Source organism: Priestia sp. FSL R5-0597 (assembly GCF_038006305.1).
Taxonomy (GTDB): Bacteria; Bacillota; Bacilli; order Bacillales; family Bacillaceae_H; genus Priestia; species Priestia zanthoxyli.
In genome coordinates this window covers 3,687,798-3,745,332 of sequence record NZ_JBBOUZ010000001.1, presented here as the reverse complement: position 1 = coordinate 3,745,332, position 57,535 = coordinate 3,687,798, and the positions used below count along the sequence as shown (strand labels likewise).

60 protein-coding genes, 1 pseudogene, 1 riboswitch and 1 other annotated feature (1 of these 63 running past the window's edge) are annotated in these 57,535 nt (G+C 38.7%); of the genes and pseudogenes, 44 read left to right on the top strand and 17 right to left on the bottom strand.

Features of this window, described 5'->3' with window-relative positions:
• Positions 1–168 precede the first annotated feature (168 nt).
• On the top strand, positions 169–1,128 hold the full coding sequence (gene pfkA, locus MKX72_RS19705) for a 6-phosphofructokinase (RefSeq protein ID WP_028415086.1): 960 nt from the start codon (positions 169–171) through the stop codon (positions 1,126–1,128).
• Between the two features lie 26 nt (positions 1,129–1,154).
• Here pfkA and MKX72_RS19700 read toward each other — a convergent pair whose 3' ends face one another.
• The gene (locus tag MKX72_RS19700) at positions 1,155–1,298 is read right to left on the bottom strand and encodes a hypothetical protein (RefSeq protein ID WP_013058677.1); all 144 of its coding nucleotides are present in this window, start codon (positions 1,296–1,298) and stop codon (positions 1,155–1,157) included.
• 158 nt (positions 1,299–1,456) lie between these two features.
• Between MKX72_RS19700 and MKX72_RS19695 the strand changes: the two genes are divergently transcribed.
• The 5 genes from MKX72_RS19695 (at position 1,457) to safA (ending at position 5,671) form a co-directional block, all read left to right on the top strand.
• The gene (locus tag MKX72_RS19695) at positions 1,457–1,855 is read left to right on the top strand and encodes a universal stress protein (RefSeq protein WP_013058676.1); all 399 of its coding nucleotides are present in this window, start codon (positions 1,457–1,459) and stop codon (positions 1,853–1,855) included.
• A gap of 12 nt (positions 1,856–1,867) precedes the next feature.
• On the top strand, positions 1,868–2,587 hold the full coding sequence (locus tag MKX72_RS19690) for an NAD-dependent protein deacylase (protein ID WP_154991787.1): 720 nt from the start codon (positions 1,868–1,870) through the stop codon (positions 2,585–2,587).
• Positions 2,588–2,701: 114 nt separating this feature from the next.
• Entirely contained in the window at positions 2,702–2,932 is a 231-nt protein-coding gene (locus MKX72_RS19685) for a hypothetical protein (protein WP_016765278.1), read from the top strand.
• A gap of 613 nt (positions 2,933–3,545) precedes the next feature.
• On the top strand, positions 3,546–4,910 hold the full coding sequence (locus MKX72_RS19680) for a hemolysin family protein (protein ID WP_028415084.1): 1,365 nt from the start codon (positions 3,546–3,548) through the stop codon (positions 4,908–4,910).
• A gap of 137 nt (positions 4,911–5,047) precedes the next feature.
• Positions 5,048–5,671, top strand: a complete 624-nt coding sequence (gene safA / locus MKX72_RS19675; RefSeq protein ID WP_074677042.1) for a SafA/ExsA family spore coat assembly protein — start codon at positions 5,048–5,050, stop codon at positions 5,669–5,671.
• A gap of 40 nt (positions 5,672–5,711) precedes the next feature.
• On the opposite strand, the gene MKX72_RS19670 is transcribed toward safA, so the two are convergent.
• Entirely contained in the window at positions 5,712–6,818 is a 1,107-nt protein-coding gene (locus MKX72_RS19670) for a mechanosensitive ion channel family protein (protein WP_025750169.1), read from the bottom strand.
• 292 nt (positions 6,819–7,110) lie between these two features.
• Here MKX72_RS19670 and MKX72_RS19665 point away from each other — a divergent pair, with 292 nt between their 5' ends.
• A complete protein-coding gene (locus tag MKX72_RS19665) occupies positions 7,111–8,076 on the top strand; it encodes a bile acid:sodium symporter family protein (RefSeq protein ID WP_048019912.1) in 966 nt (321 codons plus the stop codon).
• A 157-nt stretch (positions 8,077–8,233) separates the two neighbouring features.
• Positions 8,234–8,686: a CBO0543 family protein gene (locus MKX72_RS19660; RefSeq protein WP_028415082.1), complete on the top strand. Its 453-nt coding sequence runs from the start codon at positions 8,234–8,236 to the stop codon at positions 8,684–8,686.
• A 61-nt stretch (positions 8,687–8,747) separates the two neighbouring features.
• Here the strand turns inward: MKX72_RS19660 and MKX72_RS19655 are convergent, their stop codons facing one another.
• The gene (locus MKX72_RS19655; RefSeq protein WP_028415081.1) at positions 8,748–10,181 is read right to left on the bottom strand and encodes an alanine/glycine:cation symporter family protein; all 1,434 of its coding nucleotides are present in this window, start codon (positions 10,179–10,181) and stop codon (positions 8,748–8,750) included.
• Between the two features lie 277 nt (positions 10,182–10,458).
• The gene (locus tag MKX72_RS19650) at positions 10,459–11,079 is read right to left on the bottom strand and encodes a LysE family translocator (RefSeq protein WP_049166051.1); all 621 of its coding nucleotides are present in this window, start codon (positions 11,077–11,079) and stop codon (positions 10,459–10,461) included.
• 220 nt (positions 11,080–11,299) lie between these two features.
• On the opposite strand from MKX72_RS19650, the gene MKX72_RS19645 reads away from it, so the two are divergent.
• The 4 genes from MKX72_RS19645 to MKX72_RS19630 all read left to right on the top strand — a co-directional run bounded on the left by MKX72_RS19645 (position 11,300) and on the right by MKX72_RS19630 (position 14,727).
• Positions 11,300–11,782: a GNAT family N-acetyltransferase gene (locus MKX72_RS19645; protein ID WP_033579878.1), complete on the top strand. Its 483-nt coding sequence runs from the start codon at positions 11,300–11,302 to the stop codon at positions 11,780–11,782.
• Positions 11,779–12,705 (top strand): DMT family transporter, encoded by a 927-nt coding sequence (locus tag MKX72_RS19640; RefSeq protein ID WP_155007699.1) that lies wholly within the window; start codon positions 11,779–11,781, stop codon positions 12,703–12,705. Before MKX72_RS19645 ends, MKX72_RS19640 begins: the two co-directional genes overlap by 4 nt.
• Positions 12,706–12,729: 24 nt before the next feature.
• Positions 12,730–13,668, top strand: a complete 939-nt coding sequence (locus MKX72_RS19635) for an MBL fold metallo-hydrolase (RefSeq protein ID WP_028415077.1) — start codon at positions 12,730–12,732, stop codon at positions 13,666–13,668.
• Between the two features lie 207 nt (positions 13,669–13,875).
• A complete protein-coding gene (locus MKX72_RS19630; RefSeq protein ID WP_034270678.1) occupies positions 13,876–14,727 on the top strand; it encodes a VOC family protein in 852 nt (283 codons plus the stop codon).
• 474 nt (positions 14,728–15,201) lie between these two features.
• Here MKX72_RS19630 and MKX72_RS19625 read toward each other — a convergent pair whose 3' ends face one another.
• Entirely contained in the window at positions 15,202–16,587 is a 1,386-nt protein-coding gene (locus tag MKX72_RS19625) for a protoporphyrinogen oxidase (protein ID WP_033579881.1), read from the bottom strand.
• A gap of 221 nt (positions 16,588–16,808) precedes the next feature.
• Between MKX72_RS19625 and MKX72_RS19620 the strand changes: the two genes are divergently transcribed.
• The 6 genes from MKX72_RS19620 (at position 16,809) to MKX72_RS19595 (ending at position 22,513) form a co-directional block, all read left to right on the top strand.
• Positions 16,809–18,134 (top strand): metallophosphoesterase, encoded by a 1,326-nt coding sequence (locus MKX72_RS19620; protein WP_033579882.1) that lies wholly within the window; start codon positions 16,809–16,811, stop codon positions 18,132–18,134.
• 158 nt (positions 18,135–18,292) lie between these two features.
• Positions 18,293–18,712 carry a GtrA family protein gene (locus MKX72_RS19615; RefSeq protein WP_028415074.1) on the top strand — a complete coding sequence of 140 codons (420 nt, stop codon included), beginning with the start codon at positions 18,293–18,295 and terminating at the stop codon, positions 18,710–18,712.
• A 37-nt stretch (positions 18,713–18,749) separates the two neighbouring features.
• On the top strand, positions 18,750–20,435 hold the full coding sequence (locus MKX72_RS19610) for a DUF6044 family protein (protein ID WP_154989809.1): 1,686 nt from the start codon (positions 18,750–18,752) through the stop codon (positions 20,433–20,435).
• Positions 20,436–20,447: 12 nt separating this feature from the next.
• Positions 20,448–21,437, top strand: coding sequence for a glycosyltransferase family 2 protein (locus tag MKX72_RS19605; protein ID WP_155007700.1), 990 nt, complete (start codon positions 20,448–20,450; stop codon positions 21,435–21,437).
• A gap of 107 nt (positions 21,438–21,544) precedes the next feature.
• Complete coding sequence (locus MKX72_RS19600; protein ID WP_028415071.1) at positions 21,545–21,985, top strand: hypothetical protein; 441 nt, start codon at positions 21,545–21,547, stop codon at positions 21,983–21,985.
• An 81-nt stretch (positions 21,986–22,066) separates the two neighbouring features.
• Positions 22,067–22,513: a GNAT family N-acetyltransferase gene (locus tag MKX72_RS19595; RefSeq protein ID WP_028415070.1), complete on the top strand. Its 447-nt coding sequence runs from the start codon at positions 22,067–22,069 to the stop codon at positions 22,511–22,513.
• A gap of 12 nt (positions 22,514–22,525) precedes the next feature.
• Here the strand turns inward: MKX72_RS19595 and MKX72_RS19590 are convergent, their stop codons facing one another.
• Entirely contained in the window at positions 22,526–22,822 is a 297-nt protein-coding gene (locus tag MKX72_RS19590; protein ID WP_155007701.1) for a hypothetical protein, read from the bottom strand.
• A 121-nt stretch (positions 22,823–22,943) separates the two neighbouring features.
• Positions 22,944–23,045, top strand: a riboswitch (SAM riboswitch).
• 69 nt (positions 23,046–23,114) lie between these two features.
• On the opposite strand from MKX72_RS19590, the gene MKX72_RS19585 reads away from it, so the two are divergent.
• The 4 genes from MKX72_RS19585 to MKX72_RS19570 all read left to right on the top strand — a co-directional run bounded on the left by MKX72_RS19585 (position 23,115) and on the right by MKX72_RS19570 (position 26,511).
• Positions 23,115–23,453 carry a hypothetical protein gene (locus MKX72_RS19585; RefSeq protein ID WP_028415069.1) on the top strand — a complete coding sequence of 113 codons (339 nt, stop codon included), beginning with the start codon at positions 23,115–23,117 and terminating at the stop codon, positions 23,451–23,453.
• Between the two features lie 100 nt (positions 23,454–23,553).
• Positions 23,554–23,712 carry a DUF1540 domain-containing protein gene (locus MKX72_RS19580; protein WP_016765258.1) on the top strand — a complete coding sequence of 53 codons (159 nt, stop codon included), beginning with the start codon at positions 23,554–23,556 and terminating at the stop codon, positions 23,710–23,712.
• Positions 23,713–24,027: 315 nt separating this feature from the next.
• Positions 24,028–25,431, top strand: a complete 1,404-nt coding sequence (gene alaP / locus MKX72_RS19575; protein WP_028415068.1) for an alanine permease AlaP — start codon at positions 24,028–24,030, stop codon at positions 25,429–25,431.
• A 240-nt stretch (positions 25,432–25,671) separates the two neighbouring features.
• Positions 25,672–26,511, top strand: coding sequence for a GNAT family N-acetyltransferase (locus tag MKX72_RS19570; protein ID WP_034270652.1), 840 nt, complete (start codon positions 25,672–25,674; stop codon positions 26,509–26,511).
• A 29-nt stretch (positions 26,512–26,540) separates the two neighbouring features.
• On the opposite strand, the gene MKX72_RS19565 is transcribed toward MKX72_RS19570, so the two are convergent.
• On the bottom strand, positions 26,541–26,939 hold the full coding sequence (locus tag MKX72_RS19565; RefSeq protein WP_155007702.1) for a GNAT family N-acetyltransferase: 399 nt from the start codon (positions 26,937–26,939) through the stop codon (positions 26,541–26,543).
• Positions 26,940–27,051: 112 nt separating this feature from the next.
• On the opposite strand from MKX72_RS19565, the gene pdxR reads away from it, so the two are divergent.
• Together pdxR and MKX72_RS19555 are read left to right on the top strand one after the other, a co-directional pair.
• Entirely contained in the window at positions 27,052–28,461 is a 1,410-nt protein-coding gene (gene pdxR / locus MKX72_RS19560) for a MocR-like pyridoxine biosynthesis transcription factor PdxR (RefSeq protein ID WP_155007703.1), read from the top strand.
• Positions 28,462–28,483: 22 nt separating this feature from the next.
• A complete protein-coding gene (locus tag MKX72_RS19555) occupies positions 28,484–28,993 on the top strand; it encodes a hypothetical protein (protein WP_034270643.1) in 510 nt (169 codons plus the stop codon).
• A gap of 61 nt (positions 28,994–29,054) precedes the next feature.
• On the opposite strand, the gene MKX72_RS19550 is transcribed toward MKX72_RS19555, so the two are convergent.
• On the bottom strand, positions 29,055–29,774 hold the full coding sequence (locus MKX72_RS19550) for a poly-gamma-glutamate hydrolase family protein (protein WP_034270640.1): 720 nt from the start codon (positions 29,772–29,774) through the stop codon (positions 29,055–29,057).
• A gap of 55 nt (positions 29,775–29,829) precedes the next feature.
• Positions 29,830–29,928: pseudogene (locus MKX72_RS19545) on the bottom strand (class I SAM-dependent methyltransferase); the annotation flags it as partial.
• A gap of 104 nt (positions 29,929–30,032) precedes the next feature.
• Here MKX72_RS19545 and MKX72_RS19540 point away from each other — a divergent pair.
• The 4 genes from MKX72_RS19540 (at position 30,033) to MKX72_RS19525 (ending at position 32,179) form a co-directional block, all read left to right on the top strand.
• Positions 30,033–30,695 (top strand): MgtC/SapB family protein, encoded by a 663-nt coding sequence (locus tag MKX72_RS19540; protein WP_028415061.1) that lies wholly within the window; start codon positions 30,033–30,035, stop codon positions 30,693–30,695.
• Between the two features lie 39 nt (positions 30,696–30,734).
• Entirely contained in the window at positions 30,735–30,920 is a 186-nt protein-coding gene (locus MKX72_RS19535) for a hypothetical protein (RefSeq protein WP_154989817.1), read from the top strand.
• 50 nt (positions 30,921–30,970) lie between these two features.
• On the top strand, positions 30,971–31,612 hold the full coding sequence (locus MKX72_RS19530; protein ID WP_154989819.1) for an NAD(P)-dependent oxidoreductase: 642 nt from the start codon (positions 30,971–30,973) through the stop codon (positions 31,610–31,612).
• A 72-nt stretch (positions 31,613–31,684) separates the two neighbouring features.
• Positions 31,685–32,179 (top strand): GNAT family N-acetyltransferase, encoded by a 495-nt coding sequence (locus MKX72_RS19525; RefSeq protein WP_049166398.1) that lies wholly within the window; start codon positions 31,685–31,687, stop codon positions 32,177–32,179.
• A 21-nt stretch (positions 32,180–32,200) separates the two neighbouring features.
• On the opposite strand, the gene MKX72_RS19520 is transcribed toward MKX72_RS19525, so the two are convergent.
• On the bottom strand, positions 32,201–32,950 hold the full coding sequence (locus tag MKX72_RS19520) for a sulfite exporter TauE/SafE family protein (protein ID WP_028415058.1): 750 nt from the start codon (positions 32,948–32,950) through the stop codon (positions 32,201–32,203).
• 156 nt (positions 32,951–33,106) lie between these two features.
• Between MKX72_RS19520 and MKX72_RS19515 the strand changes: the two genes are divergently transcribed.
• The 4 genes from MKX72_RS19515 to MKX72_RS19500 all read left to right on the top strand — a co-directional run bounded on the left by MKX72_RS19515 (position 33,107) and on the right by MKX72_RS19500 (position 36,686).
• Entirely contained in the window at positions 33,107–34,006 is a 900-nt protein-coding gene (locus MKX72_RS19515; protein ID WP_033579892.1) for a LysR family transcriptional regulator, read from the top strand.
• Positions 34,003–34,641 (top strand): hypothetical protein, encoded by a 639-nt coding sequence (locus MKX72_RS19510; protein WP_155007704.1) that lies wholly within the window; start codon positions 34,003–34,005, stop codon positions 34,639–34,641. Before MKX72_RS19515 ends, MKX72_RS19510 begins: the two co-directional genes overlap by 4 nt.
• A 121-nt stretch (positions 34,642–34,762) precedes the next feature.
• On the top strand, positions 34,763–35,329 hold the full coding sequence (locus MKX72_RS19505; protein ID WP_033579894.1) for a TetR/AcrR family transcriptional regulator: 567 nt from the start codon (positions 34,763–34,765) through the stop codon (positions 35,327–35,329).
• Between the two features lie 130 nt (positions 35,330–35,459).
• Positions 35,460–36,686, top strand: a complete 1,227-nt coding sequence (locus MKX72_RS19500; RefSeq protein WP_033579895.1) for a DUF819 family protein — start codon at positions 35,460–35,462, stop codon at positions 36,684–36,686.
• A gap of 42 nt (positions 36,687–36,728) precedes the next feature.
• On the opposite strand, the gene MKX72_RS19495 is transcribed toward MKX72_RS19500, so the two are convergent.
• Positions 36,729–38,099 (bottom strand): amino acid permease, encoded by a 1,371-nt coding sequence (locus MKX72_RS19495; RefSeq protein ID WP_028415053.1) that lies wholly within the window; start codon positions 38,097–38,099, stop codon positions 36,729–36,731.
• 67 nt (positions 38,100–38,166) lie between these two features.
• Positions 38,167–38,398 (bottom strand) — a binding site (T-box leader).
• Positions 38,399–38,635: 237 nt separating this feature from the next.
• On the opposite strand from MKX72_RS19495, the gene MKX72_RS19490 reads away from it, so the two are divergent.
• From MKX72_RS19490 to MKX72_RS19460, 7 genes are all read left to right on the top strand, one after another.
• Positions 38,636–39,520 (top strand): DUF4405 domain-containing protein, encoded by an 885-nt coding sequence (locus tag MKX72_RS19490; RefSeq protein WP_155007705.1) that lies wholly within the window; start codon positions 38,636–38,638, stop codon positions 39,518–39,520.
• A gap of 109 nt (positions 39,521–39,629) precedes the next feature.
• The gene (locus tag MKX72_RS19485; protein ID WP_033580328.1) at positions 39,630–39,815 is read left to right on the top strand and encodes a Fur-regulated basic protein FbpA; all 186 of its coding nucleotides are present in this window, start codon (positions 39,630–39,632) and stop codon (positions 39,813–39,815) included.
• A 194-nt stretch (positions 39,816–40,009) separates the two neighbouring features.
• Positions 40,010–41,137, top strand: coding sequence for an NADH-dependent flavin oxidoreductase (locus MKX72_RS19480; RefSeq protein WP_033579898.1), 1,128 nt, complete (start codon positions 40,010–40,012; stop codon positions 41,135–41,137).
• Positions 41,138–41,288: 151 nt separating this feature from the next.
• Positions 41,289–42,188, top strand: coding sequence for a DMT family transporter (locus tag MKX72_RS19475; protein WP_047749974.1), 900 nt, complete (start codon positions 41,289–41,291; stop codon positions 42,186–42,188).
• Between the two features lie 52 nt (positions 42,189–42,240).
• On the top strand, positions 42,241–42,600 hold the full coding sequence (locus tag MKX72_RS19470) for a cupin domain-containing protein (protein WP_049166039.1): 360 nt from the start codon (positions 42,241–42,243) through the stop codon (positions 42,598–42,600).
• A 396-nt stretch (positions 42,601–42,996) separates the two neighbouring features.
• Positions 42,997–44,919, top strand: coding sequence for an LTA synthase family protein (locus MKX72_RS19465; protein ID WP_028415048.1), 1,923 nt, complete (start codon positions 42,997–42,999; stop codon positions 44,917–44,919).
• Positions 44,920–45,006: 87 nt separating this feature from the next.
• Positions 45,007–45,975 (top strand): LCP family protein, encoded by a 969-nt coding sequence (locus MKX72_RS19460; protein WP_155007706.1) that lies wholly within the window; start codon positions 45,007–45,009, stop codon positions 45,973–45,975.
• A 37-nt stretch (positions 45,976–46,012) separates the two neighbouring features.
• Here the strand turns inward: MKX72_RS19460 and MKX72_RS19455 are convergent, their stop codons facing one another.
• Positions 46,013–46,594, bottom strand: a complete 582-nt coding sequence (locus MKX72_RS19455; protein ID WP_033579900.1) for a YitT family protein — start codon at positions 46,592–46,594, stop codon at positions 46,013–46,015.
• Positions 46,595–46,794: 200 nt separating this feature from the next.
• On the opposite strand from MKX72_RS19455, the gene MKX72_RS19450 reads away from it, so the two are divergent.
• Entirely contained in the window at positions 46,795–47,292 is a 498-nt protein-coding gene (locus tag MKX72_RS19450; RefSeq protein WP_028415046.1) for a GNAT family N-acetyltransferase, read from the top strand.
• A gap of 26 nt (positions 47,293–47,318) precedes the next feature.
• On the opposite strand, the gene MKX72_RS19445 is transcribed toward MKX72_RS19450, so the two are convergent.
• Positions 47,319–48,032, bottom strand: coding sequence for a YoaK family protein (locus MKX72_RS19445; protein WP_155007707.1), 714 nt, complete (start codon positions 48,030–48,032; stop codon positions 47,319–47,321).
• A 123-nt stretch (positions 48,033–48,155) separates the two neighbouring features.
• Positions 48,156–50,198, bottom strand: coding sequence for a catalase (locus MKX72_RS19440; RefSeq protein WP_155007708.1), 2,043 nt, complete (start codon positions 50,196–50,198; stop codon positions 48,156–48,158).
• 172 nt (positions 50,199–50,370) lie between these two features.
• Here MKX72_RS19440 and MKX72_RS19435 point away from each other — a divergent pair, with 172 nt between their 5' ends.
• Positions 50,371–51,342 (top strand): NAD(P)H-dependent flavin oxidoreductase, encoded by a 972-nt coding sequence (locus MKX72_RS19435; protein WP_155007709.1) that lies wholly within the window; start codon positions 50,371–50,373, stop codon positions 51,340–51,342.
• Positions 51,343–51,412: 70 nt separating this feature from the next.
• Positions 51,413–51,808, top strand: coding sequence for a hypothetical protein (locus MKX72_RS19430; RefSeq protein WP_033579904.1), 396 nt, complete (start codon positions 51,413–51,415; stop codon positions 51,806–51,808).
• A 27-nt stretch (positions 51,809–51,835) separates the two neighbouring features.
• On the opposite strand, the gene MKX72_RS19425 is transcribed toward MKX72_RS19430, so the two are convergent.
• Positions 51,836–53,188 carry a cation:dicarboxylate symporter family transporter gene (locus MKX72_RS19425; protein ID WP_028415041.1) on the bottom strand — a complete coding sequence of 451 codons (1,353 nt, stop codon included), beginning with the start codon at positions 53,186–53,188 and terminating at the stop codon, positions 51,836–51,838.
• 233 nt (positions 53,189–53,421) lie between these two features.
• On the bottom strand, positions 53,422–54,186 hold the full coding sequence (locus MKX72_RS19420; RefSeq protein WP_028415040.1) for a sulfite exporter TauE/SafE family protein: 765 nt from the start codon (positions 54,184–54,186) through the stop codon (positions 53,422–53,424).
• A gap of 271 nt (positions 54,187–54,457) precedes the next feature.
• Between MKX72_RS19420 and MKX72_RS19415 the strand changes: the two genes are divergently transcribed.
• A complete protein-coding gene (locus MKX72_RS19415; RefSeq protein WP_033579905.1) occupies positions 54,458–55,732 on the top strand; it encodes an ATP-binding protein in 1,275 nt (424 codons plus the stop codon).
• Positions 55,733–55,816: 84 nt separating this feature from the next.
• On the opposite strand, the gene MKX72_RS19410 is transcribed toward MKX72_RS19415, so the two are convergent.
• Complete coding sequence (locus tag MKX72_RS19410) at positions 55,817–56,719, bottom strand: TetR/AcrR family transcriptional regulator (RefSeq protein WP_154992299.1); 903 nt, start codon at positions 56,717–56,719, stop codon at positions 55,817–55,819.
• A 265-nt stretch (positions 56,720–56,984) separates the two neighbouring features.
• Between MKX72_RS19410 and MKX72_RS19405 the strand changes: the two genes are divergently transcribed.
• A protein-coding gene (locus MKX72_RS19405) for a DHA2 family efflux MFS transporter permease subunit (protein ID WP_028415033.1) crosses the window boundary here: on the top strand, positions 56,985–57,535 show its start. Its footprint extends 973 nt past the window's final position; the window shows 551 of its 1,524 coding nt (coding positions 1–551); its start codon is at positions 56,985–56,987; its stop codon lies beyond the right edge, outside the window.

The window sequence follows — 57,535 nt, the reverse complement described above, 5'->3', positions numbered from 1 at the left end:
AAACTTTGAATATTTGACGGTAAATAACTAAAAGATATGAAAAAGTATGTACATTTAAAATTTAACAAAGAAATATGTTGTGAATTACTACACAAAAAGTTCGAACTCGGGTAAAATGTAGAACTATAATATAGTAGTCATATATGTGACTTTGATGAGGTGAAAGTAATGAAAAGAATAGGTGTATTAACAAGCGGCGGAGATTCTCCAGGTATGAATCCTGCGGTTCGTGCTGTTGTGCGTAAAGCAATTCATGAAGGTATGGAAGTTTATGGTATCTTCCAAGGATATCAAGGATTAATAGAAGGAAATATTAAAAAGCTAGAAGTTGGAGATGTTGGTGACATCATTCAACGCGGCGGAACGATGCTTTATTCTGCAAGATGTCCAGAATTCAAAACAGAAGAAGGGCGTTTAAAAGGTATTGAAAACCTTAAGAAGCACGGTATTGAAGGCTTAGTAGTTATCGGTGGAGACGGATCATATATGGGAGCTGTAAAACTAACAGAGCTTGGTTTCCCTTGTATCGGTATTCCAGGAACAATTGATAACGACATTCCAGGAACAGATTTTACACTAGGATTTGATACGGCTCTTCATACGGTTATCGATGCAATTGATAAAATCCGTGATACGGCGACTTCTCATGAGCGTACGTTTATTATTGAAGTTATGGGTCGTAATGCAGGAGACATTGCTCTTTGGTCAGGTCTTGCTGGCGGTGCGGAAACAATCCTTATCCCAGAAGCAAAAGATGAGTTCCAAGAAATGGTTGATCGTTTGAGAAAAGGACAAGAGCGCGGTAAAAAGCACAGCATTATCGTAGTAGCTGAAGGTGTAGCTAATGGTAATGAAGTAGCGAAGCAGCTTCATGAAGCTGCAGGTATTGAAACGCGTGTAACAGTATTAGGACACATTCAGCGCGGTGGTTCTCCAACTGCTCAAGATCGTGTGCTAGGAAGCCGTTTCGGCGGTCGCGCAGTCGAACTTCTACTAGAAGGTAAGGGCGGCCGTGCAATCGGTATCCGTAAAAATGAAATTGTAGATTATGATATTATGGAAATTTTAGGTGAACCTCACCATATCAATGCTGATATGTACCGTTTATCTAAAGAACTTTCAATTTAATCCCAGTGTTTCTGAGGCGAAGCTTCTTATATAGAAGGAGTTTCGTCTTTTTTTGATTGCATGCCTGTCCCTTCACAGTGTTTGCATGTTTTCATGTAACCGATACCAGGAATAACAGCTAGCTTTCCGAGCCCTTTGCAAAAAGTGCAAATTAATTCAAAACCAAACATTGGTTCATCCCCTCTGTACACGTTTTCTTTCAGTTTATCATAAAAGTAGACAAATAATTTTAAAAATTATAGAAATAATCAAAAAAATGATTACATTTGAACAGCGAGTGATATAGTAAAGAGAGAAGACCATTTTATAAAAGAGGAGAGGAAGCGTGATGTTTAAACGAATTTTACTTGCCTCAGATGGCTCAGAGCATGCAGCTAAAGCAACAGAAAAAGCCGTTCAGCTGGCTCAGCTTACGGAAAACAGTTTTATTCAAGTTATTTATGCAGTAGAAGGTGATTCAAGATTAAAATCACTTAGCCGCGACGAGGAACGGGAAAGTCGGATACATACAACGGATGAAATTTTAAAGCAAGGAAACGTGGAGTATGAGATTACCTTTATGCACGGAGACGCGGCTAAAACAGTGATTCAATTTGCTAATCAAAATTCATTTGACCTTGTAGTAATAGGAAGCAGAGGGTTAAATCCTGTAAAAGGCATGCTGCTTGGAAGCGTTAGTTCTAAGATAGCACAGCAAGTAACAATTCCTGTGCTAATTGTTAAATAGGAGAGAAATGCAATGTCAAACCAGTACAAAGAATTAAAACAGCTCATTGATAATGCTAAACACATTTGTTTTTTTACGGGAGCAGGAATGAGCACAGAGTCGGGCATACCTGACTTTCGCTCTCAAAATGGCTTATATCGCCAAAACAAAAGCTTTGTGGACATAGTAGCTGCTGACTTCTATGAACAGTATCCTCATGAATTTTGGCCGCTGTTTAAAGAAATTTTTCATATTAAAATGCTGCATCATTATAAAGCAAATACGGGCCATCGCTTTATTGCTGAACTAGAAGACGCCAAAACCGTGCATGTGATTACGCAAAATATCGATGGGCTGCACCAAGATGCAGGAAGCACGAACGTTTTTGAAATTCATGGTTCCATTAAGAGAGCTCATTGTCCGAGGTGTAAAAAAGAGTATGACTTAGCGTATTTAAATCAGTCAGCTCTTCCACAATGTACAGCGTGTGAGCGCCTTTTAAAGCCAAATGTTGTTCTCTTTGGAGATGCCATTCATCAGTTCGATGAAGCAGTTACAGCAGCGCTGTCATCTGATTTATTCATCGTGCTTGGTTCATCGCTTGAAGTAGCACCGATTAATCAGATTCCGCTGCTTGTGAGCCGGTACAATCGTACAAATATGGTGATCATTAATAAAGAACCTACGCATTACGATTATTTGTTTGATTTGGTTATCTATGATTCCATTGGACAAGTGGTTGCAAATTTATAAGCGTCTATGCATGGACATAGCGCTTTTTTAGCATTTAGTGATAAAGTGTAGGGATGTATCATATGGTGTAGTACATCATCCATTCGCTAATGGATAGAAGGGATGTTTTTGCATATGAGTGGAGGCCTGAGAGTTTGTCTTTTCATTGTTGGTATTGCACTCAAAGTGACAGCTGTTTTGACTTTGATTTTTGAAATGAATCTTGTCCCTATTCACGGAAGGAGTCTCACTTATTATGCTGAAGCGATAGGTATGAAACTCCCCATTATCTGTTTTGTCCTTGGTTTTTTTTGTGTAGCAGCAAGCTTTTATTTGCCTGCTAAAAATCGCCGCACCAGTAAATAGCAAGGGCAGGAGACTAACTAAAACGTTTGACTGCAAAGTTTTTAACATTTAAAATAAAGTCAATAAGTTTAAAAAGAAATAGGATAATTATTCCTGAATCTTTTTAGATATACGGAAATAGAGGTGATTGGATGGGGCAGTGTACCACGTTGGCGAAGTAGCATTATATGCACCAGTGTCAAAGCGTACAATACAGTATTATACAAACCTACATTTGCTTCACGCATATCGCTCTTTATCACATAATCGCTCTTTTAAGGCGTTAACAGACTTTAACTTTATAAAGATTGGAAACTACTAAATTTTTTATAAATGAATTGGAAGAGAGAATCAGCGCTGAAGCAACATCATGAAATGAAGCGATGTGAGCCATTGCTTCACATCTAGAACAGCAGAATAAAGAATGACCTGCTACATTAACGAGTGAAACGTGAGATAAGGAAGAAAGGCTGGCAGTTTTGCTCCATATAAAAATGTTTATACATTTATCATGTGATTCCTCCTTATATGCACTTTTCCAAGTGATCAGTACAGGGATAGAGTTCTTTATCCAAATTTTTTATTTTTTAGGAGGTGAGTCCTTACTCGTTTTTAAACGAGCTAAGGAACTTGATTGGACATATTTAACTTGATTTTACTAGCGGTACTGATTGCATTAACTGCTTTTTTCGTTGCTACCGAGTTTGCGATTATTCGCGTGAGGAGTTCCAAAGTGGATCAGCTTATAGCAGAAGGGAGCAGCAATGCAAAAGCTGCGAAGCAAGTTATTTCAAATTTAGATGAATACTTATCTGCGTGCCAGCTTGGTATTACGATTACTGCGCTGGGAATTGGTTGGTTAGGAGAGCCTACGCTTTCGCATCTCCTGTCACCATTACTTGATCAACTAGGGATAAGCGGAGCGTTAACAAAAGTACTATCTGTTGCGATTTCTTTTGCGGTTGTTACATTTATAAATGTTGTGGTCGGAGAGCTTGCTCCGAAAACATTTGCAATTCAAAAAGCAGAGAAAGTCACTTTATTATTTGTTCGTCCGCTTATACTCTTTTATAAAGTAACCTATCCTTTCATTTGGCTATTAAACAGTTCTTCTCGTTTAATAACAGGGTTATTTGGTCTAAAGCCTGCTTCAGAAAATGAGCTTGCACACAGTGAAGAAGAGCTTCGCATCTTGTTATCAGAAAGCTATAAAAGCGGTGAAATCAATCAATCGGAGTTTAAATATGTAAGTAAAATTTTTGACTTTGATGATCGCGTTGCCAAGGAGATTATGGTGCCGCGTACGGAAGTCGTTTCAATTGACCAGGAAGATACGGTCGAATACATCCTTGAGATGGTCCAAGAAGAACGGTTTACCCGCTATCCGGTCATCGATGGAGATAAAGACCATATTATTGGAATGGTCAATATGAAAGAAATTTTAACCGAGATTGTCATGAACAACAGCAAGGAAAAAATAGATTTAAAACAGTATATCCGTCCTGTTATTGAAGTAATTGAATCGATTCCTATTCATGATTTATTGCTTAAGATGCAGCGTGAACGCATCCATATGGCTATTTTAATTGATGAATACGGTGGAACAGCAGGGATTGTAACAGTAGAGGATATTTTAGAAGAAATTGTCGGTGAAATTCGTGATGAATTTGATGCGGATGAACTTCCATTAATTCAGAAAGTCAAACCCGATCATTATATTGTAGATGGAAAATTATTAGTAAGTGAGCTTAACGAGCTGCTTGGCACGACAATTGATGATACGGATGTTGATACAATTGGAGGCTGGGTCTTAACGGAAAAATATGACGTCAAACAAGGAGAAAGCCTTAGCTTTGATCAGTATGATTTTACCGTTACGAAAATGGAAGGCCATCACATTCAATATATTGATGTGATTAAAAAACGTCAGGTACATCAAAGTACGGATGAAGCGGTTAATGTGTCGGACATGAACCAGTCACAGGCTTTATCTTCATAATAAGAAGGCGCATTGCGAAAGAGCAGTGCGTCTTTTTTATAAAGAAAGTGTGGAGGGAAGATGACAAAGTCATATGATGGAACTATGGGATAATATTACCGCTATGAATCTTGAAATCAATTTGCTTTAATAAAAGTATGAAAACTCTATCAAAACTTTTATTAGTAACATTGTTGTCTGTCACTCTAGCTTTTGGTCTTAATAACACTGCGCAAGCAGCAACCGTACATACCGTTCAATCGGGAGATACGATGTGGAAAATAGCAGTAAAATATCAGGTGGGTGTTTCCGAGCTGATTGAAGCGAATTCTGCTATTAAAAACCCTAATTCGATCTATCCGGGACAAAAAATTACCATACCAACAGATAAAGCGGGAAGTTCATACGAAGAGCAAGTGGTTCAGCTAGTGAATCAAGAACGTGCTAAAGTAGGGCTTAAGCCTTTAAAGTCTAATTGGGAAGTAGCTCGCGTGGCTCGCTATAAATCGCAGGATATGATTGATAAAAATTATTTCAGTCATACATCGCCTACGTATGGAAGTCCGTTCGACATGATGAAAAAATTTGGCATTACATACAGTACAGCAGGTGAAAATATCGCTGCTGGACAAGCAACTCCAAAAGAAGTGGTTAACGCATGGATGAATAGCGAAGGTCACCGTAAAAACATACTATCAAGTCAATTTACCGAAATCGGAGTAGGTTACGCTAAAGGCGGAAGCTACGGTCATTACTGGACTCAAATGTTCATTTCAAACTAAAGAAGAAAGGAAAAAAAGCTGACTACTAAGTCAGCTTTTTTTAGCTTCGAGCACTTTCTAGAAATTCTTTTGGATTGCCAGAAAGCTTTCCGTCCTGCTCAACGATGAGTGTGCGCGTAGGGAAAGCAAATTCTACGCCTTCTTCTTCAAGAATGTCCATAATTTCGAAGTTTATATTTTCTTTTACATCTAAGTAATCAGCAAAAACGGTTGTATTTGTAAAGAAATACAGATAGATATTTAAACTAGATTCATAGAAACCGTCAAAATTTACAAGAATCGTTTCATTGTGAATTTCTTCGTGCTCAGTCAGCATCTTTTTAATTCTTGCCACTACGGTTTCTAACTTTTCTTTTGGTGTATTATAATTCAAGTTTAAATGAAAGGCAATTTGACGTTTCCCCATTTTAGCCCAGTTAATAATAGGTTCATTAGAAAGAGTAGCATTTGGAACCGTTACGACTGCTTGAGCGAACGTTCGAACTTTGGTGCTTCGAAATGTAATATCTTCTACAACGCCTTCAACACTTGGTGTTTTAATCCAATCTCCAATGGTAAAAGGCTTTTCAGTAATAATTACGATTCCGCCGAATAAATTACTAACGGTGTCTTTTGCGGCTAGGGCAAAAGCAAGACCACCTAAGCCAAGACCCGCTACAAAGCCGTTTACGTTAAAACCCCATTCTTCTGCGATGATGGAGATAGAAAGCATAACAACAACGATGCGGATAAACTTTTCAATAAAAGGAATAATGATTCGATCCACTTGGATATCAAAATTTTTGGCAAACGTTGCAAAAAATAAATTGGTAGAAGCAGCTAAATTATACAAGCCCCATCCTGCAAGGCCAACAGAAGCTGAACGAACTAAATGTCTTTCCGTGTCGGCTGTTAAAACATCAAAGGGAAGATAGGGAAGAGCAAGCTTGAAACCAATAATCACAAAAATCCAGCGCAGCGGCTTTTCAAAAGCTTCTAAAACGCTCGTAATTAAATTGATTTTTTTATTTTTGACAAAACCAATAATAAACTTAAACAAATAAGTCGTGAAAAGCTTGCGAAGAATTAAAAAGATCAAAAAGATCCCAATCGCAATCACGATTTTTTTCCAATCATCTAATGATGATAGAGACTTCAAAAAATCCATACAATCCTCCTAGTTACCAAAACTGTGCTACAGTCCATTTATATCCGTCAATTGAAAGCATTCCTATGTAGAGTGTTCTTTACCCTAAATTCATGCTTTTTAAAAGCTTCTTCCCTATTAAAATAGCACAAAAATACCTGTAAATCTATTTAAGTGATAATTATGAATATATCTCTTTTTAGTAAAAGAGACAGACAATAGTCTGAAAATAAGTTGTATAATAAATAGGTGATATTATAAACATTAATTTATCTTATTATTTATTTAAAACGTTCGTTGGAGGGAGAAAGCTTTGTTAAGTCAATTAAATAGAATGCTAGAAAAATTGATGCCGTTTATTACGCCGGTCAGCTTGCTCATAGGAGTTCTTATCGGTTCATCATTAAGTCAGTATACCTTCTTAATTCCATGGCTTTTTGCATTAATGACGTTTGCCGGAAGTTTGAATTCAAACTTTCACCAGTTAAATGCCACGATACACCGTCCATTTCCAATCATTATGGCTCTGTTTGTTTTACATATTTTTATGCCAGCATGGGCTTGGAGCGTTGGCCAAGTGATTTTTCCACATGATGTATTTACAAGCACGGGTCTTTTGCTAGCAGCAATTATTCCAACGGGAGTGACTAGTTTTATATGGGTCTCGATTTACAAAGGAAGCATTCCTCTTGCACTATCCATTATTTTAATTGATACTCTTTTAGCACCGCTTATCGTTCCTTATACGCTTTTATTGGTGGTTGGAGACACTGTGCATTTGGAAGCGCTAAAGTTAGTCAAAGATTTATGTTTTATGATTGTCCTTCCATCTCTGTTAGGCATGTGCTTAAATCAATATACAAAAGGAACAATTAAGCAGACCTTAGGACCAAAGCTGGCACCTGTTTCGAAAATAGGGTTAAGTGTGATGGTTATGGTAAACGGGGGAGTGATTGCACCTTATTTAAAACATATTGATAAAAAACTGCTGTTTATTATCGTGATCGTCTTTTTAATGAGTTCAGCTGGTTATTTCTTCAGCTGGATGATTGGCAAATGGCTAAGATGGGACCGAGCAAAAGTTGTGACGCTTACGTTTTGCGGAGGCATGAGAAATATTAGCGCCGGAGCCGTATTAGCCGTATCTTATTTTCCAGCTCCCGTTGCTGTACCGGTCGTATTAGGGATGTTATTTCAGCAGGTATTAGCTGCTTTATCAGGGCGTTTAGTTCAAAACTATTACCAGAAAAAAGACGCTGAATTTGCTTCATTAAAATAAATGAAAAAAGCAAGGGACGAACCACAGTAATCATAAAGTAAGCACTCTGTTTTAACGATCAGAGATAAGATACTTTTACACTTGCTGCGTTCAAGATAATGAGATGATTAGAAAAAGGTGCGGTGTGGCATACTAGAAAGAAAAAGGTCGGATATTTTTGCTTATCAATATAGCGCTGGCGTTTGTTTTACCTTGGATTTTTGGCACCCTCTATTTACATCCTAGAAATCGTCGTTTACTGCCTTTAGTAGGAACTGCTTTTTGCATTTTAGCAATCGTTATCAATGAATTAGGGAGCTATTATGGCTTTTGGAAACTCCGGACTTCTTTAGAAAATGAAGCATTAGAAGCGCTGCCTTTTAATTTAGGTGTTTATCCTGTATTGGCCAGCTATATGATTTTTTTAATCCAGCGAATCGGAAAGCCTCATTTTTTTATTTTTCTTATAGCGCTGTTTACAACATTTTTAGAAGGAACGTATATGTATATGGAAAGAGTTATATACGGAAACGGATGGAATCTCGGCTGGACATTTTTTTCCTACTGGATTCCGTACAGCGTAATTTATTTATACTATAGGTATTTGGTTAGTCTTAGACTGCTTCACTAGAAGAAAAAAAGAAGTAAATTTGCACAATAAAAAAAGCCGTGAATATTCACGGCTTTTTTTATTAGATCGCTTCTTTCGAGCTAGATTTATCTTTTGAATGATCCCATGCATCAATATTATCAAGTCCAGAAATGCTGTCTTGATAGAAGACAGGGTCTTTTCCAGCTTTCTTTTGGGCAAGATAATCTTTGAGTGCGGCAAAGGCTACTTTCGAGAGCAGGAGAATTGCGATTAAGTTGACTACTACCATAAAGCCCATAAACAGGTCTGCTAAGTCCCATACAAGCTGAATTTGAGAAATAGAACCGAACACGATCATTGCAAGCACAGCAACACGATAAGTCATCAGCCAAGCTTTATTTGTGTTCAAGAACTCAATATTTGTTTCTCCGTAGTAGTAGTTACCAATTAATGTACTAAACGCAAATAGGAAAATCATAATTGCAAGAGCACCTGTTGCCCAAGAACCAATATGAGTGCTTAAAGCAGCTTGTGTTAATTCAATACCGCTTAAATTTTTATTTGTATAAGCACCTGAAAGTAAAATGATAAAGGCAGTACTACTACAAATAATAAGCGTATCCGTTAATACACCAAAGGCTTGAATTAATCCTTGTTTTACCGGGTGGCTTGTTGTTGCAGCTGCGGCTGCGTTTGGCGCACTACCCATACCCGCTTCGTTTGAGAATAATCCGCGTTTAATTCCTTGCATAAGAGCTGCTCCAAGAGAACCGCCAGCAATTTGCTCGAAACCAAATGCATTTTTAACGATTAACGCAATAAGAGAGGGCATTTCTTGAATGTTCATAATAATAATGAAGAGTGCTACTGCAATGTAGGCAACAGCTAGTACCACAACAATGTATTCTGACATTTTTGCAATACGCTTAACTCCGCCAAAAATAATGGCAGCGAAAGCCACTGTCATAATAATTCCTAACACTAGACGATTCGTTCCGAACGCATTTTCAAACGCAAGGGTAATCGTGTTTGATTGTACAGCATTAAAAATTAAGCCGAAGGATAAAGTGATTAAGACAGCAAACAGTCCGCCCATCCAGCGCTTTTTTAACCCTTTTTCCATATAGTAAGCCGGTCCGCCTCGGAAGCCGCCGTCTTTGTCTTTTACTTTGTATATTTGTGCTAACGTACTTTCGACAAATGCTGAAGCTGAACCAATAACGGCAAGTACCCACATCCAAAATACAGCACCAGGTCCCCCTAAAGCGATCGCAATCGCAATACCTGTAATATTCCCCGTACCAACGCGGGCTGCCATACTGATACAAAACGCTTGGAATGGCGAAATTCCGTCTTTAGAAGAGCTGTCCGCACCTTCTTTTAATACACGAATCATTTCTCTTAATAACCGAATTTGTAAAAACTTTGACCTGAATGTAAAAAACAAACCAAATGCAATCAGCATCGCAATCAGTAAGTAGGACCAAAGAAATTCGTTGATTGAACTAACAAAACCTTGAACTACTTCTTGCATAGTTTCACCTCTTCATGAATTATAGTAGAATAATAATAAAAAACGTGAATTTATAGAATTTTCCCTCTATTTAGATAGATCTCCCTATTTCCCCGCTGTTTTTCTTCATTATCCTTGTCGAATCTTGTTGCTAAATCTGAACCTTATATATATATAAAATAATAATTTTGGTCTTTTGTCAACTAACCTCACATGGAAAAATAGGGTGATATGACAAATGAAGCGGGTATGAAAAGGTGATAACAGCAGGGATGAAAGAAATTTCATTTTGTTTTACTTAATTGTTGCTAGAAAATAAAAGTTTTAGGCCAAGTACCCCAAAAACGGTTCCTTTTACATATTTTAATGTGTGCTGAAAGATACGGCTTCTTTTGACTTTTTTCCCAAGGCCAGAAGCAAATAGCGCAATAAGTGAAAAGATGATGAGCGTTTCGGCGATAAAGATGATCCCAAACAAAATCATCTGCAAACTTACATGTCCAAGAGACGAATTAACAAACTGCGGTAAGAACGTAATGAAGAAAATAGCTACTTTTGGATTGGTTAAGTTGCTAACAAATCCTTTTCTAAAGTGATGGTGGTGCTGAACGTTTTCTGTTAATTCCAACGGACCGCTTTTTTCGCGAAACGATTGGTAGGCTAAAAACAGAAGGTACAGAACACCTACAACCTTTAGAATCGTAAAGGCAATAATTGATTTTTGAAAGATAATAGATAGCCCCACTGCGGCTAAAAGAGTATGTACAAATGTTCCCGTAATGGATCCCAGTACGGTTTTGATGCCTGCTTTGACGCCTGAAGCAATACTTTGTGTCATTACAAAAATCATGTCTTGTCCTGGTATTAAGACAATGATAAGTGACACGGCTATGTAAGGTATAAGCCAAGAAAATGTCATGATAATTCCCTCCCAACAGAATTTTAACCATTTTGACAAAAAGTTCTCAAGAGTGTGTGCTAATGAATTAATGGTTTAATGGAGTAAAGCTAAGAAGGTATAAGAGCGTAAAAAGAGGTTATTCTCCTTAATAAAAATCAATAAAAGGTGTAGGAAAAAAATAGGTGGTGTTGTATAATAATTCGATATACTTAATTTTTATAGAAAGAAGGTAAAATTTATGAACTACTGTTTAGCACAGCCGGAGGACGCTGCTACAGTTCACGATCTTATGCTGCAAGCCTTCTCCGTCTATCGCGATTCTGTCCCACCTTCCAGTGCTCTTGATGAAACAACGGAATCTATTATGCAATCGTTAAAGCATGGAAAAGAAGCTGTCATTTTATACGTCGAAAATAAGCCCGTAGCGATGGCGCGCTTTACGCTAGAAGAAACGAGCTTATATTTTTACCGTCTGTCTGTTATTCCTGCTTTTCAAGGAAAAGGACTGGCTAAACGGCTTATTCAATGGTTAGAAACATACGCCAAAGAGTGTGGTAAGGAAAGTTTATCATGCAAGGTGAGAATGAGTGTTTCTCGTAATATAGCTTTATATGAATCAATCGGCTTTTACATAGAGGAAAAAGAAATCGTACATAGAGGGGGAGTGAATATTCCCGTAGTAAATATGAAAAAAGAGATTCTAAAAGGAGTAATGGCATGAATAAATTAACTCTTCCTTTACCGCCTCCTGTCTTTCTTTTAATCGGTGTATTAGCCGTTTCCTTTTCTTCTATTTTAATTAAATGGTCGGATGCGCCTGCTTCTATTTTAGGAATGTATAGACTGCTGTTTACCGTCCTTTTATTTTTACCGTTTTTACCATGGAGAAAAATGAAAATTCTTTTTAAAAACAGCACGGTAAAAGAATGGCTAATGCTAGCTGTATCAGGCGTGTTTTTAGGGCTTCACTTTCTGTTTTGGATGGAATCTTTTTCACATACAACAGTTGCTAGCGCTATGATTTTGACTGCGCTCGAGCCGGTCTTCGTAGTGATTGGAGCTTATTTTTTATTTAAAGAAAAAACAAGCAAAGTAGGAGTCATCAGTATTTTAATGGCTGTTAGCGGCTCGGTGATTATCGCATCGGGCGATATCGGAGTATCTAAAACGGCTCTTTACGGAGACTTACTTTCTGTTTTAGGTACAGTGGCCGTTTCTGTTCATATGCTGGCGGGGCAAGATCTATGCAGGAAAATGCCTCCAATCTTCTATAGCTTCGCCGTTTTTTTAATCGGTGGACTGGTTCTATTTGTCTACAATATTTGTACAAACGTATCGCTGACTCAGTATGACACAAAGGATTGGTGGATCTTTTTGCTTTTAGCGCTTATTCCTAATATTTTTGGTCACGCCTTATTTAACTGGCTGTTAAAGTATGTAGGTGCTACAACGATTTCGATGGCTATTTTAGGCGAGCCAATTGGTGCCATCATTCTCGCCTATTTCTTGCTTGGAGAAATGACAACCATTTCTCAGCTAGCGGGAGGAATGATTTTGATGATTAGTGTGATGATCTTCTTAAAGTACAAAGCAGCAGAGCCCGAAAAAGTTATAGCTTTTCAAGAAAAGTCGAATATCAGCTAATGGGATAGGCAAGCAGCACCGAGTATGATACAGTTTATTTATCATTATTTACCATTTAGTAAAGAGGTTTTTATTAAACTACATAAAGCAGGTGTAAATATGCTGAAAAAACTAACGGACCACGTTTATTACTTTCCTCATTCTGAAGAAACGGATCGGCCGGTGCTCGGGCTTATATGCGGGGAGAAGTATAGTTTCCTCGTAGATGCTGGGAATTCTCCTGCGCATGCATCATCATTTTTAGAAGAAGTGGAAAAAATGGGAGCCCCTCCAATCAAAGGAGTAGCTATTACGCATTGGCACTGGGATCATACATTTGGCATTCATGCAATGAACAAATATACAATCAGCCATCATTTGACGAAGAAAAAGCTGGCCTATTTAAAGACACTGCGCTGGGACGATGATTCCTTGGATAAACGCGTCCAGGAAGGGGAGGAAATCGAATTTTGCCGGGATATGATAAAGAAAGAAATGCCGTGTCGAGAGACGTTAATTTTACGGGAGCCGGACGTAACGTTTCATCATCATATGGAAGTTGACCTAGGTGGAATCACTTGTTGCATTCAGCATATTGGAGGGGTACACGCGCAGGACTCGTCCGTTGTCTACGTCCCAAAAGAAAAAGTACTGTTTTTAGGTGATTGTCTATGTCCAGATTTTTATAGCGGTGACTGGAGTTATGATAAAGAAGACCTTGAGCGGATTCAGAGAGAACTTAAAAAATATGATGCGCAGTATTATCTTTCATCTCATTTTGACCCTGAAACTTCTGAGGAACTTTGGAGAGATTTAAACCAATTGAGTGCTATTGGAGAAATTGTAGGAAATGAAGTCGATTTAGAAAAAGCATGTTTTCAGTTTGAATGTGAAACGTATAAGAAGCCAACAAATGAGCAAAAAGAGAGAATACAGTATTTTGTTAATGGAAATGTCAAACGTAAAAGCAGAGAACTGTTTTGATAGTTTATGCATAGCCTAATGGTAAGTAAGCCCGCCTGTTCATACTATATTATGAGCAGGCGGGCTTATTTAATTGGTTATGCTGTGATATGAGTTTTAAGTTATGATAGTAAAATAAATAACTTGACGAAACAAAGTTATAAAAATATAATAAGTTACATAAAGTAAGTTAATTAAAAAATGATCTATTTAAAAGGAGAAATAATCATGAACTTTCACCGTGCACCCCATGTATTTGTTGGGAAAGTAAATTTAAAAGTAGAAAATTTAGAGCGTTCACTTGCTTTTTATCAGCAAATAATCGGGTTTAAACTTTTAGGGAGAAAAGAGAACAAAGCCTTGTTAACAGCTGATGGACGCACGGCGCTTTTATCGATTGAACAGCCGGAAAACGTTACAGCAAAACAGCCTCGTACAACAGGCTTATATCATTTTGCTCTATTGTTGCCGACTCGTTCTGATTTAGGAAGTATTCTGCAGCATCTGTTAAATAGCGGTTATCCGCTTCAAGGGGCGTCTGATCATCTAGTGAGTGAAGCGCTGTACTTGGCAGATCCAGATGGAAACGGCATAGAGATTTATCGAGATCGTCCGTCAAGTACATGGGAATGGAACGACAGTGAAGTAGTAATGGCTACAAAACCTTTAGACGCAGAAGCGATATTATCTGAAGGAAACGGTAAACCATGGACAGGATTACCTTCAGCTACCTTAATGGGACATATTCACCTTCACGTTTCTGAATTAGAGCAAACGGAAAACTTTTATCGAAATGGATTAGGTTTTGAGGTTGTCAGCAATTACCATAATCAAGCCTTGTTTATTTCAACTGGGCGCTATCATCATCATATCGGACTAAACGTTTGGAATGGAATTGGAGCGCCTAGTCCTCTTGAAAACAGCGTTGGTTTGGACTCATTTACACTTGTTTTTCCAGATGAAGAAGCAAGGGAGCAGGCAATAAATCAGCTTCGTGAAATTGGAGCAGCTGTGTCTAAAGAAAACCAAGATTTCATCACAAAAGATCCATCAGGAAATATAATTAGATTAGTCCTTTAACATAAAAGCTGCCGCAGTTGGCAGCTTTTATTTATCGCAATGTTCGTCAAAATAGGCAAGAAATGTACACTTTTTTCTCAAATAGTAAGATGATAATGGCGAAAATAGTGTTATTTTCAGGGAAATAAACGAAGAGTCTTATGCTTAAAAAAGTTTGTAAACAAGCGTGCGTGGGAATAAAATACATATCAAGCATCATTTCTTATCATTATTAAATCTTTATATAAAGTCTTTCCATATAAAACCTTGAAGGAAGGGAGCGGAAACCTGTGAGATATAAAGTGAAACATTGGCTTAGATTAACTTCAGACGAGCGCTATCTTGTATTGTTTGCTACTGCTGCTTTGCAAAAAGAAAAGCGATAAAAGAATTGTTAATAGTAAGGAAAGTAGCTTTATATGCTAACGAAAAGGTAATAAAAGGCCTGAAAATAATATATTTATTTTCAGGCCTTTTATTGTTTTCAAACCTTGTTTAAGTCAACTGTTGAGAGATAGCTTCGGCCGTTTGTTTGCCGTTTGTTATACACGCTGCAATCCCCACTCCATAGTAAGAACAGCCGGCTAATGTAATAGCGGGGTGCTTGTCATACAATTTTTGAGTCAAGCTGCGTACGAGTTCACCGTGTTTAAGGTGATAGGTAGGCATCAATTTATCCCAATTTGTTACGTCGCTTTCAATGGGCTGCTCTTTGATCCCTAAGCTGTTTTTAATGTCCTTTTGTGCCACTGCTAGCAGCTCTTCTTTTGACATCGTCCGCAGGCTGTCAAAGTGGTGACTCGTGCTTTTATAAAACAGGCGAACTAACAAATTCCCTCGCTTAGAGGTGTGAGCCCATTTTTTGCTCGTCCACGTGCAGGCATTGGCGATTAAGTTGCTTGATTGAGAAGCAATAAACCCGGTGCCTTCAGCGGGAAGGTATTCGTCTGGAACGTCATAGCCGATGTACACGCTAATGAGAGAAGAATCTTTTAACTGTTCAAAGTCTTCGTTTAATTCGGGATCGTTCAACAGGTGCTGAGCAGCCGTGTGCGGTGTAGCTAACACCACGTAATCCGCTGAATGGGCTTGCCCCGGCGTACTGATTTGGTAGCGTTCACCGTTCCGTTTTATACTGGTGGTTGGCGTATCTTTTAAAATCGTTACATCAGAAAGCTCTTCTTCTAAGCGGTGAATAATCGTTGATAAACCTTGTTTAAACGAAATGAATTTTTTATTTCCTGCCGTTTTAAATTTTTTTTCATTGGCGCCCATTCCTTTGATGATGCTGCCGTACGTGTTTTTGTAGTCGAGCAGATACGGGAGAGTCGAAGAAATCGTGAGCTTGTCTAAATCGCCAGAGTAGACGCCCGATAAAATAGGTGCAATTTGCTTTTCTACTAGCTCTTCTCCTAAAAAATGTTTTAAAAAGAGTCCAATCGAGCTGTCTTTCGTAAACGTTGTATTTTTAGTAATTAAGTCTTTTAAAGCTGTAATTTTAGCTTTTGAAGAAATCAGCTCGCTTTTAAAAAGAGATTCCACGCTTGTTGGAATACCGAACATGGTATCTTCAGGAATTGGAAGCAGCTCATTAGCAGAGTAAATAAATGATTTGCCCGTTTCGTTATAGACTAAATCGTTTGTTAAGTACAGCTCTTCTAGCAGAGGCATAACGTTTTCTTTTCGAGCCACAATAGAATCCGCCCCTGTTTCCATAATAAATTCCCCAGCTTCACGCGTATTGATTTTCCCTCCTAGATGGGGATGTTTCTCTAGTAATAATAATTTAAGCGGAAGATTACGTTCTCGTTTTAGTTTCTGCAAATAGTACAGAGTGGTTAAGCCCGTAATTCCTCCTCCAATAACAGCGACCGTTTTCAAAATATTCACTCCTACATTTTCAACAATTAGTCTGTAATATACGAAAATCATACCACTATGACTAGGAAAAGTGTAATGAATTGATTGTGAACATAGTGTATGCAAACACGAAAAGAAATATTGAAACTATACGATTAGATATTTTGAAATTACATAAAATAAAAGCTCATACACGTAGAGAAAATGACTGAGACGCAGCAGTGAAGGAAGGAGGAAGCATCATGCTCGGCGGTTTTATGGAAACGCTGAAAAAAGACTGGCTCGCTTTAGTATTAATAAGTGTTCTTATATGCGGGATTACCTTAAATGTACGAGCTGAAGAGAAGAGCGGACGAAGCGGATACATCGAACCAAAGCTAGTTTTTCCTGTGATCAGTGATGTTCATATTAAGGAAACAGGAACGCTTGATTTGCGTACTTTTCAACATGCATTAACGCAATTAAATGAACAGGCACCGAAACAAGATGCATTTGTAGTCGTAGGAGATTTGGCCGACACAGGCGCGTTAAAAGAATACGATCGCTTTTTTTCTATTTATAATCAAAATAAACAGTCGCAGGCCGTGTCTCTTTTTACAATTGGCAACCATGAATACCGGGACAGTGTAACCAATCAGCAAGCGCAGCAGCGTTTTTTATCTAAAACCAAAATGAAGTCTCTTTACTTTCATCAAGTGATAAAAGGATATCATTTTATCATGCTTGGAACAGAAAGCCGTCTGACCGCCGGTGATTATTCAATCAAACAAATTAACTGGCTTGCTGAACAGTTGAAGATAGCAAAGCGAGACGATCCTAAAAAACCGATTTTTGTCTTTATTCATCAGCCTATTAACAATACATTGTACGGGAAAAACAGATGGGGGATAGAAGTGAATGAACAGCTTCTTTACAATACGTTAAAACCTTATCCGCAGGTCATTACGTTTTCTGGTCATACCCACCATCCGTTGGACGACCCTCGTACTATTTTTCAAAGAGATTTCACCTCTCTTGCAACGTCTTCTGTTCGGTATATATGGCCTGGTGCTGGATATTTACAAGGTGAACTTCCTCCTGGCTACCGAGATGTGAGTCAAGGTCTTCTTGTAGAGGTTTATAATCGAAAAGTAGTCGTTAAAAGGCGGGATTTTCACGCAAATAAGTGGACGGGAGAAGCGTGGGAAATTGACATACCTGCAGATACAAAAAAATTTCACTACACGAATGAGCGAGATTTAGTAAAACCGATTTTTCTTCCAAGCTCTACTATTTCTGTTATACAAGAAAAAGCTTCAGCAAATCAGCTTTATATCCAGTTTACGCAAGCGGTGGATAATCTGATGGTTCATTCTTATCGCATTACCGTCAAAAATAAAGAAACTGGAAAAGTGGTCAAAACATATAATGCATTTTCTCAATATTACAGCGATCCTGTTCCGGATGTTTTAAGTCTTCCGTTATCCGGTTTGCAGCCTCATACTGCGTATCAAATAGAAGTAGCGGCAGTGGATGCGTTTGATAATCAAAGCGATCAAAAATTAATGATTGAAGGCTCTACTAAATAGCTGAAAGAATCCTGATTTTTATTGATTCTTTTAGCTTTTTTTCATCTGTTTTTAATGTTATTTTCATTAGATTTTTAAGTGGAGTTGCTACACTGAAACTGTATTTAAAGTCATAATATGTAATTTTTATGAAAGTATCAAAATCAAAAGGAGTTTATATGAAAGGATCTTTTGTACGTTTTTTAGTAGTGGGACTGGTCAATACAGCAGTAGGTCTCTCCATTATGTATGTGCTGCTTCATATCTTTCATCATTACTGGATAGCGACGTTCGTCGGCAATGCAGCGGGGGCAGTCGTCAGCTACGTGTTAAATCGAATATTTACGTTTAAAAGCGGAGTTCATTTATCAAAAAGCATACTGCGTTTTATTTTAGTTATTGGCATTTGCTACGGCTTGTCTTACTATATTGGACTGCAGTTCTCCAGCTGGTTATTGCATCAACTTCCTGTTGCGGTGCGTCCGTTCAAAAAAGACGTCGGTATATTAATTGGAACAGGTCTGTATACGCTTTTAAATTATACGGGTCAAAAATACTTTGTATTTAATACAAAAAAAGAAGCAGTCGTCCACGATTAGCTTTTAGTCATTATGAAATGGAAATAGGTGTTAACAGATGAAGAAAGAAACAGCTATGAATAAAGAAAAAACATTGCTTATTATCGCTTTCCTTTTGCTGCTTGCGTATGTATCTCCTATGTTTTTGCTTGGGGAAAATTCACATATACGCGTGCATGATAATTTAGACTCAAATATTACGTGGTATAAAGTTCTGCATCGAAGCGGAGAGCTGTTTGGCTCCAGTCATGCCGTATTACCTCAAATTATTAACGGATTGCCGAGGAATACGTTTGGAACAGAATTTAGCGGTATCCAGTGGCTGTATGGTGTATTCCCGACCATGCTTGCATACAGCCTGAGTCAAACGATCACGCGCGTATTTGCTTTAATTGGAATGTATTTATTATTAAAAAAGCATTTTATTAAAAGCAAGGATGCGTATGCGATTCGAGTGCTTGTATCGCTTGCTTTTGCACTTACGCCATTTTGGCCTTCGGGCATGCTGAGTACATTAGGACAGCCGCTAGCGCTGTGGGCGTTTTTAACCATTCGAAACCGCGAAGGAACGTGGAAGGAATGGCTTACACTTTTACTGCTCCCGTTTTACGCGAGCTTTGTGCTCGGGTTTTTCTTCTTTTTAGCAGCGATGGGGCTGCTATGGCTAAGAGACGTAGTAAAAAAACGAGCGTGGAATATTCCTTTTTTAAGCAGTATTGCAGCGATGACTGCTGTCTTTCTGCTCATTGAATACCGACTTGTTGATTCGCTTTTATTTCCGGAGGCCCCGACGAGTCGAAATGAATTTTTAAGCTCTACTCTAAGCTTTGGACATTCCGTTCGCCTTGCTTTGAAGAACTATACGCTCGGGCATACGCATGTAATGACGCTTCATACTTTTGTCATTTTACCGCTTTCTTTTGTCGTATTGTGGTTTGTTGCTCGAAATCGCAAGGAAAAGCTTGACAAAACGTTTTTGCAGTTATTTATTCTTAATCTACTACTGTCGATTTGGTATGCGTTTTGGTTTTATAAAGGTTGGGAGCCGCTAAAAGAAAAATATCAGCTTTTTAATACGTTCAACTTTGCTAGATTTCACTTTTTACGCCCGCTCATTATTTATTTGATGTTTGCCGTTGGCAGCTATGTTTTATGGAAAAGGAGCAAGGCGTGGAAAAAGTTTGTGTGGGTATGTTTGATTTTACAGCTGCTTGTGTTATTTATAGCAAATCCTGAACTTTACTATCGCTACAATCACGAGCCTTCAGTCAAAGAATTTTATGCTGTGCATCAGTTTGATGAAATAAGCAGATATATTGGAAAACCTAAATCATCTTATCGCGTAGCGAGCATAGGGCTTCATCCATCAATTGCTCAGTATAACGGCTTTTATACGCTAGATACGTATAACAACTTCTATCCGTTAACATATAAACATGAGTTTCGCAAAATTATTGCCAAAGAGCTTGATAAAAATAAAAAACTAGAAAGCTACTATGATCATTGGGGCAATCGCTGCTATGTGTTTGTTAGTGAGCTAGGGAAAAAATATGATTACCGAAAAGACTCAACGAAAAAAATCCGTCATTTGCAGCTTAATATCAGCCAATTTAAGAAAATGGGCGGTCGCTATATTTTTTCAGCTGTGCCAATTGAAAATGCTGAAAGCGACGGTTTGCACTTTTTAAAAGCATTTAACGATAAACAGTCCGCTTGGAAAGTGTATGTATATGAAGCAAAGTAAGGGGGCAATAACATGAACAGACCTATTTTAACGATCGTGGTTCCATGCTACAACGAAGAAGAAGTATTCACAGAGACGTCTTTTCAATTAACTACTGTAGTAAAAGAACTAATTAATGAACGACTTGTATCAAGTGAAAGTACCATTTTATTTGTAGACGATGGAAGTAAAGACAGCACGTGGTCGCTTATTGAAAAAGAAAGCTGCAGCAATTTGTTTGTAAAAGGGTTAAAGTTAGCGCGAAATGTAGGACATCAAAATGCTTTGCTTGCAGGACTAGAAGTAGCTCATAAGCAATCTGACTGCGTCATTTCCATTGACGCGGATTTGCAAGATGATAGCAGCGTCATTCGTACTTTTGTAGAGAAATATTGGCTTGGGTATGAAGTTGTATATGGCGTTCGAGACAGCAGAGAAACCGATACATTTTTCAAACGAACCACGGCAGTAGGGTTTTATCGTTTTATGAACAAGCTAGGAATTCAGCTCGTTCAAAATCACGCTGATTTTCGCCTTATGAGCAAACGTGCTCTTGGTGAACTCATGAAATATAAAGAAGGAAACGTCTTTTTGCGGGGCCTTGTACCATTAGTAGGATTTCGCTCCACGGAAGTCACATATGACCGCAAAGAACGGACGGCGGGTGAGTCAAAATATCCGCTAAAGAAAATGCTCGCTTTTGCATTTGACGGGATTACGTCTTTTAGCGTAGCACCTATACGCTTACTGACGCTGCTTGGAGGAGCTTCGTTTCTCTTTAGTATTTTGTTTGGCATTTATGCGCTGATTCAAAAATATTTAGATCATACGCAAATTGGCTGGACGTCTCTTATTTTATCAATTTGGCTTGTAGGCGGCCTGCAGCTAATGGGAATAGGTCTTGTCGGAGAATACATTGGCAAGATTTTCAACGAAGTGAAACAGCGTCCTAAATATGCGATTGAAAGAGATTTATATACAAAACACTCGTTAGACACACAAAAAGATTTGCTGATGCATTAATTAAGAAGCTTCTCCTGAATGGAGAGGCTTTTTTGTTAAAGTGTTTATCATAATTTTTAAGGTAATAGGAGATGCTACTACTAAAATTTCTAAGGAGATCAAAATCTATGAAAAGACTACTTTATACAGTCAGCACTTTTTGTTTTGTTTGGCTTGCTTTTGCAACCATTCATGTCAGCGCTCTTTCGATTGAGAAACTTCCAATGAAGAAATCATCTGAACAATGGTCGGTCGAACTGACAAAAGCGAGCATGACGGGAGATAATCAGCTAAAGTGGAAAAATAACGTCTATCATACATATGGATTAACCGTTGAAAACATTGGAAAAGACGTAGAGCGTGTGCAGGTCCAAGCTTTTCGGCACGAAGGAAAAAATAAGGCGAAATACAGCTTGTTTTCTCCTATTGAAAGGTCTAACTTAAGCAAAAGCGGTCAGCGTTTTCGCTATGCCAATTTTGCTGTTCCTGGAAAAGCGGCAGGCTTAGACATCATGATTAACTGGACGGATGAACAAGGCAACCATCAAGAACATTTTGAATTTAAATAAAAGTCTTCGCTTAGGCGAAGACTTTTTTTTGCAGGAATTTATCTCTGTATGTGGAAAACGAACACGAAAGGAGAGATTGTGATGATTGCAAAAGCTACTGAAGAAGAAATACAGGAAATTCGGACGAAATCTGCTGATGCGCTGTTTGAAGGAACAACGCATCAGTTTCAACCGTCAACTGAACGCGTAAATGAACTAATTGATAATGCCCTTGAAAAAGGGTGTTATTATTTAGTATCTAGACAAGAAAATAAACTTGCAGGCTGGGTTTTTGTCGGTCCATCTGCCGACTTCTTTTCAAAAGCAGAAATTGGCTTTATCTACGAGTTATATGTTTTACCAGAATACCGCGGGCAAGGTCTAGCCAAGCCGTTAATGCAAAAAGCAATTGATGAATTGTCTATCAAAGGATACCCTGAAATCAGACTCAGCGTTCATGCTGGGAATTTTGCACAGCATGTGTACCGTGAACTTGGATTTGTAGATAAACAAATATCAATGAGCCTACAGGTGGCAAAACGTCCGTAATGTTGGTGAATGTCAGCGAGTCCATAAAACATAAGATGTTATACATGCGATGAGGTTCGGTAATGAAAGTAAAAGTAAATAAGTAGCCCAAACGGCGCCTTTATCTAGTACTTCAACAGCTCCTCTACCTGTATGATCTGAGGCGGGGGGATCTTCAAGTGCGTTCATAATCAGAGCCGCCGCTGCTAAAATAATCCCTCCAATGCTTCCGGTTGTTTTGACAATTGCAATATGGAAAGTAGATGAAAAAGCAATGCTAAGAAGCAGCAGCAAGCTTCCCAAAAAAGCAGATAACATATATCGTTTCATGTGCTCACCATCCTTTATAAAATCATACCATATTTTACTTCTTTTTTCTTTTTATTGAAAAGCTATTGACGTAACCTATAAAACATATTAGAATAGTCAGAAATAATTTAAAAGCGAAATATTCTTATCTAGAGAGGTGGAGGGACTGGCCCTTTGAAGCCTCAGCAACCACAATTATTGAATGGTGCTAATTCCAGCATAGCCTAGCTCTGACAGATAAGAAGAGGAATCTTTTTCTATGATGAAATCCTCTTCTTAGGAAGAAACATTTCGTATAGAAAAGGTGATGACATTGAAAAATACACAACAGGCGCTAAGCGTTGATGATTATTTAGATCTATACTTGTTAGCAAAAGAACTAAAAGACGAAACGTGGCAGCAGGAAATTTTAGCCGCGCTAAAAACGAAGCAAAATCGTTCATTTGAAGACAAACAATCCGCACTCGTTCAAGAAATATGGGAAGATTTTAAACAGTTAAATGAAGATATTTCTTTTACGTATCGCTTAATTCAAGAAGAGCCAACTAATGAACAGTTTCAAGTTAAATTAAGGAACTTGAGAGAACGGCGGATCACGCTGAGTCGTGAATTATATTTAGCTAAAAAACAGTATGTTGAACACACGCAGTAAAAGGATCCGCTTGATAAACAAGCGGTTTTTTTGCATGTAAATGTTAGAAGCGTTCTATTTCGGGTAGTAAATAGATAAGACAAAAAAAGGAGGGATAACAGTGGCCCAAGGTGTATTATGTGAAGTGAATGAGTGCATGTATTGGAAATCGGGAAATAAATGCAGTGCAGAGTCCATTTACGTTGTGAGTCCTGAAAGTAGTCACCATGTTTCTGAAACGGAAGAACCTGGCTGTAAAACTTTTGAACCCGCGAGATAAATGCTAGTTTTATAAAAAAGCATAAAATGAACGATGCGCTGACGGAGTTGAGTCGGCGTTTTTCTATTTTTAAAAAAATACTATTACTTAGGTGCGATAATAAATACATAGTAAAAAAGCAGTGTCTACGTCTAATTGTGCGTTTAAACAAAATGATACGATATTTTTTTTGTTTTTCGACAAAAGAAAAACGAGAGAAAGGTGATAGAATAAAAATATACAGCCTAGCTGACTTTTAGCATAAATTTATATGAAAGCGCTAACAAAAAGCTGTATTCATCTCGTTTTGACAGATTGGAAAAAGGGGAGACGTTTATGCAGGGGAAAACTCAGGGGAAAGAATTGAAACGCGGGTTAGAAGAAAGACATGTGACGCTGATGTCCTTAGGAGCAGCCATAGGGGTAGGGCTGTTTCTTGGATCTGCATCTGCTATTAAATTAGCAGGGCCGGGAATATTATTGGCGTATGGATTTAGCGGAATGATTATGTTTTTTATTATGAGAGCACTTGGAGAAATGGCGATTCAAAAACCTGTTGCAGGTTCATTCAGCAAGTACGCGCGCGACTATTTAGGGCCCCTTGCTGGTTATCTAACAGGTTGGAACTACTGGTTTTTATGGGTTGTAACATGTATGGCTGAAATTACAGCCGTTGGTATTTATATGGGATATTGGTATCCGGATGTACCAAACTGGATTTGGGCGTTATCGGCGCTTGTCATCATGACAACAGTTAACTTCTTAGCTGTTAAGGCATATGGTGAACTGGAATTTTGGTTTGCACTTATTAAAATTTTAGCGATTGTGTTAATGATTGCCGTTGGATTATTAATGATTGTGTTTGGAATCGGGAACGGCGGCGTTGCGACGGGTATTAAAAACTTATGGGACAACGGCGGGCTGTTCCCGAACGGATTCAAAGGTATTTTACTGTCGCTGCAAATGGTTATGTTTGCATATTTAGGAATTGAAATGATCGGCGTTACCGCGGGAGAAGTGAAAAATCCAGAAAAATCTCTAGCAAGAGCGATTGATTCGGTCTTTTGGCGTATTCTTATTTTCTACGTTGGTGCATTATTTGTCATTATGTCGATTTATCCTTGGCAAGAAATTGGTTCACAGGGAAGCCCGTTTGTATTAACATTTGAAAAAATCGGGATTCCAGCAGCGGCAGGCATTATTAACTTTGTGGTGCTAACAGCAGCTCTTTCTTCTTGTAACAGCGGTATTTTTAGTACAGGCCGTATGCTGTTTAACTTAGCAGAGCACGGAGAAGCTCCAAAAGGATACGGTCAGCTGACAAAAGGCGGCGTACCTGGAAAAGCTGTTTTAGCATCAGCGGGTGCGTTATTAGTCGGAGTAGCGTTAAACTACATTGTGCCTGCCAAAGTATTTACGTGGGTAACAAGCATTGCAACATTCGGTGCGATTTGGACTTGGGGAATTATTTTGCTTTCTCAAATTAAGTATCGCAAAACGCTAAAAAAAGGTGAAGAGGCAAAGTTAAAATACAAAATGCCTTTATTTCCGTTAACGTCTTATGTGTCACTTGCGTTCCTAGCGCTGGTGGTTGTTCTTATGGCGTACAATCCAGATACAAGAATTGCAGTTGTTATCGGACCACTATGGTTTATCGGTCTTATTATCGCGTACTACGCAAAAGGATTTCATAAACGAAGTCAAGGTTCAGCTGGGACTGAGCAAAAGCTAGTGAAATGAACGAAAAGACCTCTTTCTTGGAAAGAGGTCTTTTTTCATTAGTTTATGTGCGAATGATTAGTTTTTTTGAAGGGATTATTGATACATATGAATAATGTAGAAAATATTCTATTTATTCTGTACTATTTAGTTAGAGAATTCATTAATGATTAAATGGTAATTGGAAGTGGATAAGTATGGTAGTTTTACGTTTTTTAACGCCACACAGTGCATCGAAAAGTTGGGAGGAAATAGGCAGAAATGATAGAAAGATTTAGTGAAAAAGACATAAAGGGTTTGCTAGTGCTATCTAAGTTGGAAAAATGGGATTATAGCGAAGCGGATTTACATACGATTTTTTCAACTGGAGACGTATTTGGACATAGAAATGAGAAAGGTGACATTGTATCAAGCGTAGCAGTAGTTTTATATGAAAATCAGTCAGCTTTTATAGGAATGGTAATTGTGAGAAAAGATTATCGAAAACAAGGGTTAGCCGGGCAGCTCATGAAGCACTGTTTGCAAATTCTTTCTCCTGAGGTGAATGCCTACTTAATTGCGACAAAAGAAGGTGAGCACTTATATAAAAAAGCAGGGTTCAAAACCGTGGACTATGTAAGTAAATATATAAGCAGTGAATACATACCAAGAGCATTTAAAGCTTCAGGGTTTTATACACGATCCTTAACGAGAAGGGACTTCAAAGAGGTTTTAAAGCTTGATGAAGCAGCATTTGGAGATAATAGAAAGCTATTTTTAAAAAGTAGAATTCAGCAAGCTGAAAAAGCAGTTGTCTTACAAAACGAACAAAATAAAATAATGGGTTATGGTTTAGCGGTTCGTACCCCGAGCAATATCGTGATTGGTCCCGTAGTTGCTCCACACGCTGAAGCAGCAATGCTAGTCATTGATGAACTAGCGAAGAGTTACAAAGAAAAGCTGAGAATTGACCTGTCTTCTCATGAGGAAACGTTAAAGAAACTTGTGGAAAATCACGGGTTTCAGCTTCAAAATGAGCCTCCTGTTATGGCGTATGGCGTCAATTCCCTATCTGCTAGACAGGGCAACCTTTTTGCTATAGCAGCTCAGGCGTTTGGATAAAAAGAAAGGAGAAGCTCCTTTCTTCGCGTCTACCGAATTCTCCCAATTTTAAACCCATTATCAATCTGATGAAAGCCGACTTTTGGATAGTAGTTCATTGCAGAAGGAGCGGAAAGTAAAATGAGCGCGGCTTCTTCACCGATTTCTGATTGAACGTGCTTGATGAGCTGTGTGCCGATTCCTTGATTTTGATAGTCTTTTACGACAGCTAAATCCGATAAATAGCAGCAGTAGCTAAAATCTGTTAACGCTCTGGCTATGCCAATGAGTTCGCTGTCTTTCCAAGCGGTAACAGTAAGGGAAGCATAATCAAGCATTCTTTGAATCCGATCAAGATCTTGTGCCGGACGTTTAATACCTGAATGTACAAACACTTCAGCAGCTTGTTCGGCACGGATTGAGACGTTGGTTTTGTAAGTAATGGTCATTGTGTCATCTCCTTGATTTATAAGATATAGTCCAGTATATGAAGAATCTGAATTGAGAATAAGTGTCAGAAACAGTAAATTTAATAGTGTCAGTTAGAAAGGAAAGAACATCATGTTAGAGTTAATGCCTTTGCTCGATAAAAGAAAAGCAGATCCCTTATACATGCAGCTTTATACTTACATAAAAAAACAAATTCAAAAAGGCACCATTCCGCCTCATGAAAAACTGCCTTCTAAACGAAAGTTAGCTCTTCATTTAAGCATTAGCCAAAATACGGTTGAAGCGGCTTATGTACAGTTAGAAGCTGAAGGCTATATCGAGATACTAGCCAGGAAAGGAGCATTTGTAAAAGAGATAAAAAATGAAGTCGTGCTTCAAAAACAGCCTCCCGCCTATGTCTCTTTACCGCAAGAAGAAGGGAAATCAACTGTCATTGACTTTAGCCATGGAAAGGTAGACGTAGAAAAATTTCCGTATAACACGTGGAAAAAGCTAACGGTTCAAACAATTTATCATGATGAAAGCCAGCTTTTTTATAGCGGACATCCACAGGGCGAACTGCTTCTTCGTCAAGAAATTGCAGCGTATCTTTATCATTCAAGAGGAGTGCGCTGCACAGCGGAGCAAATTGTGATAGGTGCAGGTACACAGTACCTCATGTGGCTGCTTTCTGTCATTCTAGGAAAAGAAAAGATAATTGGGTTCGAAAACCCAGGCTTTCACCGAACGAGGCACGTTTTTCAAGAACAAGGCATGTCGGTCGTCCCTATTTCTCTTGATAGTTCTGGCTTGAAAGTGAAGGAACTGAAAGAAAGCGGAGCGGATGCGGTGTACATTACGCCGTCTCATCAATTTCCTGTTGGGATGGTCATGCCGATAGCAAGAAGACTTGAACTATTAGAGTGGGCGGCAGAAACGAATGGCTATATCATAGAGGATGACTATGACGGAGAATTTCGCTATAAAGGAAAACCGATTCCGGCCCTTCAAGGATTAGATCAAGACGATCGCGTTATTTATACGGGTACGTTTTCAAAATCGTTGATGCCTTCTCTTCGAATAAGTTATGCCGTGCTGCCACACCGGCTTCTTACAAGTTATATGAAACACTGTGGACTTTTTAAACAGCCTGTTTCAAGGCTTCATCAGCATACGCTTTTTCTGTTTATGAAAGAAGGGCACTGGGAACGTCACTTGAATAAAATGAGAACAGCATACCGTAAAAAACAAGCGCTGCTGCTAGATTGTTTGACTACTATTATGGGAGAACGTGTAGATGTTATTGGAGAACATTCTGGCTTGCATATTCTTCTTAAGTTAAAAAAAGGAATGAGTGAACAGAAACTAATTGAAGCAGCTGCCAAACAAGGGGTAACGATTTATCCAACATCTATTTATTATCATAGTGCGGGTGAAAACAACACGCCTTATGTATTGCTTGGATTTGCAGGACTGTCTGATGGAGAAATAAAAACAGGTGTAAACCTGCTGTTTAAAGCTTGGTTTGAACAGCAGGATTGAGAGGTACGCTGGGGGGATTTCTATGAAAGTAAAGCGAAAATTGTTTGGTTTATGGACAGGAGAGCTTACGGCAGCTTTACTGTTTGCTGCGCTGTGGATAGGGTACTTAAATGAGTTTTCTCATCTGGCTTTTTATTTAACAACGTTTTCAAGTGTGTATGCTTTTATTATACTTGAGTTTATCCTGTTTCAAGGAAGCTTGTACTGGTTTATGAAATGGAGGCGGGTGAGCCGAAAAGAAGATTCTCATTTGCCCTCCAGCTACATTCAGTTGTTTCTGCTTTTTAAAAAAATGAATAAAATTCTTCTTACGTTAGGTTTAGGTGTACTCATTTACCACTATATGCAGTTAGGGGTTAAGGGACTTGCTTTTTTTCTAGGCCTTTACGCGTTTGCTTGGATTGAATATATTAACTACTATGTGATTAGACTTTCTTATCAAAGTCCAAGTGAAATCAAAGAATTTTTTGAGCAAAAAGGCTTTAAACGATCTATTTTAGCGAGAGAAATAGATAAAAACCAGCGCGTTTGATTACACAGACTGCGCTGGTTTTTTTGTCTGGAAATCAAGGAATAAGGCAAGAGTCGATAAATTAGTGAACTTGAAGGTAAAGGAAAGTTTGATAGGAAGAAGATGCTTCTTGTAAGGAAGTAACAAATGTATAAAAAAGCGGTGTTACATTCATGCGGTTGTTTCTCGACCAGTCATGGTTTGCGAAAAATGATTTTCTTAGTTCGGCTGTGAGTTCAAGCTGCACTCCGGCTTTTAGCAGATTATCGTTCACAATGTTTTGTTCGCTTGTTCCCGCTATGTCAGAAGGAGCTTCACGGACGGTAAAGCCGTTTTTGCGCAGTGATTGCTTCATCAGCTCTTTATAAAGCTGATTTTTTCCACCTATATACACGATAGGCTGACTGCCGCTGTAGCCGTGAATCGTCAAAACGGACATGCTTTGCTGAGCCATTCCTCTAGCCGTCGGTTCATCAAAGTTTTCTGAGGTTATGTGCAGAACTCCGTTGTTAGTGGACTTGATGCCTTCAAATAAATAATAAGAAGCGGAAAAGCGATCGGCGAGTTCTTTGGCAACTTCTGATGTACCTGGTTCAATTCCGCCGCCGTGAATGGCCATAATGGATAAATAGCTAAAGCGCTGCTCGTAGCGAATGTCGTAGTCTTGGTGAAAAATTTCGTGCTGCTGCAGTTCTGCATAGGAAGAGTAATAGTCACCGCTTGCATAAGAAGGAGGGGGAATCAAAAAGCAGTACATCAAACATAGCAAAATGCTTGTACTCCATTTGAATAAACGGTTCATTAATAATCACCTCTATTTATTCTATGATAAATAGAGGTGATTATTAATTTTTTTGCTTTTTGATAAAATGCCAGTTTACTTGAAACTCAATAGGTTCTCGTTCTAACCGTCCCCACTCATCAAATCTGCTGTAATAATCGATAACTTTATCCACTTTGATTAGCCTCCACTTTAAAAATTAGTTATAGTAAATTATAACAAAAATAGAAATAGTTAATAGGTTCATTTGTGAAAAAGTGAAGAGAAAGGAGGGAAAAAATGACCGCAGCTTTTATTAGTCGTCTAGCCCTATCAGGTTTGTTAGGGGCTTTGGTTGGTTTAGAAAGAGAGTTTAGAGCAAAAGAAGCGGGGTTTCGCACTCATTTTTTAGTTGCTGTCGGTAGCACGCTGATTATGCTAATTTCGAAATATGGCTTTTCAGATGTGCTTCATCAAGATCATATGGCTCTTGATCCGAGCCGGGTGGCCGCACAAGTAGTAAGCGGTATTGGTTTTTTAGGAGCAGGTATGATTATTATTCAAAAGCAGCATATTAGAGGGCTCACAACAGCCGCAGGCGTATGGGCAACGTCGGGAATTGGTTTAACCATTGGGGCCGGTATGTATACAGTCGGCATTAGCGCAACTATATTAGTGCTGATTGGCTTAGAAATATTGAACGTAATGTTTACATCTCTTTCTACTCATTCCATTTTAATTAAGTTTCGTGCAGCAAATCAAGAGGATATTTATGAGCTGCTTGATAAGATTGAAAAAGAAAATATTATGATTTCGTCTTACGAAATTCACCAAGATCATCATCAAGGTGAGCTGCTCTATTTTGTTGAAATAAAAGGAAAGGCAAAAAAGAAAGGGAATAAAGTAGAATTGATTAAATCGATTCACTCTATGGCTCACGTGTTATTTATTGAAATTGAATAAGCACTCATTTATTTTTTCAAAAGAGACTGGAAGAAACGTATGTTAGTTGGCGGAACAGGTGAGACCCCGCAGGAGCGTAAGCGACGAAGAGGCTCAGCGGCCGCCCGCGGAAAGCGAAGCCTTGCACGGGAATTAACCGCGGTGTTAAAAGTAATCCATACTAACTCATTTATCCAATTTGTTCTCTCTATCTTGCTTAAACCGTTTTGCTGTGTTTTATCATAGCAAAAAAAGGCTATTACCTAAATATAGAGAATTTTACTGGAGGTTATAAAATGAAAATTGGAGTTGTAGGTGCTACAGGAAAAGCAGGAAGTTTTATCGTGAAAGAAGCTTTAAATCGCGGACATGATGTAACGGCAATTGTACGTGATGCGAGCAAAGTAGAGGAACGAGATGTTCGTACACTTGAAAAAGACATTTTTGATATCACGGCAAAAGATATCGAAGGCTTGGATGCCGTGGTCAATGCGTTTGGAGCTCCCGAAGGAAAAGAACATTTACATGTAGAAGCGGGGCAATCGTTAATTCATGTATTTAAACAAGCTCCGGACGTTCGTCTTCTTGTTGTAGGAGGAGCAGGAAGTTTGTTTGTAGATGAAGAGAAAACGACGCGTCTAGCAGATACGCCTGATTTTCCAAAAGAGTACAAAGCGATAGCTGACAACCAAGCCCAAAATTTAAAAGACTTAGAAAGTACAAGCGATATTAATTGGACGTTCATTAGCCCAGCAGCATTTTTTAATCCTTCAGGAAAACGAACGGATGCTTATAAAACAGGGAAAGATCATGTTATTTTAAACTCAGAAGGAAACAGCCATGTCAGCTATGCGGATTACGCCATTGCGGTTATTGATGAAATTGAGCGAGGAGAGCATGTAAACGAACGCTTTACCGTTGTATCCGACGCTAGATAAAGGAAAAGCCGCTTTATGCGGCTTTTTTTGTGCATGTTATACTATGGAAAAAGAAAAGGAGTCCAGCAGAAAATGGAGAATAAAGAAAACGTAGCACTAACGTTTTATAGTGAAGCCTACGAGTCATCTATACATAGCTATACGCTGCCTGAAGAGCAGCTCATTTACACGGCACTTCCCGCTGAAGCTATGGCTAAGTGTAAGCAGGAAAGAGATAGAACGCCCGTTTTGATTTTGGCAGAAAACAAACTAGCCGGCTTTTTCGTGCTCGACGCAGGGGAAGCCGTTAAAGCATATACCGAGGGATCCGGCGCGCTTTTAATACGGTCTTATTCCATTCATCCTGACTATCAAGGAAAGGGAGTTGGCAAAAAGTCATTGAAACTTCTTCCTTCTTTTATCAACCATCACTTTCGCACTAAAAATAAAGTGGTGCTAGGCGTGAACCATAAAAACACGGCGGCGCAGCACCTATACAAACGATGCGGCTTTGTCGATACAGACCGGCATGTTTTTGGAAGCCAAGGAAAGCAGTTTGTTTATCAGATGAACATAAAAAAAGCTTGAACAAGAGTTCAAGCTTTTTTCTTATATAACAAGGAGAAAGCTAGAGCAAATAGGCAGCGCTACAAGGGACGTTTTTAATACGGGAGCAGGTACACGATTTGTAAATTTTGCTCCAATATATGAACCGACCATTGTGCCGACAACTACTTGAATCAACAGCGGGATATCTAAAAAGCCCTGCTGATAATAGCCCATTCCTCCGCCAATTGCAATCGGAATAATAACGAGCATCGTCGTTCCGGCCGACTGGCGAATAGACAAGCCTAACACCATCATAAGGCCAAGCTGGATAAATGGAGTTGAGCCAATTCCAAACATTCCGGACAGAGCGCCCGTAATTAAGCCGATTAGTAAAGAATAAACGACAAATTTAGCTCCTGTTGGAACAGTACGTTCTTTTTGCTGACGGGAAAATAAAAACATTCGCAGCCAAAGTAAAACACCAGATAATAAAAGCATGCCGGCTGTGAGCCATTTTAGCTCGCCTTCTGGGATAAAGGATGAAAGGTTAGACCCAATCCAAGCGCCTAATGCACCGAGGATACCAACAGAGATACCGGATTTTAAAGATACGTTACCTTCGCGATAATGACTGACGGCGCCAGATAAAGAAGAGAAAATCATTGCGGTAAGAGCCGTTGCGAGTGCAACGTGTACAGATACGCCGTACAGCAGCGTTAAAATTGAAATAATAAAACCTGATCCGCCTGCTCCGACAAATCCTAAGATCAGTCCGACGGCTAACATTGTTAAAATAATTGAAACATCCATAAACGAATTCCTTCTTTCAACACTTATTCTATGCAGACACATAACATTTTCGGCAAGTGCTACGTTCTTCATTTAAACATGAATTTTTTATGACGTCCAATGTATAATTTATATGAAATCGATAGTATTATGTAATAAGTAAAGGATGTGAAAAAAATGGAATGGCAGCAGCTCGAATATTTTAATGTTGTAGCTCAAACGGAACATTTCACAAAGGCAGCGGAACAATTATCAATTGCGCAGCCTACGCTCAGCCGCTCAATTTCTAAATTAGAATCAGAGCTTGGCGTGCCGCTATTTGAAAGAAAAGGAAGGCAAGTTATTTTAAATCGATACGGAAGGCTTTTTTATGAACGAACGGCTAAAGTATTAAACGAAATGGAAGAAGCGAAACGTGAGCTTTCAGATTTGATTCATCCTCATCGCGGCAGCATTTCGTTTGCTTTTTTAAAATCATTAGGCGCTTCGTCCGTCCCGAAACTAGTTCATGCTTTTTTACAAGAGTATCCGAACGTTCAATTTCAAATTTTTGAGAACGCGACGAACATCATGCTCGATCAGCTTCAAACGGGAGAAATTGATTTTTGTATGTCTTCCGTAACGGAATCTAGGGCAGGAATTCAGTGGGAATATTTATGGAAAGACGAGCTGTACGCGTATGTCCCTGATACACATTCTTTTGCCTCAAGACAAGTGCTTTCGATTTCAGAGTTGGCTCATGAATCGTTTATCGCGTTAAAAAAAGGATACGGAAGCCGAACAATTTTTGATCAGCTGTTCGAAGAAGCTGAAATTGTCCCAAATATTACGTTTGAAGGAGAAGAATTTTTGACGGTGATTGGTTTTGTAGCGGCTCATTTAGGGGTTGCCTTGCTTCCTGAAATAAAGGGAGTGGACTTGCGAGGCATTAAAAAAATAAAGCTCAAAGAAGACACAGCTTCAAGGGTAATTGGGATTGCGTGGAACAAGGATAAATACTTAACTCCTGTTGCGAAAAAGTTCCAGGAATTTTTAATTCAGTATTTCAAAGACCATCATACAGGAGGAAAACGATGAAGAAAATTGCTTGCCTGCACGCTCATCATTCGAACATCTCTTATATAGAAAAAGCGCTGCCGTTTGTGAGCTGTATGCATTTCGTAGACCCTGGACTTGTACATCGGGTAAAAACCGATCCTAAATTTGCAGCGGAGTCAGCAGGTGCAAAAGTAGAGAAGCAGTTAAAGTGGATGGAAGAATGTTCAGCGGATGCCATTTTACTTACGTGTACGAATTACATTGCTCTTTTACCAGAAGCATTTACAAGTGATGTTCCAATTATTAAAATCGATGAGCCTTATTTTCGCCGAATATGTGAAATAGAAGAACCGCAGCTTATCGTGTTTACAAATCCGGAGACCGTAGAAGGAACGATGAAGCGTCTAGACGAATTTGCATTTTATCAAAATGTAAAGATAAAAGTTCACCCTGTTGTGATAGAAGGTGCTTTTGAACTAGTAATGACTGGAAACATAGAGAAGTATAAACAGAAGGTGAAACATGTCTTAGATGAGCTAGTAAAAGACCATAACACTGTTGTTTCAGTGGCCCAGCTCTCGATGGTAGAAGCGGCTGAGGAGGTAAGCGACCGTATTATTACGCCTCTTCAACCGTTAGCGGAAGAAGTAAGAAAAACAATTATTAGGTCATAAGAAATGAAAATAAGGAAAAATAAATGGTAAAATATTCACTTTATTTTGACAAAAATTTCATTTCCTTATATGATAAGTAGTGTTATAGAAACCACTTATTATATAGGGGAGGCATCGTTTTGTGAAGAAAGCAAATGCACGCGATAAGATTTTAGAAACAGCATCGCGGCTTTTTCAGCTGCAAGGCTATCATGCAACGGGATTAAATCAAATTATTAAAGAGAGCGGGTCGCCAAAAGGGTCTCTTTATTATTATTTTCCAAAAGGGAAAGAAGAACTGGCGATTCACGCTGTTCAATATACGAATAAATACGTCCAAGTTCAAATTAAAGAAAGTTTAAATAAATCTTCTGACGCGGCACAGGCTATTCAGTATTTTATTGAAGAATTGTCCAAGCAGTTTGAACACGAAGAAAGTATTGCTGGTATGCCTGTTGGACTGATGGCTGGAGAAACGGCGCTTATTAATGAACCGCTTCGCGAAGTCTGCTATGCAGCGTTTCAAGATTGGGAAAAACTTTTTAGAGAAAAAATGATAGAGAGCGGATTTCAAGATAAGCAGGCAGGAGAGCTTGCAGTTGTGATTAACTGTATGATCGAAGGAGGAATCTTGCGTTCGTTAACAGAGAAAACAGGTGCTCCTTTGCAGCAGATTCAGCAGCAAATTCCGGTTTTGATTCGCAAATAAAAAAAAGCTTTTCACTTTTAGAGTGGAAAGCTTTTTTTATAGATTGACGGAATTTGGCATATATTGATAAAATTTAAAGGTGTATTTTCTGAAAATTCTATTTATTGAAAAAGAAAGAAAGGAGTAGCGTGTGATTTTTACTATTATTCAAGCTGATGATACGTGGGCACTATGGGGAATTCTAGCGATTTGGGCTTCTGTTAGTATTTTTCTCGAACAAAAGTATAAGTGGGCTTCTTTTCTGTCAGGAGCTATTATTGCGCTAGCAGGAGCTCTTATCCTATCAAATTTAAAAATCATTCCAACAGAGTCTCCGGTTTATGATGCTGTTTGGGCGTATCTAGTACCGCTTGCCATTCCATTATTGTTATTTCAAGTCAATATGAAAGAATTATTTCAAGAAAGCCGGAAACTGCTTTTTATTTTCTTAATCTGTGCAGTAGGAACGGTTATAGGGAGCACGGCAGGCTTCTTGTTGTTAAAAGATTATATTCCTGAACTAGCAAAAATTGCAGCTGCTATCGGCGCTTCTTATGTAGGCGGAGGGGTTAACTTTGCTACCGTTACGGCCAAATTTGAACCATCAAGTCAAATGGTTTCCGCGACGGTGGTTGCTGATAATATGGTCATGGCTTTACTGTTTGCCGTGTATATGTTTGTTCCTTCTATGAAGTTTTTTAGGAAACATTTTAAGACGCCTCATATTCAAGAAGTAGAGGCTGGGCAATATGGAGAAAATGATCGTCATACGCTTGCAGAAAAATATTGGGCAAAAAAAGAAATTTCGTTAAAAGACGTGGCAGCTTCAATTGGTACATCATTTTTTCTAGTGGTTGTATCTTTTAAATTAGCCGAATGGTTTGGAACAATCATTCCAGCCGGTCCAAATGTTTCCGTAGTTCAAACGTTACTACATACTATTTTGAGCGAAAAATACTTATTGCTTTCCACACTTACGTTTCTTGTCATTTATCTGTTTCCTTCTTACTTTAAAACCATTAGCGGAAGCCAAGAAATCGGCACATACTTCATTTATATTTTCTTTGTTGTCATTGGAGTGCCGGCGTCCATTCCATTAATTGTTGAAAAAGCACCTCTTTTGATTCTATTTGTGCTCATTGTGGGGATGAGTAATTTGATAGTGGGACTGCTTTTAGGAAAAGTATTTAAAATTGATTTAGAACATATTTTACTGGCGAGCAATGCAACGGTAGGGGGACCTACGACAGCAAGCGCGATGGCGATTGCTAAAGGATGGGGAAGTTTGGTTGGTCCTATCTTGGTAGTAGGAACGCTTGGCTATATTATTGGTAACTATATCGGCTTTGCACTTGGCTATTGGTACTTAACATTTTAAATAAAAAAACGCCTCCTCTGATGACTCAAAGGAGGCGTTTTTTTATTTAGCGTGCTTGACTGCTGAAGATTGATAAAAGCGACCTTTAAAGATATACGTAGCTGTAATAAATAAATAGATAGCTAATGTAATAGTCGTAATAACAACGGATGTTGTGCAGATAACACCAATTAAAATAGCGCTTAGTGCAATAAGGGCAGCCCACGTTGTATAAGGAAACCATTTAACAGAGTAGCTGCTCGATGCTTCTGGCTGAACTTTGCGGGACTTTAAGTGTGCAATCGCAATAATCAACCAAATAAACAACACGGTATACCCTAAAGATCCCATCAAATAATCAAATGTCTTACTTCCTGCAAATAAGGAAATCAATACGCCGACATAAAGGGATGATGTACACATTAAAATTGCATAGACAGGAACTTTGTTAACAGAAAGTTTCGAAAATATCTTCGGCACTCGACCGTCTACTGCTTGCGTATACAAAATACGTGATGAACCGTAAAGTCCTGAGTTCATAGAAGAAATAACGGCTAACAAGATCACGGCATTCATAATATGATCTGCTCCGGGAATGCCAATCATTTTAAATACCATTACAAAAGGACTTTGAGAAACGCCGTTCACTTCATTCCAAGGAATCAAGCTCACGATGATAAAAAACGGGAACAGATAAAAAGCAATGATACGCGTTAATGTACTGCGCACAGCCTTAGGTACTACTTTTTCAGGGTTTTTTGTTTCAGCTAGCGTTACTCCGATGATTTCAGTTCCACCGTATGAGTAGATGACAACTAACATCGCCGTAATTAGCCCGGTTGGTCCCTTTGGGAAAAAACCGCCGTGATCGCTTAAATTTGAAAAACCCGCTGCGGTATGATGACCGAATGATACAAACAATAATAAAAGTCCAGCGATAATAAAGATCACAATGACCGTGATTTTAATTAAAGCTAACCAGTATTCCGTTTCAGCAAATGCTTTAACTGAAAGCAAGTTAATGGCTGTAACAATAACGGATACGCCTAAAGCAAGCATCCAAATTGGGTAATCAGGAAGCCAGTACTGAATAAAAATAGCGGCTACAACGGCTTCAGCTGCAATGTTTAACACCCACATTTTCCAGTAAATCCAGTCCAAAAAGTAAGCGGGATAGCTTCCTAAAATCGACTGAACTAAATCACGAAACGTTCGTGCTTCACTATTTCGAACCGCCATTTCAGCAAGACCTTGCATGATGAATAGTAAAATAATTCCGCCAATTAAATAGGCAATAATAACTGATGGTCCTGCCATATCAATAGCCGAGCTGCTTCCTTTAAATAAACCAGCGCCAATTGCTCCACCTAGCGCCATCATCATAATATGACGTGAAGTCATTGTTCGCTGCAAACCTTGGTTGTCCTTCTTCATGACTTTTCCCTCCACTTTTTTATAAAATAAAAAAAGCTTATCGTCTCCTACCTCATTATCAAATGAGAGAAGAGACGATAAGCTTTAGCTAACCGCGGTACCACTCTTGTTGGCTCTTAAAGAACCCTGCTTAAAACCTGATAACGAAGGTTAGACGTTAAAACTTAGAGAACACTTCTGCATTCTTTCTGAATTACCACTCCTGGGCGAGTTCAAAGTATTATTGGACTACGTTACACCAACCCGTAGCTCTCTTGACCGAATAATAAGCTTTTACTACTCCCAATCGCTGTGTTTTTGATTAAAATCTGAAAGTTCTTGATGAATAACCATTACTATACGTGCTTCTTTTTTCTTTGTCAACAGCTATTTTCGAAAAAGTAAAAATGATTCCATTCTACTTTTATAGAACTAAGGACTGGTTATTTTGGTAAAAAAATCAGTCGTTTCACCTAATTTTCACCAACTCTGCTTACATTAAGAAATATGAAAAAGGAGTTGTTTTGACAAATACATAGGTGAGGAGAATGAATAGAGTGAAAAAGATGATGTACGTCCGGTTTGGACTGGATCTTTTAATGGCCGTTACGTTTGTTTTGTTTTTTAACAAGCAAGTATTGGGAGGGTTAACATTTCATGAAATTGCGGGGTTGGCGATTGCCGTCGCCTTTTTTACCCACGTGCTGCTAAACTGGCAGTGGGTAAAGAAAGTTACGGTTAAGTTATTTGACCGCAGGCTTCCGCGCAGAACAAAGTTCGGTTACTTTTTAAATATCATGCTGTTGATTACGATGTCATTTATTATGATTAGCGGTATTTTTATTTCAAGAGTAGTATTTCCAAATATTAATGTTGGGAACGAACAGTGGTTTAAGGTTTCGCATATTTCCGTATCATTTTTAGTGTTAATTTTAGTAGCCGCTCACATAGGTCTTCATTGGCAATGGGTTATAAATGTATGTAAAAATATGACGAAATTCAAAAAGTCAAAGAAAAGCTTGAGCATAGCAGCTAAGCTCACAACCGCTGCGCTGTTAGTCATTGGCATATACGAAATAAACGAAACGGGTTTTCTTGGAAAACTTGGAGGAGTAGCGAGAGTACTGAATGTAAGTTCCTCAGATATGCCGCAAAAAGGCGGTGGGAAGCCGGATTTTGATCGCCATTCATTTAGCGAGAACAAATCTTCTGCGACGGCATCTGCTGGTCACGAACGTCCAAACTTTGATCACGATGGCGGAGGTCCGGAAAGAGGAATGAAAGGAAAAGAAAGCGGTTTTGAAAGTCCAAATCCTTTTGTTGTAATCGGTACTTATTTTGCTATTATGTCAGTTTTTATTATTGTTATTTATTATATTGAAAAAATATTAGCAGGTGTGAAGAGACGTAAAAAAATAACGGGTCCTGCTGCGGAAATTTAAAATGAAAAAGCTTTCTATTTCACCGTTTTTTCATCGTATAGAAGTAAAATCATTTATGTAAAAGCGAATGCTTTGCAAAATTAAAATGAGAGAACCTTAGGTGGTGGAGATCGTGAAACAACATACACAGCCTGAAACGGAACATAAGAAAAATTGGTTTATTAATGCGCTATTGAATTTTGGTATTTATAAAAAAGGAAATCGGCATCTATACGAACTGACACTTCAAGAGTTAGAAGCTCAATATGTAAAAGTAAAATCATTTATGTATAATCAGGAACCTCTTTCGCAATGATAAAAAAGCACTCAGTATATGAGTGCTTTTTTGTGTTAGAAAGTCTTATTCTTTGACAGGTAAAACTGTACAGATTAAAATCACAGTATATTTTAAAGTTACAGTTTTAAATGACACATATTATAGGAAGGAAAACAGTCTCTACCTATAATATGCCACTATTTTTGACCGTATCATTTTTGGAGGGAAATAAAATGACAAATAAAAAGTATGAGCCGCTTTTACAGCCATTTACTTTTTCAAATGGCATCAAATTAGATAACCGCGTTATTCTTGCTCCTATGACAAATTTTTCATCAAATGAAGATGGGACAGTATCAAATGCAGAAGTAGACTACTACGTACGACGTTCAAAAGGTGTTAGCATGGTCATTACAGCATGTACATACGGAACGGCGAACGGAAAAGGATTTCACGGAGAGTTTGCTGCAGACAGCGATGAAATGATTCCTAGCCTGCGTCGATTAGCAACAGCCATTAAAGATCAAGGAGCAAAAGCAGTTCTTCAAATTTTTCACGGAGGCCGCATGTGTCCGCCTGAGCTTGTTCCAAATGGAGAGGTTGTTAGCGCAAGTGCTGTTGCTGCAGAACAAGAAGGAGCTCCGGTACCTCGAGAGTTAACAAATGAAGAAATTGAAGGCATTATTCACGATTTTGGTGAAATGACGCGCCGTGCCATTGAAGCAGGATTTGACGGAGTTGAAATTCACGGAGCAAATAACTATTTAATTCAGCAGTTCTTTTCTCCGCATTCTAATCGCCGCGAAGATAAATGGGGCGGCAGCGTAGAAAAACGCTTAACATTCCCGCTTGCAATCGTAGACGAAGTAAAGCAAGCCGTTTCTAAGCATGCAAAAGAATCATTTTTAGTAGGCTATCGCTTCTCGCCAGAAGAGCCTGAAACGCCAGGAATTACAATGGCTGATACGTTGAAGTTAGTCGATGCACTAGCAGAAAAAGACCTTGATTACCTTCACGTATCGCTAATGGAATTCTGGTCAAAACCGCGCCGAGGCGTGGAAGATACTCGTTCACGTATTGAAATTATTCAAGAGCGAGTAGGAAGCCGCGTACCTGTAATGGGCGTAGGTTCTATTCATACAGCAGACGAAGCAGCAGCCGCTCTTGAAACGGGCATTCCACTGCTTGCGATTGGCCGCGAATTAATTATGGATCCAGACTGGGTTCAAAAAGTAAAAGAAGGCCGTGAAAATGAAATTGTGACAACATTAAGCAAAAAAGATCAGGAAAAGCTTGTGATTCCTGACCCGCTGTGGCAAGCCGTTATTAACACACCAGGCTGGTTCCCGGTTGAAGATTAAAAGAAAGGCAGAAAAGCGCAAAGACGATGGGACTGATCCCATGTCTTTGCGCTTTTTGCTTTTTCATGGAATAGCGCTTTTGAACCATTAATTTACAAATGGGCTTCTTTATGTTTGAATAGTAATAGTTTTCTGAAAGTGAGGTGAGAGAATGAAAGCAGGGCCAATGGTGAAAATGATGATTTCAATGAGTATTTTTGGTTCAATTGGCTTTTTCTCCACACAAACTGGACTGCCTTCTTTTGACTTAGTATTCGTTCGCTGTATTTGTGCAACACTTTTTCTCGGAATGTGCTGGTTCGTAACGGGTGAATATAAAAGGGAAAAATGGAATGCCAAAGAAATAAAGCAGATTTTACTGTGTGGGATATTTCTTGTGTTTAACTGGGTGTTTCTATTTAAAGCATTTGAAATGATGTCCGTTACGGTTGCTATTTCTATTTATCATCTTGCACCCGTTTTAGTATTGCTTCTGGGGAGCTTTATGTTTAAGGAGAAATTAACGGTTCTTGGCGTGATGTCTATCTTCATTTGTTTTGGAGGAACACTTCTAATTATTGGAGTGGAGCAACTTACGATTGACGGCTTCATGTCTTCAGGAATACTCTGGGCGCTTTTAGCCGCTTTGTTTTATGCATGCACGACGCTGCTTGGTAAAGGCATTATTCATACGAGTGCTTATGCTGTTACATTTCTTCAGACTTTTTTAGGAATTTTTCTATTATTGCCGTTTGTTCATTTTACTGATTTTCATTTCCTAACAACGGCCAACTGGACATCTATTTTAGTAACAGGCTTTGTACATACTGGTTTAGTGTATTATTTGTTTTTCGACAGCCTGCGCTATTTAAAAACTCAGGTGATTTCGGTTCTGGTGTTTTTAGATCCAGCCGTTGCCATTTTATTAGATACAGCATTCACGGGATTTCGCCCTACGCTTTTGCAGCTTGCAGGCATTGTTTTGATCTTTTTAGGAATGCTTTTTACTTTGAAGCCAAAACCTTCATCTGAAAAAAATATTTCCAATAGCAAGATTAAAAAGATCACATAGAATTTCTATTTCATCTGCAGGTGTTCATTTATTAGAAAAAGGGGAGCTAGTCATGAAAGTTAGTAAGCAAAACGCAGAACACTACGTGTGGGGAGGAAAATGCGATGGGTGGCACCTAGTGAAAAATAAAGACGTAAGTATTATTCATGAGCGCATGCCCCCTTATACGGAAGAGGTAAGGCATTATCACTTGAAAGCACATCAATTTTTCTTTGTACTAAAAGGAACAGCTGCTCTAGAAATAGACGGAGTTATTTACGATGTAAAAGCACACGAAGGAGTAGAAGTATTTCCTTCGATTCTTCATCAAATGATGAATCGTTCGAGTGAGGAGATTGAGTTTCTTGTGATTTCACAGCCTTTTGCACAAGGAGACCGCATAGCTGTTGATGAAGATAATAAGCATAGATAGGTCTATTTTTACTAGTCCTAACAGTAAGCCAAGAATACCGTCCAGTACAATAGTACCTTTTCATTCAGCAAGTGAAATATTATGCCTAATAAAATAAAAATACTTTTATTGCAGAGCAGAAATGTGGTAAATTAATATGTATGCAATATAGGGAGAACAAAATTTACAAATTAACAATTGTGTAATATTAACATCACGATGAAAAATAAGAGATTACAAGTTAAAATGTAAATTTTGTAGATGACTAAAAAAAGAGATGAAGATGATATTGTTTGACAAATTGAATCATTTTCAGGTAATCTTTTGCAGGACGTAACCGTTACGATTTAATGTAGGGGACTTTCCTGAGGTTAGCTGAACATGAAATCTCTACTTTTTAGTGAAAGGAATTTGAAAATGAAAAAACTATTTTCAAAGCCGTTGTTTTACTTTTTTATAGCGGTTTTATTCATGTGGATCAAGTCTTACATGTCTTACAAAGTGGAGTTCAACTTAGATATAAGTGACTCAATGCAAAAAACGTTATTGTTTATTAATCCAATTAGTTCAACTTTGATCTTTTTAGGGTTAGCATTGTTTGCAAAAGGAAAAAGAGCCATCGTTTGGACGCTTATCCTTAGTACAATCATGACGGTCATTTTGTACAGCAATATTTTATATTATCGATTCTTCAATGACTTTGTGACATTGCCTACTTTAACGCAAACAAGCAATGTGGGTCATTTAGGAGGCAGTATCGCTGATTTAGTAAAAGCTCACGATATTTTTTACTTTGTAGATATCATTTTACTGATTGCGCTATTGTTTGTTAGAAAAATCGAATGGCCAAAAGCACGTCTTAAATTCCGCTATACGTTCATGGTGTTAGCGGCAGGAGCTGTCGCATTTGCAATTAACTTGCACTATGCTGAAAAAGATCGCCCTGAATTATTAACAAGAACATTTGATCGCAACTACCTAGTGAAATATTTAGGAGCATACAACTACACGGTGTATGATGCAGTTCAAACGTTTCAAAACTCAAAGCAACGAGCATTCGCAAGCAGTGATGACTTAACAACAGTGAAAAACTTCAGTACAAGTCACTATGCAGCTCCGAATATTGAGTATGCGGGTAAAGCAAAAGGAAAAAATATTATTAAAATTCATCTAGAATCATTTCAGTCATTCCTAATTAATTACAAGTTAAACGGACAAGAAGTAACGCCGTTTTTAAATTCATTAGCAAATGGAAATGAATTTATGTATTTTGATAACTTCTTCCATCAAACAGGACAAGGTAAAACAGCTGATGCAGAGCTTATGATGGATACGTCATTATATGGCTTGCCTCAAGGATCAGCATTTAGCTTAAAAGGCCGCAACACGTACCAAGCAGCACCAGCGATCTTAGATCAAGAGGGCGGCTATACAAGTGCTGTGTTACACGGAGATTATAAAACGTTCTGGAACCGTAATGAAATTTACAAACAGTTCGGTGTGGATAAATTCTTTGATGCAAGTTATTACAATATGACTGGTGATAACAAAGTAAACTATGGATTAAAAGATAAGCCATTCTTCAAAGAATCTATGCCAATGCTGCAGTCATTGAAGCAGCCGTTCTATGCGCATATGATTACATTAACAAACCATTTCCCATTCGTTCTTGATAAAGGTGATGCTAGCATTGAACCGGCGAACACAGGAGATGGAACGGTAGACCGTTATTTCCAAACGGCTCGTTATTTGGATGAATCACTGCAAGAATTCTTTACAGAGCTAAAAGCTTCAGGTTTATATGACAACTCAGTTATTATGATTTACGGTGACCACTACGGTATTTCTGAAAATCATAACAAAGCAATGGAAAAAGTTCTTGGCGAGAAAATCACGCCATATAAAAACGCTCAGCTTCAACGCGTACCGTTCTTCCTTCACGTACCAGGTGTAAAAGGTGGAGTGAACCATACGTACGGCGGTGAAATTGACGTAGTGCCTACGCTTCTTCACCTAGTGGGAATTGATAGTAAAGAGTATGTTCAATTCGGTACAGATTTATTATCAAAAGACCATGATCAGGTAGTAGCATTTAGAAACGGTGATTATGTTTCTCCGAAATACACGTCAATTGACGGCAAGTATTACGATACAAACACAGGAGAAAGAATCACAGCAACAGATGAAGCGAAAGCTTATAAAAAGAAAGTTGGAAGAGAGCTAGAACTTTCTGATAAAGTGTTATACGGTGATTTATTACGATTTAATAAATTAGATGACTTTAAACCGGTCGATCCATCAAAATACATGTATGGAAAAGACCAAGAAACAGAAAAATAATGTAAGCTTTCACACCATACAATCCAAACAAGCAAGTAGAGGAGCTTTTTAAAAGCTTAGCTACTTGCTTGTTTTATGAGAACTTCATTGAAAAAGAAAGCTGGTGACAGAAACGTGGAGCGAACAAGACGCAAAAGAAGAAGAAGAGTTCGATGGGGCAGAGTGTTCTTTGCTTTGTTGTTCCTTTTTATTATCGTTGGGGGCATATACAGCTATTTCCAATATAAGCAAGGGCTATCGATAGCAAGCGATGGTAAATTTGCGGATGACGGCACGACATTTGAACAGTTTCAAGGCAGTCTCCCGAATAACGGAGAAGTAAATATGCTGCTGTTAGGAAGTGACTCGCGCGGGGAAAAGCATTCTCGTACAGACTCTATTTTAATTGCTCACTACGATTCTAAAAGCAAACACCCGAAAATTGTTTCTCTTATGAGGGATATGTACGTGGATATTCCAGGACACGGCAAGCAAAAGCTGAACGCTGCTTACGCGTTCGGAGGTCCTGAGCTGCTGCGTCAAACGATCAAACAAAATTTTGATATTGATATTAACTATTATGCAGTTGTGGACTTTGAAGGATTTTCAAAAATTGTAGATACGATTGCGCCTGATGGCATTGAAGTAAACGTGCCTCACGATATGTCTTCAGGAATTGGTATGACGCTTCACAAAGGTACCCAAGTTTTACACGGTGAACAGCTGCTTGGCTACGTACGTTTTCGCCATGATAACATGAGTGATTTTGGACGCGTTCAGCGTCAGCAAGAAGTCGTTTTAAAGCTCAAAGATGAAGTAGCAAGCCTAAACAGCGTGTTTAAAATACCGAAGCTTCTCGGCGTAATGGATCCTTACATCGATACAAATTTAGATACAAAAAGCATGATGCTTCTAGCTAAAGATGTGGTAACAGGAAACATGAAAGACGTTCAAAGCCTGCGACTGCCTTTAGACGGATCATTTGAAAACAAAACGTATAGCGGCGTTGGTATGGTGCTTGATATTGATTTAGATAAAAATAAAGAAGCGCTGCAAGAATTCTTAAATGACAAATAAAGAAAAGCCTCGAGACGCATGTCTCGAGGCTTTTTCTTTATACATAGACGATGATGCGTTTGAATGACGTAATTAAACTGGTCACTATACCAGAGCATACAACAATAAATAATGAATAAATAGCTGTATCGTTTTGAAGCAGTAAAATACCTGAAATAATAATAGATGCGTCAATCACTAAAATGATGATGCCAGGGTTTAACGATAACCATTTCGCAAGTATCAGAGAAAATAAGTCGACCCCGCCTTGACTTGCGTGCTGCCGGAGCATGATGCCAGTTCCGATTCCGTTAAAAATGCCTCCAAGGCAAGCGCTTAAGATAATGGGAAGGTGAAAAATTCCGTGAAGCGGAAACAGCAAATCAATCATAACGGCTGAGAGAACCATGCCATAGATAGCATTTAAAAAATAAGAGCGGTTAAAACCTAGAGCGAGAAGGTAAATCGGCAAGTTTAAGCAAAAAATCATCACGCCTACTTTATAGCCAAGTAAATAATTAATGATTAAGCTAATTCCCGTAATGCCTCCTGTTACAAGCTGAAGCGGAAGAATAAAAACGTTAATTCCGATACTAACAAACACACTGCCAATTCCAATTGCAATTAATTTTTTGTACATGCTGTCTCATCCTTGTCTATGAATCTCTTTATATGTATATGAAGACAAGCAGAGTTTCAGCACAAAGACTGCTTCAGAAACCATAATGCACGGATTAAATATATGCAAAGGAAGCTGTTTCGCAATGCAAATGTGTTGCATAAACATTCTTCACCATAGACAATAAGAATTAACGAAGAAGGTAAATGGAGGAGAAAAAATTGATCGTTCGAAAAGCTAGAGAAGAAGAAACATCATCTATTGAAACAGTAACGCTTGCTGCTTATGAGCAATATGCAGCTGTAAAATCGGAAGCACACTGGAAAAGATATCGAAAGGGAATTTTACATACCCTGAGTGAAGAAAAGAAATTTGAATGCATGGTAGCTGAAATCGATGGAGAAATGGCAGGAAGCGTTTTGTTTTATCCGCCGAATACGGATGTATATGGAGGGTTATTAAAACCATTTCCATGGGCTGAAATTCGTCTGCTGGCAGTTGCTCCATCTCATCGCCGAAAAGGAGTCGCCAATGCGCTTCTTGAAGCGTGTGAAAAAAAATCTCGGGAGCTAGGGTGTTCTTATTTAGGTTTACATACAGATCATTCAATGGAACATGCCATTAAGCTGTACACTAAAAGAGGTTACGTTCGCTTTCCTGATAACGATTTTTATCCGGTAAAAGATTTGCACGTTATGGCATTTAGAAAATCAGTTTAATAAAAAAGCCTTTGAAATCATTGACTTCAAAGGCTTTTTTGAGATTCTGAATTTAAAATGACAAAAGCGAGAAAAAGAATAGCAGAAGCTAGCCAAACTGCTTTTGTCCCCAGGGTGAAAGTAGAAATAGAACCTAACAATGCCCCGCTCAAAAAAGAGAGGATAATGGCCGTAAAACGAAGGCACTGATAAGCAGCATTTTCGTCGCGTTTGAATATAGCATAGTATGCTGCTTGAGAAGCAGTACGAAGGTTTCCAGTTGTCATGGTTGTATTATATGACCATTTTATCAAAGTTCTAAATGAAGAAACTTGAAGAGCAGCAACAAATGAAATTGTTACTGTAACCAACATATTAGGAACACTAGGTGGTAAAAACCCAACAATAATGAGTACGACAATTTCTAAAAGCAATACAATACGAGAAGTATCAGGGAGTACAGATACAAATCGCGGCTGCTTAAATGTTTCGGTTACAGCAACGCCTAGGATAAAGGCTACAATAGGGGGAATATGAAGAAAAGCTTCTGTCCATTGACCTTGTGCTGCCTTTACACCTAATAAAACGATATTTCCACTTTGTGCATTTGCAAATACTCCGTTTCTGCTTATATACGTATAAGCATCAAGAAAACCTCCCACAATAGCTAACAAAATTCCAAGGATAACTGAATTTGCCGTTGCAGCTTTTTTGAATCGTTTCGTTAATTGTAAAAAGTAAGATGATTTGTTTGTGAGCATGTCTTCCTTTTGCCTCCTGAAAATCTAAGGTGCATTATCTAGTATAAGCAAAAAATCGGCTTTTCTTCAATTGCTGTGACTCCATGTAAAAAAGATAGGGAAGATCCCTATCTTTTTTGTCATTTATATAACGTGACGATTCCAGTGGCGGTGAGCTGAAACAGCTTCAATAAATTCATCTGTAAAGCGTGTAGAATCTCCAGTTACGACACCGGGACTACTATCTAAGCCAGCAGCTTTTAGCCACTTAACACCTTCATCTGTGGCGCCAATTGGTTTAAAATGCTCGAATGCTTCTTGAGCAAACGTCAGTGCTTCTTTACGAAACTTCTCATCAGCTGACGAACTTCCGACAACATAAACCGCATCGAATAAGACAGAATCACTTGTTAAGAACGTGTGCTGTACTTCAAGTTCTGACCCGTCTGTTCCTTTTACGTTTTGGAGGGTTGTGCTTACAATTTCAGGCTGAATGCCCTGTTGTTTTAAACTGTTTAACACTTGTGGTAGGTCACCGCTAAAGTCATTAGCTACAATGACAGCTACTTTACGCGTATTCGGCTTTTTAATCGTCTGTTCCTGACTAAGAGCCGGAGACGACTTGGTCACTGGCGCGTCTTCTCCTGATGGAGGCGTTGCACCAATCGCTTGTGCCACTTGTTTAGCTAGCACTGTACTGACGTTGGCAAACATATCAACAACCTGTTGCTGAACAGACTTGCTTTTCACTTTTCCAAGCTCAAAGCTGAAAGCACTGATAATATGCTCTTTTTCAGGGTCGCTCATGCTATTCCAAAATAGCGTTGCCTGTGAAAAGTGGTCTTTAAAACTTTCGCTTCGGCTTCGAACTTTTCTTCCTTCCACTTTTTCCTGATAGTGAGAATAACCGCCCTCTGACTCTGGTACAGGAGCCGGGGTATTGGCTGCAAGAGAGTTTCTGTGATAGCTGACAGGCCCTTTGTTAATCGTTTGACGTCCGTAACCGTCGCGTTGATTGTTATGAAACGGGCACACTGGACGGTTGATTGGAAGTTCGTGGAAATTCGGGCCGCCAAGACGAATAAGCTGGGTATCCGTGTATGAAAACAATCTTCCTTGTAAGAGAGGATCATTGGAAAAATCAATTCCCGGTACTACATGCCCCGGATGGAATGCGACTTGTTCCGTTTCGGCAAATACGTTGTCTACATTTCGATTTAAGGTCATTTTTCCAACCAATTTGACGGGAATGTCTTCTTCTGGCCAAAGCTTAGTTGGATCGAGAATGTCAAAGTCGAATTTAAATTCATCTTCCTCAGCTATGATTTGAAGCCCTAGCTCATATTCAGGATAGTCTCCGTTTTCAATTGACTCCCATAAATCTCGGCGATGAAAATCAGGGTCTTTCCCAGAAATGGTTTGAGCTTCGTCCCAAACAAGGGAATGCGTTCCGAGCACAGGCTTCCAGTGGAATTTGACAAAATGAGCTTTTCCTTCTGCATTAACTAAGCGAAAAGTATGTACGCCGAAGCCTTCCATCATACGTAAGCTGCGAGGAATTGCGCGGTCTGACATTGACCACATGACCATGTGAGCGGACTCTTGGTTATTGGCGACAAAATCCCAAAACGTATCATGTGCTGAAGCCGCCTGCGGCATTTCGTTGTGTGGCTCAGGCTTAACAGCGTGAATTAAATCAGGGAATTTAATCGCATCTTGGATAAAGAACACGGGAATGTTATTTCCAACTAAGTCATAGTTTCCTTCTTCTGTATAAAATTTCGTTGCAAAACCACGTGCGTCGCGAACCGTTTCAGCTGAACCTTTAGAACCTGCTACAGTAGAGAAACGGACAAATACAGGTGTTTTTACAGATGGATTCTGTAAAAAATTAGCTTTTGTATATTCGCTGAGCGAGTCATACAGCTCAAATTCTCCGTGAGCAGCGAAGCCGCGTGCATGAACGATGCGTTCAGGAATGCGCTCGTGGTCAAAATGCGTCATTTTTTCACGGAAATGAAAGTCTTCCATAAGGGTTGGACCACGTTCGCCTGCTTTTAAAGAAAATTCATCTTCGGAAAGCTTTAACCCTTGATTGGTTGTAAGTGCTTGGTTTCGATCGTCTGTTTTAAACTGCTCGAGCTGTTCTTGCTTGCTTTTTTCATTTACAGGGTGCTTTTTTGTCATACTTGTCTTCCTCCTTGATCTTCAGTTAATAATCATTACAAAATGTGTACCCTGTCAAAAGTTGAAGCAAACAGAAATGTTGGAATTTTTTCGTAGGAAATCCGTTATTTTCTTGTTATGATTATGAATAAGTATTCATAAATACAAAAATAAAAGGAGAGGGGATACATAGATGAAAACACGGGTAACAGATTTATTAGGAATTCAATATCCAATTGTACAAGGAGGTCTTGCGTATCTAGCGTACGCAGAACTTGCGGCTGCTGTCTCAAATGCAGGCGGGCTTGGACAAATTACAGCTATGACGCTCCGAACACCTGAGAAACTTCAAGCTGAAATTAAGAAAGTACGTTCTTTAACTGAGCGTCCTTTTGGCGTTAATTTTGCTGTTGGAGGTCAAACAGAAGGTTCTTATAAAGAACTTCTCGACGCAGCAGTAGAAGAAGGTGTTCCGGTTATTTCCATAACAGGAGCAAATCCCGCACCTATTTTTGAAAGATTAAAAGGAACGGGAATTAAAACGCTCGTGCTGGTAGCCAACGTACGTCAAGCTCAAAAAGCTGAGAAGCTAGGAGCAGATGCTGTCATGGCAGTAGGGCAAGAAGCTGGAGGACATATCGGACGTGAGGATTTAGGCACAATGGTATTAATTCCTCGAGTAGCTGCGGCTGTGTCAATTCCCGTCTTGGCAAGCGGAGGGATTGGAAACGGACAAGGATTATTGGCAGCGTTATCATTAGGCGCTGAAGGGATAGAAATGGGAACACGTTTTATCGCGACAAAAGAATGTGTAGATGCCCATGATGCGTATAAACAAGCTATTATAGAAGCAAAAGAAACGGATACTGTGGTTATTAAACGTTCGTTCGGGGCACCTGGACGCGTATTGAAGTCCCACTATACTCTTGACATTATTAAGCGTGAGGAGCAAGGAGAGAGATACGAAGAGTTAAAAGACGTCATTAGCGGAGGGGCAAACTGCCGGTATATTTATGAAAATAAAATCGATGAAGGCTATGGATGGGCAGGCCAAGTCGTTGGACTGATTGATAGTATTCCAACGGTGCAAGAGCTGTTTGACAGTATGATAGAAGAAGTGCACGCCGGTTCTAAACGACTGTTGAGTATAGTAGAAAAGAAGTAGAGATACAAGCCGTCATACTGTAGCAATTGTTCGCATATTTATAATCTATATCTCTAAATGAGGTGAGAGAATGAAAAGAATGCGAGCATTTGCTATCATGACGTTTTTAATAGTAGGTTCAGGATATGCAGTTTTTATTAAAAAAGAAGAAGTTTCCAAGACTCAGCAAGCACAAGTGTACGAAGAAGCAAAGCCTGTTATTAAACAAATGGACAAACTGGATATTTGGCATAAAATCAGCAGCGGTTTAACTGAAGCGGGCTATGAATCAAGGGGTGTGAATTCTTCCCTTTATTCAAAAGACAGAGTAGAGCTGGATGTGTATATGGAGCCTTCCGTTTCAGCTGATGCCAAAACGCAAGAAACGATTAAACAAATGGTATATAAAATACTGGAAGAAAATAAATTTCAGCAAAAGGCCTTTCATGTAACAATTAAATTCCTGCCCGAAAAACAAGTAAAATAGACTTGTCTCGGCCAGGAATTTTTTTTATTAAAATGCTTTTTCATTGGCTGCTGGAATACTCTCAGGGAGAGAAATTTCAGCATTTTTGGGCTGATACGTAATTTTTCCGTCCAGCACATCATTGGCTTTTTGTAGGTCTAATAAATTTTCCCATCGTGCGATAATAAAAGCAGCTACCGCATAACCAATAATATTAACTGTGGTCCGGTAATTACCCATAAAGCGATCAGGAGCAAGCATCAGAGCAACGGCAGCTACCGGAATGGATCCGGTTGCTGCTGCGGTAGCAGAAAGAGCAACAAAAGCTGATCCTGGAATGCCAGCCATTCCTTTAGACGTAAGAAGAAGAACACCAAGCATTAAAAGCTGATCAGTGAGGCTCAAGTCCACGCCCGTTGCTTGTGCTAAAAAGACGAGAGCAAGAGACAGGTAGATAGAAGCACCGTCTAGATTAAACGAATAGCCCGTAGGCACAACAAGGCCAACGACTGCTTTGTTGCATCCTGCTTGTTCAAATTTATCCATGAGCTGCGGCATAACGGCTTCAGTAGAACCCGTAGCAAATGCCAGCATAATTTCTTCTCGTATATATAGAATAACTTTCCACAAGCTTAATTTTAAATAGGTTCGTAAAATAACAGCTAAAACAAGAACAAATGCTAGACAAGCAATTGTCATAGCGATAAATAGCTTTCCAAATGCAGCAAGTGTTCCAAGACCGTACTGACTGACTGCAAATGCCATGGCGCTAAACGTGGCAAGAGCCGTTAACTTCATGATGTATCCCATAATTTTAAATAACACATCATTTACTTTTTCTAATACGTGTAGAAGGGTCTCCGCTGTTTTTCCACCTATATGGACAAGAGCGATTCCGAACAAACACGAAATTAAAAGCACTTGAAGCATGGAGTTGTTTGAAAAAGCACCAACTGCACTGTCTGGAATCATATTAAGAAAAAAATCACCTTCGCTCGGAAGTTCGGAGCCGTTTGTCTTCGCGTCCACTTCAGTTGTGCTTAAGCTTGAAGGGTCAACATTCATACCGGCCCCGGGGTTCATTACGTTTGCTACTAATAGACCGATAAGTAGAGCGAATGTTGTGACAATTTCGAAGTAAAGAATGGTTTTTCCACCGATACGCCCAACTGTTTTAATGTTTCCAACCTTGGCAATTCCGACAACGACTACCCCAAAGATAAGAGGAGCAATCAGCATTTTGATGAGCTTAATAAAACCGTCTCCAATCGGTTTCACAGCATTTCCAAAGCTTGGCCATAGATATCCTACGGCTACGCCAAGTACAATTGCCATCATAATTTGAAAGAAAAGACCTTTATAAAAAGGTTTTTGCTTACTTTTTGCCGCTGTTTGTGTCATGTGTTCTCCCTTCGTCGTACAATTTTTTTGATGTTACAATAGATGTTATGTTTTTTTACATTTTAACGTAAGGTTGTTTGAGGTGTCATTGGTCTCTTTGACTAAAATTCAATAAAAATATTAGTTGAAGTGTATAAGAAGGGAAGGGAGTGGTTTCAAACATTATTATTTTTAATGTAGATCTTTAAAAAAACTAATAAAAAGCACATGCAAAGGCATGTGCTTTTTATTTATTAAATTAGTTTAATTCCGCTAATTAAAATGATGGTCGCCATAATGGCTTGAAGCGGTCTTGAAGGCACTTTCGTTGATAAACGGCTTCCGAGTAACACACCCGGAATAGATCCAGTTAATAGGTTAGCAGTCAACATATAATCAACGCTTCCAAAGCTTGCATTTAAAATACCAGCCACCGTAACGAGAAGAAACGCATGTGCAATATCAGTACCAACCAGCTCAGATGTTTTTAACTTAAATAAGTACAGCATTGCAATGGCAAATAATGAGCCAGAACCAATCGATGTTAGTCCGACAATGAACCCAAAGACTACGCCAATTCCGATTGTTAATCCTTTTTTCTGATTTAAGTCCATTTCCTGAAACCGATTTGGGCGAATTAATTTATCAAAAAAGACGCGAAAGATAATTGAGATGGCAACCAGCGTCATGACGTACCCGAGAGCGTGCTTAATAATCGTTTCTTGATGCTCGTGAAAAGATGGGAATGCATGAAGTGTGACAATAGCCAGCACAGCGCTCGGAATACTTCCGAAAGCTAAATATTTTGCTAATTTAAAGTTAATGGTTCGCTGTTTGTAGTGCTGAGCGACTCCGAATAATTTTGTGATAGAATTGTAGACAAGATCTGTTCCTACGGCAATGGAAGGGTTAATGCCGAGTACAATCAGTAAAGGTGTTAATAAAGCGGCACCTCCAACCCCCGTTAAGCCTACAAGGGTTCCAACGAATAATCCCATTAAGGTAATTGATAGTTCCATATTTTGTCCTCCTACTCTCAAAACCAAGTACATTGATCTGATTATAGAGCATTGTAACTCATATGTAAATAAAATTCTGAATATTTTTAGTGAAGTTGAAAAGGTTTTCTTAGTCTTCACTATTTTAGGGAACGGACGATAAAGTCATAGGAAGTTATAAAAAAGTAAATAGAATACGTTTATTTATCTATGATTACGCTCTAATTTGTGTTACAAATGTAAATGCAATAAAAGAGTTTATTTTTATCTCATTTGAAAGACCGGTGAATGCATGAGTTTTGTTACGAAAGATTTGTTAATTAATTTTTTATTTATTTTATTGGCGCTGTTTTTAGTGCAGATGTTTTATTTGATCAAGTATGCTAAAAAAGTTCATTGGTGGAAAGACCACTATATCGCGGTATTTCCGATTTTAGCTATTACCTTTTGCCTTTTGTTTCCGGTTAACGGAGCTTATGTCCCGGATGACTATCGAATGGATTTACGAAGAATTCCTTATATTTTAGGAACGTTATATGGAGGCTGGCCGCTAGGAAGCTTGCTTTTCGTCTTTATTTTACTGCTGCGCTTGCTAATTGGCGGGTATGATGTAGGGTTTTTATCAACATTAATTGCTCTGCCGATTTTATCCATTCCTTTATTTTTCATAACAAAATACTTTTTACATTTCTCATTAAAAAATAGAATTATCGTGAGCACCTGTCTTAGTGTAATTGGTTCTTTATTAGCTATGCTTGTATCTATTTTTGTCTTACACGTAACAAGCATTCCTATTAGCGTGTGGGTTCAGTTCGCTGTTTTAGATGTGGCAGGCATGTTTGTGATTACCATACTGTGGGAAGCGATACGGGCAAATTTATTAGTGCTGCAGCGCCTGATGAAAGCAGAAAAGCTAGAAATTGTCAGTCATTTAGCTGCCAGCATCTCTCATGAGGTGCGAAATCCTCTAACTGCAAGCAGAGGATTTATGCAAATGCTGCAAGAAGATGAAAAAGAACCTGCTAAAAAACGCTACATTTCGATTGCTATTAATGAACTAGACCGCGCAAAAGAAATCATTGATGATTACTTGCTGTTTGCCAATTCCGCTCCGGAACGAAATGAAAAAATGAATATGTCAGAAGAAATTCATCACGTCACCCATATTATGACGCCTCTTGCCAATATGAACGGAGTCGCGATTGATTTTACATTCGATGAAGAAGTGAAGTTCTTCGTAATGGGAGAAAGAAGAAAGCTTCAGCAGTGTCTAATCAACTTATTTAAAAATAGTATTGAAGCCATGCAAAACGGAGGCACGTTAACTATTAAAGTAGGAAAAGAAGGCGGAGTTGTGATCGTTGATATTATGGATACAGGCTGCGGTATGACGCAAGAACAAATCAACCGGTTAGGCGAACCGTATTTTACAACAAAAGAAAAAGGTACGGGGCTTGGAACGATGGTATCTTTCAGTATTATTCATTATATGAAGGGAAAAGTAAGTGTGTCTAGCGTAAAAGGAAAAGAAACGTGCTTTTCACTTCAATTTCCCCTTTGTGAGTAAAGAGACTGGGACAAAAGTTATTTAGTTGAAGGAAGATCCGAATGCGTTTGATTCTTGAGGGAGAATCAAACGCATTCGGATTTTTTAATGAAGTTCACTCACATACTGATCAATCATCGTTTGCAGTTCCTCTAGGTTCGTTTTACTGTTGTTAACAGGCAGCTGCTTTAATGAATGAAGGGCACTATCCACAACAAACTTGCGTGGATTTGATTGTTTAAACATCTCTTCTTCAATAAAACTAATAAGCTCTGTGCATTTTTGACGTTCGAATTCATCCGTAAATTGTTTGTGAGCTTGCTTTTTTAAATCGATAAGTGCTGCGGAAATGTCCTGTTCTATTTGATTTTTAGTATTTGGGCAAGATGGAAGCCATTCTTTGATCGTTTGCGGATCGAGCAAAATGTCTCCTGAACTTGCTACTTCGTCTACAAGAGGAAGCAGACGCTTAACGCTGTAAGTTATAATCTCATGGGGATCAGTCTTTGTACCATTGACCATAAAGTTATAGTGAAAGTTGCGGTGAAGCATGCCAAGAAACATAATTGCACAATCTAGCAGATAAGGTTTCTTTTCTTGTCCAAATAAATCAATAAACCGTTTGTAGAACCAGTTTACTTCAATGAACTGGGTTTTTTTTATGTATGCTTTTAAATCAGGATCATTAGAAACAAATACTTCTTCAAGTAACGTAAAAAATTTATGTTTGTGATGGTTTTTCATCTGCGCATCGATCTGTTTAATAAATACATCTACATCGGTCAGACTTTTACCAACCAGCAGCTGATTGCGCTCTTGTTCAATTGTTGTATGAAGCCAGGTAAAAACAGCGATTAACAATTCATTTTTTGAAGAAAAATAGTTGTAGAATGTTCCTTTTGAAATGCCGCTATAATCAATGATGTCTTGAATGGATGTAGCTTGAAATCCCTTTTCAACGAAGAGATGGTGTGCATTTTTTACAACTTGCTGTTTTCGATTATTCATTATTATCACCTAAATGTAAAATTAGACTCATGGTCCAACTTTATGATACATGATTTAAAACGTTTACACAAATGTTCTTTTCGGAAAACTGAACGATATCACTACAATATATTGGTATAAAAGGATTATAGGACTAAAAAAGTTGAGAAAATAAAGAACGTGAACGTAAGATTTTTCACTTGCATAAATTGAACTCACAGTATAATATACTCTATGTAGAACACGTGTCTAAAAAAATGAACCTAAAGTATAAGGAGGTACAATAATGAGTCGATCGATAAATCAAATGGAAAAGCCGCCTTATGGCATAATTGCTATTTTGTTAATTGGCGCTTTTATCTCATTATTGAATGAAACGTTATTAAATGTGGCGCTGCCGTCTATTATGAAAGACTTAGATGTGACAACGTCAACTGTCCAGTGGCTTTCTACTGGTTATATGTTAGTGAATGGTATTATGATTCCAACTACCGCTTTTTTAATTCAGCGCTATTCTGTCAGAGGCTTATTTTTAACGGCGATGACTTTATTTACAGCAGGAACAATACTTGCAGGTGCTTCGCCCGTGTTTTCGGTCTTGTTAACCGCTCGTATTATTCAAGCGTCAGGCGCAGCTATTATGATGCCGCTTTTAATGAACGTATTGCTCACAAGTTTTCCATTAGAAAAACGCGGAGCTGCGATGGGGATTTTCGGTTTAGTTATGATTTTTGCTCCGGCAATTGGTCCTACATTATCAGGATGGCTAATTGAACACTATGAGTGGAGAATGCTGTTCCACCTTGTTACGCCAATCGCAGCCATTGTATTAATAGG

Bases quoted from the DNA above. Each gene is read 5' to 3' on its own strand.
- MKX72_RS19535 (WP_154989817.1), top strand. From the start codon at position 30,735: ATGTTAGTTGGCGGAACAGGTGAGACCCCGCAGGAGCGTAAGCGACGA.
- MKX72_RS19605 (WP_155007700.1), top strand. From the start codon at position 20,448: ATGAACAGACCTATTTTAACGATCGTGGTTCCATGCTACAACGAAGAA.
- pfkA (WP_028415086.1), top strand. From the start codon at position 169: ATGAAAAGAATAGGTGTATTAACAAGCGGCGGAGATTCTCCAGGTATG.
- MKX72_RS19445 (WP_155007707.1), bottom strand. From the start codon at position 48,032: ATGCTCACAAACAAATCATCTTACTTTTTACAATTAACGAAACGATTC.
- MKX72_RS19435 (WP_155007709.1), top strand. From the start codon at position 50,371: ATGAAAACACGGGTAACAGATTTATTAGGAATTCAATATCCAATTGTA.
- MKX72_RS19650 (WP_049166051.1), bottom strand. From the start codon at position 11,079: ATGACATTTTCTTGGCTTATACCTTACATAGCCGTGTCACTTATCATT.
- MKX72_RS19555 (WP_034270643.1), top strand. From the start codon at position 28,484: ATGAAAGTAAAGCGAAAATTGTTTGGTTTATGGACAGGAGAGCTTACG.
- MKX72_RS19640 (WP_155007699.1), top strand. From the start codon at position 11,779: ATGAATAAATTAACTCTTCCTTTACCGCCTCCTGTCTTTCTTTTAATC.
- MKX72_RS19700 (WP_013058677.1), bottom strand. From the start codon at position 1,298: ATGTTTGGTTTTGAATTAATTTGCACTTTTTGCAAAGGGCTCGGAAAG.
- safA (WP_074677042.1), top strand. From the start codon at position 5,048: ATGAAAACTCTATCAAAACTTTTATTAGTAACATTGTTGTCTGTCACT.
- MKX72_RS19420 (WP_028415040.1), bottom strand. From the start codon at position 54,186: ATGGAACTATCAATTACCTTAATGGGATTATTCGTTGGAACCCTTGTA.
- MKX72_RS19515 (WP_033579892.1), top strand. From the start codon at position 33,107: ATGGAATGGCAGCAGCTCGAATATTTTAATGTTGTAGCTCAAACGGAA.
- MKX72_RS19465 (WP_028415048.1), top strand. From the start codon at position 42,997: ATGAAAAAACTATTTTCAAAGCCGTTGTTTTACTTTTTTATAGCGGTT.
- MKX72_RS19670 (WP_025750169.1), bottom strand. From the start codon at position 6,818: ATGGATTTTTTGAAGTCTCTATCATCATTAGATGATTGGAAAAAAATC.
- pdxR (WP_155007703.1), top strand. From the start codon at position 27,052: ATGTTAGAGTTAATGCCTTTGCTCGATAAAAGAAAAGCAGATCCCTTA.
- MKX72_RS19440 (WP_155007708.1), bottom strand. From the start codon at position 50,198: ATGACAAAAAAGCACCCTGTAAATGAAAAAAGCAAGCAAGAACAGCTC.
- MKX72_RS19600 (WP_028415071.1), top strand. From the start codon at position 21,545: ATGAAAAGACTACTTTATACAGTCAGCACTTTTTGTTTTGTTTGGCTT.
- MKX72_RS19495 (WP_028415053.1), bottom strand. From the start codon at position 38,099: ATGAAGAAGGACAACCAAGGTTTGCAGCGAACAATGACTTCACGTCAT.
- MKX72_RS19430 (WP_033579904.1), top strand. From the start codon at position 51,413: ATGAAAAGAATGCGAGCATTTGCTATCATGACGTTTTTAATAGTAGGT.
- MKX72_RS19475 (WP_047749974.1), top strand. From the start codon at position 41,289: ATGAAAGCAGGGCCAATGGTGAAAATGATGATTTCAATGAGTATTTTT.
- MKX72_RS19595 (WP_028415070.1), top strand. From the start codon at position 22,067: ATGATTGCAAAAGCTACTGAAGAAGAAATACAGGAAATTCGGACGAAA.
- MKX72_RS19570 (WP_034270652.1), top strand. From the start codon at position 25,672: ATGATAGAAAGATTTAGTGAAAAAGACATAAAGGGTTTGCTAGTGCTA.
- MKX72_RS19550 (WP_034270640.1), bottom strand. From the start codon at position 29,774: ATGAACCGTTTATTCAAATGGAGTACAAGCATTTTGCTATGTTTGATG.
- MKX72_RS19540 (WP_028415061.1), top strand. From the start codon at position 30,033: ATGACCGCAGCTTTTATTAGTCGTCTAGCCCTATCAGGTTTGTTAGGG.
- MKX72_RS19630 (WP_034270678.1), top strand. From the start codon at position 13,876: ATGAACTTTCACCGTGCACCCCATGTATTTGTTGGGAAAGTAAATTTA.
- MKX72_RS19410 (WP_154992299.1), bottom strand. From the start codon at position 56,719: ATGAATAATCGAAAACAGCAAGTTGTAAAAAATGCACACCATCTCTTC.
- MKX72_RS19520 (WP_028415058.1), bottom strand. From the start codon at position 32,950: ATGGATGTTTCAATTATTTTAACAATGTTAGCCGTCGGACTGATCTTA.
- MKX72_RS19610 (WP_154989809.1), top strand. From the start codon at position 18,750: ATGAAGAAAGAAACAGCTATGAATAAAGAAAAAACATTGCTTATTATC.
- MKX72_RS19480 (WP_033579898.1), top strand. From the start codon at position 40,010: ATGACAAATAAAAAGTATGAGCCGCTTTTACAGCCATTTACTTTTTCA.
- MKX72_RS19615 (WP_028415074.1), top strand. From the start codon at position 18,293: ATGAAAGGATCTTTTGTACGTTTTTTAGTAGTGGGACTGGTCAATACA.
- MKX72_RS19525 (WP_049166398.1), top strand. From the start codon at position 31,685: ATGGAGAATAAAGAAAACGTAGCACTAACGTTTTATAGTGAAGCCTAC.
- MKX72_RS19590 (WP_155007701.1), bottom strand. From the start codon at position 22,822: ATGAAACGATATATGTTATCTGCTTTTTTGGGAAGCTTGCTGCTGCTT.
- MKX72_RS19455 (WP_033579900.1), bottom strand. From the start codon at position 46,594: ATGTACAAAAAATTAATTGCAATTGGAATTGGCAGTGTGTTTGTTAGT.
- MKX72_RS19510 (WP_155007704.1), top strand. From the start codon at position 34,003: ATGAAGAAAATTGCTTGCCTGCACGCTCATCATTCGAACATCTCTTAT.
- MKX72_RS19690 (WP_154991787.1), top strand. From the start codon at position 1,868: ATGTCAAACCAGTACAAAGAATTAAAACAGCTCATTGATAATGCTAAA.
- MKX72_RS19565 (WP_155007702.1), bottom strand. From the start codon at position 26,939: ATGACCATTACTTACAAAACCAACGTCTCAATCCGTGCCGAACAAGCT.
- MKX72_RS19655 (WP_028415081.1), bottom strand. From the start codon at position 10,181: ATGCAAGAAGTAGTTCAAGGTTTTGTTAGTTCAATCAACGAATTTCTT.
- MKX72_RS19635 (WP_028415077.1), top strand. From the start codon at position 12,730: ATGATACAGTTTATTTATCATTATTTACCATTTAGTAAAGAGGTTTTT.
- MKX72_RS19645 (WP_033579878.1), top strand. From the start codon at position 11,300: ATGAACTACTGTTTAGCACAGCCGGAGGACGCTGCTACAGTTCACGAT.
- MKX72_RS19470 (WP_049166039.1), top strand. From the start codon at position 42,241: ATGAAAGTTAGTAAGCAAAACGCAGAACACTACGTGTGGGGAGGAAAA.
- MKX72_RS19415 (WP_033579905.1), top strand. From the start codon at position 54,458: ATGAGTTTTGTTACGAAAGATTTGTTAATTAATTTTTTATTTATTTTA.
- MKX72_RS19685 (WP_016765278.1), top strand. From the start codon at position 2,702: ATGAGTGGAGGCCTGAGAGTTTGTCTTTTCATTGTTGGTATTGCACTC.
- MKX72_RS19530 (WP_154989819.1), top strand. From the start codon at position 30,971: ATGAAAATTGGAGTTGTAGGTGCTACAGGAAAAGCAGGAAGTTTTATC.
- MKX72_RS19620 (WP_033579882.1), top strand. From the start codon at position 16,809: ATGCTCGGCGGTTTTATGGAAACGCTGAAAAAAGACTGGCTCGCTTTA.
- MKX72_RS19425 (WP_028415041.1), bottom strand. From the start codon at position 53,188: ATGACACAAACAGCGGCAAAAAGTAAGCAAAAACCTTTTTATAAAGGT.
- alaP (WP_028415068.1), top strand. From the start codon at position 24,028: ATGCAGGGGAAAACTCAGGGGAAAGAATTGAAACGCGGGTTAGAAGAA.
- MKX72_RS19695 (WP_013058676.1), top strand. From the start codon at position 1,457: ATGTTTAAACGAATTTTACTTGCCTCAGATGGCTCAGAGCATGCAGCT.